This window comes from Rhodoferax sp. LS1P39 (assembly GCF_056521425.1).
Genome location: NZ_JBWMAV010000023.1, coordinates 1 through 45,461, shown reverse-complemented (window position 1 = coordinate 45,461; position 45,461 = coordinate 1). Strand labels below are relative to the sequence as shown.

Below are 45,461 nucleotides of genomic sequence, written 5' to 3'. Positions count from 1 at the left end.
AGCCCAGGGCTAAGAAGCGAAGACTCAAACCGTTGCCGCTGCTGAACGTGCCTCGCACAGCAGCCAGAGCGGCGATTCGCATGCGGCGGGGCTTATCCTAGTGCCATGAGGGTCGGAACCCTATTAATCCCGCGTAATATCGCGCATCCACTCCCTAGATTGCGCACATGGCCCGGCTCCCCCGCCTCACCGTCCCCGGCTACCCCCACCACGTGATCCAGCGCGGCAACAACCGCCAGCCCATCTTTGTCCACCCGGGGGACTACGGCCTGCTGCTGGGCCTGCTGACCGAGAACGCCAAGAAGTTCGGCGTGCAGGTCCACGCCTATGTGCTGATGACCAACCATTTCCACCTGCTGGCCACGCCCAGCACGGCAGAAGCTTTGCCGCAGATGATGCAGGCGGTGGGCCGCAGCTATGTGCGCTATTTCAACGACGCGCAAGGCCGCACCGGCACGCTGTGGGAGGGGCGCTATAAATCCACCCTGGTGCAAACCGACCGCTACCTGCTGGCCTGCATGGCCTACATCGACCTGAACCCGGTGCGCGCCGGGCTGGTGGCCGACCCGCGCGACTACGCCTGGTCCAGCTACGGCCACCACATTGGCCAACGGGCCGACAAACTGGTTACGCCGCACCCGCTGTGGTGGGCGCTGGGCAACACACCGTTTGCACGCGAGGTGGCCTACGCCAAATTGGTGCATGCAGGCATCACCGAGGAGCAGCAGCAGCAATTGACCCAATCGGCCCTGCGTGGCTGGGCTCTGGGCGACGCGGATTTTGTGGTGGATTTACAAAAACGAACCGAACGCCGCGTGGCCAAGGCGGCAGCGGGCAGGCCCTTCTTGCCCAAAAAATCCGAATAAAAAGTGCCTTCCGCGCTTATGAAATGGGCGCAAGCAGCTACTATTTTTGATGTGTCCCCAATTTAATTATTGGTGGTTTAGTCAAGAATTAATTGGAATCTGACCCCTATTATTCTGCTTGGCATTGTTGTTGCTGTGCTTTATGCTTCGATCCCCCGCGAAACACTATAGGAGAGCGCCATGACAACGGCTGCCGAGATCCAATATCTCAAAGACCACGGTTTGTATTCCTCCAGCAATGAGCATGATGCTTGTGGTCTGGGTTTTGTGGCCCATATCAAGGGCGAAAAGCGCCACGATATCGTCACCCAGGCGCTGAAGATCCTGGAAAACATCGACCACCGGGGGGCAGTGGGTGCCGACCCGCTGATGGGCGATGGCGCGGGCATTCTGATCCAGATCCCCGACGCGCTGTACCGCGAAGAAATGGCCAAACAGGGCGTGACCCTGCCCGCCGCCGGTGAGTACGGCGTGGGCATGATCTTCCTGCCCAAAGAGCACGCCTCCCGCCAGGCCTGCGAGCAGGAGATGGAACGCGCCATCAAGGCCGAAGGCCAGGTGTTCCTGGGCTGGCGCGATGTGCCGGTGGACAAGGACATGCCCATGTCGCCCACGGTGCGCAAGACCGAGCCGCTTTTGAAGCAGGTGTTCATTGGCCGCGGCGACGATGTCATTGTGCAGGACGCGCTGGAGCGCAAGCTGTACGTGATCCGCAAGACCGCCAGCGCCAATATCCAGAACCTCAAGCTCAAGCACAGCAAAGAATATTACGTGCCCAGCATGTCCAGCCGCACGGTCATCTACAAGGGCCTGCTGCTGGCCGACCAGGTCGGCGTGTACTACAAGGATTTGTCCGACGAGCGCTGCGTCTCGGCCATCGGCCTGGTGCACCAGCGTTTCTCCACCAACACCTTCCCCGAGTGGCCACTGGCCCACCCGTACCGCTATGTGGCGCATAACGGTGAAATCAACACCGTCAAGGGCAACTACAACTGGATGAAGGCCCGCGAAGGCGTGATGGCCTCGCCCGTGCTGGCCGCCGACCTGGGCAAGCTGTACCCGATCAGCTTCCCCGGCCAGTCGGATACCGCCACCTTCGACAACTGCCTGGAGTTGCTGACCATGGCCGGCTACCCCATCAGCCAGGCCGTGATGATGATGATCCCCGAGCCGTGGGAGCAGCACACACAGATGGACGAGCGCCGCCGCGCGTTCTATGAATACCACGCCGCGATGATGGAGCCCTGGGACGGCCCGGCCTCCATCGTGTTCACCGACGGCCGCCAGATCGGCGCCACGCTGGACCGCAACGGCCTGCGCCCCTCGCGCTACTGCGTCACCGACGACGACCTGGTCATCATGGCCTCCGAGTCCGGCGTGCTGCCCGTGCCCGAGAACAAGATCGTGCGCAAATGGCGCCTGCAGCCCGGCAAGATGTTCCTGATTGACCTGGAACAGGGCCGCATGATCGACGACGACGAGCTCAAGGCCAACATTGTCAACACCAAGCCCTACAAGCAGTGGATCGACAATCTGCGCATCAAGCTCGACAGCGTGCCCGCCGATTCGGCTGCCGCCACCGTCAGTGCCACAGCGCTTCTCGACCGCCAGCAGGCCTTCGGTTACACGCAAGAAGATATCAAGTTTCTGCTGTCCCCCATGGCCCAGGCCGGGGAAGAGGGCATTGGCTCCATGGGCAACGACAGCCCCCTGGCCGTGCTCAGCGACAAGAACAAGCCGCTGTACAACTACTTCCGCCAGATGTTCGCCCAGGTGACGAACCCGCCGATCGACCCGATCCGCGAAGCCATCGTCATGTCGCTGGTGTCCTTCATCGGCCCCAAGCCCAACCTGCTGGACATCAACCAGGTGAACCCGCCGATGCGCCTGGAAGTGGCCCAGCCCATCCTCGACTTTGCCGATATGGCCAAGCTGCGCGACATCGAGCGCCACACCCACGGCAAGTTCCGCAGCCACACGCTGGACATCACCTACCCCGCCGCCTGGGGCCGCGAGGGCGTGGAAGCCAAGCTGGCCTCGCTGTGCGCCGAAGCGGTGGACGCGATCAAGGGCGGTAAAAACATCCTGATCGTCAGCGACCGCAACGTCAGCGCCACCCAAATCGCCATTCCCGCCCTGCTGGCCAGCAGCGCCCTGCACCAGCACCTGGTGACCCTGGGCCTGCGCACCACCACCGGCCTGGTGGTGGAAACCGGCACTGCCCGCGAAGTGCACCACTTTGGTGTGCTGGCAGGCTACGGTGCCGAAGCCATCCACCCCTACCTGGCGATGGAAACCCTGGCCGACCTGCACAAGGACCTGTCGGGTGCGCTGTCGGCCGAGAAAGCCATCTACAACTACGTCAAGGCCATCGGCAAGGGCCTGTCCAAGATCATGTCCAAGATGGGCGTGTCCACCTACATGAGCTACTGCGGTGCGCAGCTGTTCGAGGTGATTGGCCTGGACCAGGAAACCGTCTCCAAGTACTTCACCGGCACCGCCAGCCGTGTGGAAGGCATTGGCGTGTTCGAAATTGCCGAAGAAGCCCTGCGCATGCACAAGGCGGCGTTTGGTGATGACCCGGTGCTGGCCACCATGCTCGACGCTGGCGGTGAATACGCCTGGCGCGTGCGCGGCGAAGAGCATATGTGGACGCCCGACGCCATCGCCAAGCTGCAGCACAGCACCCGCGCCAACAACTGGAACACCTACAAGGAATACGCCCAGCTCATCAACGACCAAAGCCGTCGCCACATGACCCTGCGCGGGCTGTTCGAGTTCAAGATCGACCCGGCCAAGGCCATTCCGGTGGAAGAAGTCGAAGCGGCGAAAGAAATCGTCAAGCGCTTCGCCACCGGTGCCATGTCCATGGGCTCCATCTCTACCGAAGCCCACACCACCCTGGCCGTGGCCATGAACCGCATCGGTGGCAAGAGCAACACCGGCGAGGGCGGCGAGGATTCCAACCGCTACCGCCAGGAGCTCAAGGGCATCCCGATCAAGCAAGGCCAGACCCTGCGCGAGATCATCGGCCCTGAAGTGGTGGAAACCGTCAACTACCCGCTGCAAGACGGCGACTCGCTGCGCAGCCGCATCAAGCAGGTGGCTTCCGGCCGCTTTGGTGTGACCGCCGAATACCTGGTCTCGTCTGACCAGATCCAGATCAAGATGGCCCAGGGTGCCAAGCCGGGCGAGGGCGGTCAGCTGCCCGGCGGCAAGGTGTCCGAGTACATCGGCAAGCTGCGCCACTCGGTGCCAGGCGTGGGCCTGATTTCGCCCCCACCGCACCACGACATCTATTCGATCGAAGATCTGGCCCAGTTGATCCACGATCTGAAGAACGTGGCACCGCATGCTTCCATCAGCACCAAGCTGGTGTCGGAAGTGGGCGTGGGCACCATCGCCGCAGGCGTGACCAAGTGCAAGAGCGACCACATCGTGATCGCCGGGCACGACGGCGGCACCGGCGCTTCGCCCTGGTCCTCCATCAAGCATGCCGGTGGTCCTTGGGAAATCGGCCTGGCCGAAACCCAGCAGACCCTGGTGCTGAACCGCCTGCGGGGCCGTGTGCGGGTGCAGGCCGACGGCCAGATGAAGACCGGCCGCGACGTTGCCATCGGCGCGCTGCTGGGTGCGGACGAATTCGGCTTTGCCACCGCCCCCCTGGTGGTCGAAGGCTGCATCATGATGCGCAAGTGCCACCTGAACACCTGCCCCGTGGGTGTGGCCACGCAAGACCCGGTCTTGCGCAAGAAATTCCAGGGCAAGCCCGAGCATGTGGTGAACTTCTTCTTCTTCATCGCCGAAGAAGTGCGCCAGATCATGGCCCAGCTGGGTATCCGCAAGTTTGACGACCTGATTGGCCGCGCCGACCTGCTCGACACCCGCAAAGGCATTGCCCACTGGAAGGCCAGCGGCCTGGACTTCAACCGCCTGTTCGCCCAGCCCAATGTGCCGGCCGACGTGCCGCGCTACCACGTGCAAAACCAGGAACACGGCCTGGAAAAATCGCTGGACAACGTGCTGATCGAGAAATCGCAGCCCGCCATCCTGCGCGGCGAGAAGGTCAAGTTCATGGAAGTGGCGCGCAACGTCAACCGCTCGCTGGGGGCCATGCTCTCGGGTGCGCTGACCAAGGTGCGCCCTGAAGGCCTGCCCGACGACACCATCCGCATCCAGCTCGAAGGCACGGGCGGCCAGTCGTTTGGTGCCTTCCTGGCCAACGGCATCACGCTGTACCTGATTGGCGATGCCAACGACTACACCGGCAAGGGCCTCTCCGGCGGTCGCATCGTGGTGCGCCCCAGCATCGATTTCCGCGGCGCGGCCACGCAGAACACCATCGTGGGCAACACGGTGATGTACGGCGCGACCAGCGGCGAATCCTTCTTCAGCGGCGTGGCCGGGGAGCGCTTTGCGGTGCGCCTGTCGGGTGCTACCACGGTGGTGGAAGGCACGGGCGACCACGGTTGCGAGTACATGACCGGCGGCACCGCCCTGGTTCTGGGCAAAACCGGGCGCAACTTTGCGGCGGGCATGAGCGGCGGCATCGCCTACGTCTATGACGAAGACGGCCAGTTCGCCAAGCGCTGCAACATGTCCATGGTGTCACTCGAAAAAGTGCTGCCCTCGGGCGAACAGCAGGGCCTGGGCGTGGCCGACCAATGGCACAACGGCCAGACCGACGAAGCCCAGCTCAAGAAACTGCTGGAAGACCACAACCGCTGGACCGGCAGCAAGCGCGCCCGCGACCTGCTGGACAACTGGACCGAAGCGCGTGGCAAGTTCGTCAAGGTGTTCCCGCTGGAGTACCAGCGCGCCCTGGGCGAAATGCATGCACGAAAAGTGGCACTAGCGCAGACAGAACAAGCGCAGGCAGCTACCAAAGATGTAGCAGTTGCAGCCAAGTAAAGAACAGGATTGAATCATGGGTAAAGTCACAGGCTTCATGGAATACGGGCGGCTCGAAGAGGGCTACAAGCCCGCCGCCGAACGCGTCAAGCACTACAAGGAATTCGTCGTCGGCCTCGACGAATCGCAGGCCAAGGTCCAGGGCGCGCGCTGCATGGACTGCGGCATCCCGTTCTGCAACAACGGTTGCCCGGTCAACAACATCATTCCGGACTTCAACGATCTGGTGTACCGCGGCGACTGGAAAAACGCCATCGAGGTGCTGCACAGCACCAACAACTTCCCCGAGTTCACCGGCCGCATCTGCCCCGCACCCTGCGAGGCAGCGTGCACGCTGAACGTCAACGACCTGCCGGTGGGCATCAAGTCCATCGAGCACGCCATCATCAACCGCGCCTGGGACGAGGGCTGGGTCCAGCCCCGCGTGGCCCCGCACAAGACCGGTAAAAAAGTGGCCGTGGTTGGCTCCGGCCCCGCAGGCCTGGCAGCGGCACAGCAACTGGCCCGCGCAGGCCATGACGTGACCCTGTTCGAGAAGAACGACCGCGTGGGCGGCCTGCTGCGCTACGGCATCCCCGACTTCAAGATGGAAAAGAGCCACATCGACCGCCGTGTCGAACAAATGCAGGCCGAGGGCGTGACTTTCCGCACCGGCGTGATGGTCGGCGCGGCCAAAGACCCGTTGGGCAAGGGCTCCAAGGTCACCAATTGGGCCAAAGAAACCATCACCCCCGAGCAATTGCAAAAAGACTTTGACGCGGTGGTCCTCACCGGCGGTGCCGAGCAGTCGCGCGACCTGCCCGTGCCGGGCCGCGAGCTCGACGGCATCCATTTCGCCATGGAATTCCTGCCCCAGCAGAACAAGATCAACGCGGGCGACAAGCTCAAGGCCCAGTTGCGTGCCGACGGCAAGAAGGTCATTGTCATTGGCGGTGGCGACACCGGCTCCGACTGCGTGGGCACCAGTAACCGCCACGGCGCGGTCAGCGTGACCCAGTTCGAGGTGATGCCCCAGCCACCCGAGGAAGAAAACCGCCCCATGACCTGGCCCTATTGGCCGATCAAGCTGCGCACCAGCTCCAGCCATGTGGAAGGTTGCGAGCGTGAGTTCGCCATCTCCACCAAGGAGTTCATCGGCGAAAAAGGCAAGGTCACCGGCCTGAAGACCGTGCGCGTCGAGTTCAAGGACGGCAAGCTGGTCGAAATCCCCGGCACCGAAGTCGTGATGCAGGCCGACCTGGTGCTGCTGGCCATGGGCTTTGTGAGCCCCGTGGCCAACATCCTGGATGCTTTCGGTATCGAGAAAGATGCGCGTGGCAATGCCAAGGCGCATACCGAGTTCAGCGGCGGCTATGCCACCAACGTGCCCAAGGTGTTTGCGGCAGGCGACATCCGCCGCGGCCAATCGCTCGTCGTCTGGGCCATCCGCGAAGGCCGCCAGGCGGCACGGGCGGTGGATGAGTTCCTGATGGGCTTTAGCGACTTGCCACGGTAACTAAGCGCATTTGCTCGATGAAGCCGCCCCGTCTTCGGACCGGGCGGCTTTGTTTTTTCAGTGCGCGTTCAGCAACGCATCTCCCGCCGTCGGGGCCACATCGGGCACCTGTGCCAGAGCGGCGGCAAACAGCGCTGCGTCCGCCAAAGCGGCCCGCTCCGCCAGATAGTCGCCAGCGGCCAGCGCCGCCAGCTTCTCGGCCAGGGCGGTGGCGGCGAGCTGGTTGATCGATACGCCTTCGCGTTCGGCGTAAATCTTGGCGTTGCGGTGGATGGATTCGGGCAGGCGCAGGCTGAGGGTGCTCATGGGGTGGCTCCGTAAAGGTGCTGGATACATTGTGCCGTGGTGATGGTGCGCACCGCAAACCGGGTTGCCGCCGCAAAGTCCTTGATGTTGTGGGTCACGATGAAGTCGGCACGGCCATTGACCGCCGCCTCCAGCACCATCTCGTCGTTGGGGTCGCGCAACTGGGGCCGCCAGAGGAAGTGCATTTTTTGCGCCTCTGCCACTTTGCAGACTATGTTGAGCACGGCATCGATGGCATCCGCCGTCAGCGGCACCATGCCGGGGCGGTGCAGCACGTCGGTGTATTCCATCACCAGCGGCACACTGACAATCGCCTGAAATTCACGCAGCGGCAGCCGCGAGAGCAGTTGGAACGAGGCGCCCTGGCGCGACCGCAAGCCTGCAACCAGCACATTGGTGTCTAAAACAATGCGGCAGATGGCATTCATGGTATCAAATGTAATACCAAGTCATTTTTCTGGCAAATTGGGCCGCCGCTGTTCCTGTGGGGCATTAGAGACGCGCCTCCTGAAGGCAATAGCACAATCCCTTATCATGCAACAGCCGGAAACGTTCCGGCTTTTGCTTTTTTATGACCTCACCCGCCCCGCTTTCCACCGACAACCTTGTTGACATCCGCAACCTCACCTTCGGGTACGGAGAGCGCGCGATTCTGGACGGCATTACGCTGAGCATTCCGCGCGGCAAGGTCACGGCCTTGATGGGGGCTTCGGGGGGCGGCAAGACCACGGTGCTGCGCCTGATTGGCGGGCAGATCAAAGCGCAAAAAGGCGAGCTGCTGCTGGACGGCCAGAACGTCGCCCAGTTTGACCAGGCCGGTTGGTACGCTGCGCGCCGCCGCATGGGCATGCTGTTCCAGTTTGGGGCCTTGTTCACCGACATGAGCGTGTTCGACAACGTGGCGTTTCCGCTGCGCGAGCACACCGATTTGTCCGAGGCGCTGGTGCGCGACATCGTGCTGATGAAGCTGGGCGCGGTGGGCCTGCGCGGCGCGCGCGACCTCATGCCCAGTGAAGTCTCGGGCGGCATGGCACGGCGCGTGGCCCTGGCCCGCGCCATGGCGCTGGACCCCGAGCTGCTGATGTACGACGAACCCTTTGCCGGGCTGGACCCGATATCTTTGGGCACCGCAGCCCGGCTGATCCGCGACCTGAACGACACCATGGGCCTGACCAGCATCATCGTTTCGCACGACCTGGACGAAACCTTCCACATTGCCGACAAGGTGGTGATTTTGGCCAACGGGAAGATCGTGGCGCAGGGCACGCCGGACGAGGTGCGCGGCAGTACCGACCCGCTGGTGCACCAGTTCATCCACGCGCTGCCCGATGGGCCGGTGCGCTTCCATTACCCCGGCCCCACGGTGGAGCAGGATTTTGGCGCGGGCCTGCAGCCGCCCCAAGGCGGTGCCGCATGAGTTGGTACAAACCGTCTGACGTAGGCTTTGCGCTGCGCAGCAAACTGGCCGATATCGGCAACGCCACGCGCCTGTTTGTGCGCCTGGTGGCCCTGCTCGGGCCCACTTTGCGGCGCTTTGGCCTGGTGCGCGACCAGATCCATTTTTTGGGCAACTATTCGCTGGCGCTGATCAGCGTGTCGGGCCTGTTTGTGGGCTTTGTGCTGGGCTTGCAGGGCTACTACACCTTGCAGCGCTACGGCTCCAGCGAGGCCCTGGGCTTGTTGGTGGCCTTGAGCCTGGTGCGGGAGCTGGGCCCGGTGGTCACGGCGCTGCTGTTTGCCGGGCGCGCGGGCACCTCGCTCACCGCGGGCATTGGCTTGATGAAGGCAGGCGAGCAGCTCAGTGCCATGGAGCTGATGGCCGTGGACCCGGTGCGCCGCATTCTGGCCCCGCGTTTTTGGGCCGGGGTCATCACCATGCCTTTGCTGGCGGCGCTGTTCAGCGCGGTGGGCATCCTGGGCGGCTGGGTGGTGGGTGTGCTGATGATCGGCGTGGATTCCGGTGCGTTCTGGAGCCAGATGCAGGGCGGCGTGGACGTATGGCGCGATGTGGGCAACGGCGTCATCAAAAGTATCGTGTTTGGTTTTACGGTGAGCTTTGTGGCGCTGCTGCAAGGCTACGAGGCCCAGCCCACGCCCGAAGGCGTGTCGCGGGCGACGACGCGCACGGTGGTGGTGGCCTCGCTGGCGGTGTTGGCGCTGGATTTTTTGCTCACTGCCACCATGTTCACAATCTGAGGTACGGTTTATGCAACGCTCTAAAAACGATGTCTGGGTGGGTTTGTTTGTGCTGCTGGGGGCGGCGGCGCTGCTGTTTCTGGCGCTGCAGTCGGCCAATTTGCTGACGCTGAGTTTTCAGACCGGCTACAGCGTGTCGGCCAAGTTCGACAACATCGGCGGCCTCAAGCCCAAGGCCGCCGTCAAGAGCGCCGGGGTGGTGGTGGGCCGGGTGGACAGCATCACTTTTGATGACAAAAGCTTCCAGGCCCGGGTGTCCCTGGCCATGGATCCGCGCTACGCTTTCCCCAAGGACAGTTCGCTGAAGATTTTGACCAGTGGCCTGCTGGGTGAACAGTACATCGGCATCGAAGCCGGTGCCGATGCCAAGAACCTGGTGGCGGGCGACACGATTGCGGCCACCCAGTCGGCGGTGGTCCTGGAGAATTTGATCAGCCAGTTTTTGTACAGCAAGGCTGCCGATGGCCCCGCTGAGAAATGACCTTGAGAGGGTTAATAAGGTTTGACATGATTACTACTAAAAATATAGCTACTACCGCCCGTATTACCTGCGCTGTTGGCGTTTTTGCCTTGATTTCTGGTTGTGCCACCGGCCCCCAGGCCAACCCGCGCGACCCGCTGGAGCCGCTGAACCGCAAGGTGGCCGTGTTCAACGATGCGGTGGACAAAGCCGTGGTCAAGCCCGTGGCCAAGGCCTACATGTTTGCCGTGCCGTCGCTGGCACGCCAGGGCGTGACTAACTTCTTCTCCAACCTGGGCGAGGTCTGGAACACCGCCAACAATGCCATGCAGCTCAAGGGCCGGGCGGCTGCCGAGAGCTGGATGCGCCTCAGCATCAACAGCGTGTTTGGCATCGGCGGTTTGTTTGACCTGGCTACCGACATGGGCCTGGAGCGGCAGCGCGAAGATTTTGGACAGACCCTGGGCTGGTGGGGCGTGCCGTCGGGGCCGTACCTGGTGATTCCGCTGCTGGGGCCCTCCACGGTGCGGGACATCTCGGCCTGGTCGGTCAATGCCTACGGCAACCCGCTGAAGGTGTTTCCCGATGCCGGCACGCGCGACCGCCTGGCGGGCCTGAACCTGGTGGACACCCGTGCCAACCTGCTGCGCGCCACCGAATCGCTGGAAGAGGCCGCGCTCGACAAATACTCCTTCACCCGCGACTTCTATTTGCAGGTGCGCGACAACGATGTGTACGACGGCAACCCGCCCGAGCCCAAATAAGCCCCCAAGTACAAAGCCCCTGCGTCAACCGTTGGGGCGCATTTTCATTAAGGTAGTGCGGATGTTCCGCGTAGAGAAAGTCAGTATGAAACGTCGTTTGTTAGGCCAATGGGCCGCTGGAGCTGTGTTGGCGGTAGCTGCAACTTTCAATGCCATGGCCGCCGATGAAGCGCCAGACGCGCTGGTCAAGCGCATCTCCACCGATGTGCTCTCCACCATCAAGGCCGACAAAACCCTGCAACAGGGCAATGTGGCCAAGGTCATGGTGTTGGTAGATGCCAAGATCATGCCCAACGTGGACTTTGCGCGCATGACCTCCTCTGCCGTAGGCCCCGGCTGGCGCCAGGCCACGCCTGAGCAGCAGAAAAAGCTGCAGGACGAGTTCAAAACCCTGCTGGTGCGCACCTACTCCGGCGCGCTGGCCCAGGTCAGCGACCAAGAGGTCAGCATGAAGCCCTTTCGCGCCAGCCCTGACGACAAGGAAGTGCTGGTGCGCTCTGAAGTCAAAGGCGGTGGCGACCCCATCCAGCTCGACTACCGGTTGGTCAAAACCCCCGGCGAGGGCGCGGGCTGGAAGATCTACAACCTGAACGTGCTGGGCGTGTGGCTGGTGGAAACCTACCGCAGCCAGTTCGCCAGCGAGATCAACGCCAAGGGTGTGGACGGCCTGATCGCCAGCCTGGCCGCGCGCAACCAGGCCAACGCCAAAAAGAACTGACATGCTGGTGCTGCCCGCCGAGCTGACCCACGCGCAGGCCACGGCCTCGCTGCGCATGCTGCTGCAGGGCCTGCGCTCCCAGACCGGCGCGGCGGTGGTGGTGGATGCCACCGCGCTGGCCCGCTTCGACTCGTCCGCCCTGGCTGTGCTGCTGGAGTGCCGCCGCGAAAGCTTCAGTCTGGGCCGCACGTTTGCGGTGCGTGGCCTGCCCGCGCGGCTGGCGGCGCTGGCAGGTTTGTACGGCGTGGCGGAACTGTTGCCTGCTGCCTGAGCAGGGCCAACCCCTGGGTTTTTACTTGCTTAGCGGGTGCTAAGCTGGCGGGCACATCCATTCGTCCAGGAGTCCCCCATGCCCGGCCTGTTGCCCCATGTAGACCCAGAAGGTCTGCTCGAATACTCCGTGGTCTATACCGACCGCGCCTTGAACCACATGTCGCAGTCCTTCCAGGGCGTGATGCGCGATATTTCCGGTGTGCTCAAGCAGGCCTACCACGCGCAGTCGGCCATCGTAGTGCCCGGCAGCGGCACGTTTGGCATGGAGGCGGTGGCGCGGCAATTTGCCACCGCACAGCATGTGCTGGTGATCCGCAACGGCTGGTTCAGCTACCGCTGGACGCAGATTTTTGACATGGGCCAGATCCCCCGGTCCAGCACGGTGCTGAAAGCGCGCCGCCAAGGCGCAGGTCCGCAAGCCCCGTTCGCCCCCGCACCCATTGACGAGGTGGTGGCCACCATCTTGGCCGAAAAACCCGCCGTGGTGTTCGCCCCGCATGTGGAAACCGCCAGCGGCATGATCCTGCCCGATGCCTATCTGCGTGCCGTGGCCGACGCGGTGCACAGCGTGGGTGGCCTGCTGGTGCTGGACTGCATTGCCTCGGGTGCCATCTGGGTGGACATGCAGTCCACCGGCGTGGACGTGTTGGTCAGCGCGCCGCAAAAGGGCTGGAGCGGTTCGCCCTGCTGCGCTTTGGTGGCGCTCAGCGCCTTGGCGCGGGAGCGCATCGAATCCACCACCAGCAGCAGCTTTGCCTGCGACCTGAAGAAGTGGCTGAACATCATGGAGGCCTATGAAAACGGCGGCCATGCCTACCACGCCACCCTGCCCACCGATGCCCTGGCCCGGCTGCGCGACGTGATGCGCGAAGCCCAGGCTTACGGGTTTGACGCACTGCGCGCCGAGCAGCAGGCGCTGGGCGATGCCGTGCGTGCGCTGCTGGTGCGCAAGGGCATGGCCAGCGTGGCAGCAGCGGGCTTTCAGGCACCCGGTGTGGTGGTGAGCTACACCACCGACCCCGAGATCCAGTCGGCCAAGAAGTTCATCGGCCAGGGCCTGCAAACCGCTGCCGGGGTGCCGCTGCAGTGCGACGAGGGGCCCGACTTCCAAAGCTTTCGCATCGGCCTGTTCGGATTGGAGAAGTTGCACAACGTGGCGCGTACGGTGCAGCACCTGGAGCGGGCTTTGGAGCGGATTCAGGGATAAAGTCACGGCCCGGCGGCATGTGGGGCCAGCCGTTAAAATCACTGCCCCATGCCCGCCATCTCCTTCCAGCAGGTCTCCAAGACCTACCCCAGCCCCCGTGGCTCCCAAAAACCCCCACTCACCGCCCTCGACAGCGTCAGCTTCGACATCGCGCAGGGGGAGTTCTTTGGCCTGCTCGGCCCCAACGGTGCGGGTAAAACCACGCTGATCAGCATTCTGGCGGGATTGAACCGCGCCACCGGCGGCAAGGTGTTGGTGCACGGCCATGACGTGGCCAAAGACTTTGCCCAGGCCCGCCGCCAGCTCGGTGTGGTGCCGCAAGAGCTGGTGTTCGACCCGTTTTTCAACGTCCGCGAGGCGCTGCGCATCCAGTCGGGCTACTTTGGCGTAAAGAACAACGATGCCTGGATCGACGAGCTGCTGGAAAGCTTAGGGCTGGCCGACAAGGCCACGTCCAATATGCGCCAGCTCTCGGGCGGCATGAAGCGCCGCGTGCTGGTGGCCCAGGCCCTGGTGCATAAGCCGCCGGTCATCGTGCTCGACGAGCCCACCGCCGGGGTGGATGTGGAGCTGCGCCAGACCCTGTGGCAGTTCATCGCCAAGCTCAACAAACAAGGCCACACGGTGCTGCTCACCACCCATTACCTGGAAGAGGCCGAAGCCCTGTGCTCGCGCATCGCCATGCTGAAAAAAGGCCGCATCGTCGCCCTGGACCGCACCAGCGAGCTGCTGAAAAACGCCTCCAGCAATGTGCTGCGCTTCAAAGTCGATAGCGAACTTCCCTTTGCCCTGGCGCAGCAGGCCCGCATTACTGGCCGCATCGTACAGTTCCCCGCGCACAACGCCGCCGAGATCGAGCGCTACCTGGCGGCGGTGCGTGAAGCCGGGCTGACGGCAGAGGACGTGGAAATCCGCAAGGCCGATCTGGAAGATGTGTTCCTCGATGTAATGACCAACGGCTATGTGGCCAGCGAGGTGGCAGCATGACCGGTTGGCAAACCCTGTTGTACAAAGAATCGCTGCGTTTCTGGAAGGTCGGCTTTCAGACCGTGGGCGCGCCGGTGCTCACCGCCGTGCTGTACCTGCTGATCTTCGGCCACGTGCTCGAAGGCAAGGCGCTGGTCTACGGCACGATCAACTACACCGCCTTTCTGGTGCCCGGCCTGGTGATGATGAGCGTGCTGCAAAACGCATTCGCCAACAGCTCCTCGTCGCTGATCCAGAGCAAGATCATGGGCAGCCTGGTGTTTGTGCTGCTGTCGCCCCTGTCGCACTGGGACTGGTTCTGGGCCTACGTGGGCTCGGCCATCGCGCGCGGCCTGCTGGTGGGCGTGGGCGTGTTTGCGGTGACCGCCATCTTCACCGGTGCCAGCTTCGAGGCCCCGCTGTGGATCATCGTGTTTGCGGTGCTGGGCGCGGCGCTGATGGGCACGCTAGGCATCATTGCCGGGCTGTGGGCCGAAAAGTTCGACCAGATGGCCGCGTTCCAGAACTTTGTGATCATGCCCATGACGTTTTTGAGCGGCGTGTTCTATTCCATCCATTCCCTGCCGCCTTTCTGGCAAACCGTGAGCCACCTGAACCCGTTTTTCTACATGATCGACGGCTTCCGCTACGGCTTCTTTGGCGTGAGCGACGTGTCGCCCTGGCTCAGCCTGGGCATCGTGGGCGCGGCCCTGCTGGTGGTGAGCGCCATCACCGTCAACCTGCTGCGCATCGGCTACAAAATCCGTGGATAACAAAAATGACTGCTGAAGAACTCCAAACCATCATCCAATCGCACCTGCCCTGCGAGCACATTGCCCTGGAAGGCGATGGCCGCCACTGGTACGCCACCATCGTCTCGGCTGAGTTCGAAGGCCGCCGCGCCATCCAGCGCCACCAGCGGGTGTACGCCACGCTGGGCTCCAAGATGTACACCGACGAGGTGCATGCGCTGTCGATGAAGACCTACACCCCGGCCGAGTGGGCAGCACTACCCCAGTAGTGCTTTCACTTTCTTGCCTCAATAATTTTTAGAGCATTTCCCATGGACAAACTCCTCATCCGCGGTGGCCGCACTTTGCAAGGCCAGGTCCGCATCTCCGGTGCCAAAAACGCCGCCCTGCCTGAGCTCTGTGCCGCGCTGTTGACAGCCGAGCCGGTCACCCTCACCAACGTGCCGCGCCTGCAAGACGTGTCCACCATGCTCACGCTGATCCGCAACATGGGCGTTACGGCTGAGCGCACGGAAGACGGCACCGTCACCATCAACGCCAGTGATTTGTCGTCGCCCGAAGCGCCGTACGAGCTGGTCAAGACCATGCGCGCCTCGGTGCTGGCCCTGGGCCCGCTGCTGGCCCGCTTTGGCGAGGCGACCGTATCGCTGCCCGGCGGTTGCGCGATTGGCTCGCGCCCAGTGGACCAGCACATCCTCGGTATGCAGGCCATGGGGGCCGAGATCGTGGTCGAGCACGGCTACATGATCGCCAAGCTGCCGGCAGGACGCACCCGCCTCAAGGGCTGCCACATCACCACCGACATGGTCACCGTCACCGGCACCGAGAACTTTCTCATGGCCGCCACCCTGGCCGAGGGCGAAACCATTCTGGAAAACGCCGCGCAAGAGCCGGAAATCAGCGACCTGGCCGAAATGCTCATCAAGATGGGTGCCAAGATCGAAGGCCACGGCACGCACCGCATCCGCATCCAGGGCGTGGAATCGCTGCACGGCTGCACCCACCAGGTGGTGGCCGACCGCATCGAGACCGGCACTTTCCTGTGCGCCGTGGCTGCCACCGGTGGCGACGTGCTGCTGCAGCATGGCCGCGCCGACCACCTGGACGCGGTGATCGACAAGCTGCGCACCGCGGGCGTGACCGTGACTCCCGAGGCCGACGGCATCCGCGTGCAGTCTGCGGGCCCGGCCCACACCCACCTCAAGGCGCAGAGCTTTCGCACCACCGAGTACCCCGGTTTCCCCACCGACATGCAGGCCCAGTTCATGACCCTGAACTGCGTGGCCCAGGGGGCCAGCAAGGTGACCGAGACGATTTTTGAAAACCGCTTCATGCACGTCAACGAGCTGGTGCGCCTGGGCGCGCACATCCAGATCGACGGCAAGGTGGCGGTGATCGAAGGCATTGCCAAGCTCTCGGGTGCCACCGTGATGGCCACCGACCTGCGCGCCTCCGCCAGCCTGGTGATTGCCGGCCTGGTGGCCGAGGGCGAAACCGTGGTGGACCGCATCTACCACCTGGACCGTGGCTACGACCAGATGGAAGCCAAGCTGCGCGGCATCGGTGCCGACATCGAGCGGGTCAAGAAATGATCACCCTTGCCCTCTCCAAAGGCCGCATCTTCGACGACACGCTGCCGCTCTTGCGCTCTGCCGGTATCGAGGTGCTGGACGACCCAGAAAAGTCCCGCAAGCTGATCCTGGACACCAACCAGCCGGGCGTGCGCGTGCTCATCGTGCGCGCCTCCGACGTGCCCACCTATGTGGAAAACGGCGGTGCCGACCTGGGCATCACCGGCAAAGACACGCTGATCGAGCATGGTGGCCAGGGCCTGTACCAGCCGCTGGATTTGCAAATCGCCCAATGCCGCATCAGCGTGGCCGTGCGCAACGACTTTGACTACGAACGCGCCGTCAAGCAGGGCTCGCGCCTGCGGGTCGCTACCAAATACGTGGCCATCGCGCGCGAATTCTTCGCCGCCAAGGGCGTGCACGTCGATCTGATCAAGCTCTACGGCAGCATGGAACTGGCCCCGCTGACCGGCCTGGCCGATGCCATCGTCGACCTGGTGTCCACCGGCAACACGCTGCGGGCCAACCATTTGGTGGAAGTGGAACGCATCATGGACATCAGCTCGCGCCTGGTGGTGAACCAGGCCGCGCTCAAGCTCAAGCAAGCCCCCATCCGCGCGATGATCGATGCCTTTGCCGCTGCGGTGGCCGAGCGCGCAAAAACCTGAATACTATGACTTTTGTAGCTACTCCCGCCCGTTTGGTAAGCGCTAGCAGCACTTTTGAGGCTGAATTCAAGGCCCGCCTGCATTGGTCTGCCGAGGCGGACACGGCGATTGAAACCACCGTGGCCCACATCCTGGCCGACGTGCAGCAGCGCGGCGACGCGGCGGTGCTGGAGTACACCAACCGCTTCGACGGCCTGCAGGCGAACACGCTGGCCGAGCTGGAGCTGACCCAGGCCGAGCTCAAGGCTGCCTTCGACACCATCCCCGCCGCCCAGCGCGAAGCCCTGCAGGCGGCAGCTGCCCGCGTGCGCAGCTACCACGAGGCGCAGAAAAAGGCCTCGGGCGAGAGCTGGAGCTACCGCGATGCGGACGGTACCCTGCTGGGCCAAAAGGTCACGCCGCTGGACCGCGTGGGCATCTACGTGCCCGGTGGCAAGGCCGCCTACCCCAGCAGCGTGTTGATGAACGCCATCCCCGCGCACGTGGCGGGTGTGGGCGAGATCATCATGGTGGTGCCCACCCCGCGGGGCGAGAAAAACGCCTTGGTGCTGGCCGCCGCCTATGTGGCCGGTGTCACCCGCGCCTACACCATCGGTGGTGCCCAGGCCGTGGCCGCGCTGGCCTATGGCACGGCCACCATCCCCAACGTGCACAAGATCACCGGCCCCGGCAATGCCTACGTGGCAGCTGCCAAGCGCCGCGTGTTCGGCACCGTGGGTATCGACATGATTGCCGGGCCCAGCGAGATTCTGGTGCTGGCCGATGGCACGACGCCGCCCGACTGGGTGGCGATGGACCTGTTCAGCCAGGCCGAGCACGACGAGCTGGCGCAAAGCATTTTGCTGTGCCCTGATGCAGCGTATATCGACCAGGTGCAGGCCTCCATCAACCGGCTGCTCAACGAGATGCCCCGCGCCGAGATCATCGCCAAGTCGCTCACCGGCCGCGGCGCGTTGATCCAGACCCGCAGCATGGAAGAGGCCTGCGAGATCAGCAACCGCATCGCCCCCGAGCACTTGGAGGTGAGCAGCACCGACCCGCACCGCTGGGAGCCGCTGCTCAAGCACGCCGGGGCCATCTTTTTGGGGGCCTATACCTCGGAGAGCCTGGGCGACTACTGCGCCGGACCCAACCACGTGCTGCCCACCAGCGGCACGGCCCGCTTCTCCAGCCCGCTGGGCGTGTACGACTTCCAGAAGCGCAGCAGCCTCATCGAAGTGAGCCAGGCCGGTGCGCAGGAATTGGGCCGTATCGCCGCCGAGCTGGCCTACGGCGAAGGCCTGCAGGCCCATGCGCGGGCCGCCGAGATGCGTTTAGACAAAAAATAGGCCTTTTTTCAGGCATAAAAAGAGCTGCTACCGCCCATTCCATCGGCGGTAGCAGCTCTTTTTTTTGATATCAAAAACGATAGCGTTTCTTAATTCTGCATCTTGAACTCGGGCGCATGCGCCTGCAGCCACTGCTCCAGCATCATCAGAATCCACACCATTTCGCCGTAATAGCCGGGATGCTCCTGCAGCCGCTCGGTGAGCAGGCTGCGGATGAACTCGGGGCGCACGATGTTGCGGGTGGCTAGGCTGTTCAGCGAATCGGTGGCGACCTTCTTGAGGCCGTCGTGGCGGGTGGCCCACACGCCGAAGGGCAGTCCGAAGCCTTGCTTCTTCTTGGTCAAGATTTCGTCGGGCAGAAAGCCGCGCAGGGCTTCCTTGAAGAACCAGCGCAGCTTCAGGCCCTTGAGCTTGTACTCCAGCGGCAGCTTGAGCGAGAAGTCCAGCAGCGCCTCGTTCAGCATGGGAAAGCCTACGTGCAGGCCTGCCAGCCGGGTGGTGCCGCAGACCTTGGGCAGGTCGCTTTCGGCCAGGGTGTAGCGCCAGTCGAAGGCCAGCATGCGGTTGAGCTGGCTGCCGGTGGTGGGCAGGTTCCAGATGCCGCGCTGCTGTTCGGCCGGGCCCTGGATGTTGACCTGGCTCAGAAACGCCGGGGTCAGCACGTCATTCACGCCCAGGCGCAGCAACAGGTTGTACATCTGCAGGCGGTCGGGCAGTGGCACTTTGGCCTGCTCTACATAGCTGGAGGCCTTGCTCAGCAGGGAGATGCTGCTCTCGGCGGTTTTGGCCAGCACCGGCTCCATCAGGCCGCTGCGGATGCCGCTGGGCACCATGTCGTACCAGCCGAACACGCGCTGCTTGGCGTAGCGGCTGTTGCCGCCAAAGAGCTCGTCGCCGCCGTCACCGGCCAAAATCTTGGTCACGCCGTCGTCTTTGGCCTTGCGGGCGCAGTAGTACGAGGGCAGGGCGGACGAGTTGCCAAACGGCTGGTCGTAGGAGCGGGCCACGTCGGCAATGCTGCGCACCAGGTCGTCGGGGGTGACGTAGTATTCGTGGTGCTCGGTGTTGAAGTGGCGCGACGCCAGTCGGGCGTATTCCATCTCGTCGTAGCCCTCGGCATCGAAGCCGATGGAGTAGGTGGCGGCTTTTTGGCCCTGCTTGCCGCCGATCTCGCTGAGCATGCCTGCCACGGTGGAGCTGTCGGTGCCGCCGCTCAAAAAGCAGGCGGCGGTGCCGCCGTCGAGCTGGGCGTTGACGGCGGTGCGCACCAGGCCGCGAAACTCTTCGCGCAGGCTGCTGAATGAGGCGCTGCGCGGCTCGATGAAGGTCGGCACCCAGTACGGCGCGACGGTCAGCTTGCCGTGCTCAAACAACGCGTAATGCCCTGGCGGCAGGCGGAACACGCCTTTGAAAATGGTGCGCGGCGAGGGGATGGCGTGAAAGTACAGGTAGTCGAAGATGGCCTGGGGGTCGATGTCGGCACCGTCGGCCAGCTCGTCGGCACGGCCCGCAAAGCGGATCTGCCCGTCCACCACCCGGTAGCACAGGCTGCGGATGGCAAAGCGGTCTACCGCCAAAAACGTGCGGCCCGAGGGCTCTTGCAGCCCCACTGCGAAGTCGCCCGTGGCCTGCAGTGCGGCGCTGGTCGCATCGGCCGCGCAGGCGGCTTGCCAGGCGGCCAGCGGGCCGTTGGTGCCCGCGATGGCGGCCAGGCGGGCATCGGTAAAGCGGGGGCTGCCAAGTACCAGGGATGCCAGGGAGGGGGTGTGTGAGGACATAGTGGAGGCGTAGAAAGCAAAAATATCAGGGCCGAGGCGCTGGGCTGCGCTGCATCGCCCCGGGATTATGCGGGGCATTGCCCAAGGCGATGCTCTTGGCGGTGTGACTATATTCACGCTGCGCTTGCAGGGTTTTGTCTATGGCGATGGCTTTGCCCCGCAGCGGCGAGCGCGCCTGCAGCCGGTAGTCGCCACCGGGCATGAAGCTGCTGCGGTCGGTGTGGAAGTTGTTGCGGAAGTCTTCCGACGCGGTGGCCTGCAGCGGCGCTGTGCCGACCAGCAGGTTGTTCACGGCCAGCACGGCATCGGCCCCGGGTTTGATCTTTAGCCAAGAGCCGCCGCTGGGCAGGTCGTCTACCAGGGTGTTGTAGGCCAGGCTGAGCCGGTTGACGGGCCAGCTGTAGCCCTCGGCCCCGAAGGAGATGAGGGCGGGGTTCTCGGTCTGCGGGCCCTGTTCGATGGTGTTGCCCAGCACTACCGCCACGCCGCCGTTGGGAAACTCCAGCTCGTAGCTGGCGCTGCCGCCATCGTCGGTCAGACGGTTGTACAAGATGTGGTTGATGGCCGCGCGGCTTTTCAGCAGGTGGCCGGTGCGGGCGTGGTGCAGGTAACTTCCGGTAATAGTTGCGCGGGCGATCTGGCCGATGTAGAGGTTGTGGTTGTGCCCGTCGGGGCGCATGTTGTAGGCGAATTCGCTGTTTTCCACCTCCAGCACGGCCTGGGGGTCGTTGCTGGTGAGCAGGCCCATTTCGTTGTGCATGAAGCTGCAGTTGCGCACCACCAGCCAGCCGGATTCAAAGCGGATGCCTGCGCCATTGCGGCCCGCCACCTGCGCACCCTCGAAGTCAAAGCCTTCCACGGTGAACTTCGGCGAGCGCACCACCCAGATGGCTTTGTCCTCTGCCGCCATGCCGTTGGCCTGCAGGCGCACCCGCCCACCCACGGCGCGCAGCGTCAGGTTGGGCTGGGTCCATACGGCCACGTCGCCCACGTACTCGCCTGCATCTACTTCAATAATGCTGCCTGCGCTTGCCAGACGGGCGGCAGCAGCTATTGTTTTGATAGTTCTTAGGGGGCCGACCTGTAGCGTGTTGGCCGCACTCTGGGCCATGGCCACGCCGCACAGCAGCAGCCACAGGGCTAAAAATCGGGTGTAACGCAAAAGAGAGGTGGATGTCATAGGTGCAGGCGATTCTGCCGGATGCGTGTGTAACGCTTCTCCCCGTATGATCTCAGCAGAAATTTACAAGGCTTCCCGTGTGAAAACAGTTTTGATGATCGCCTACCACTTCCCGCCGCTGGCGGGCAGCAGTGGTATCCAGCGGACCTTGCGCTTTGTGCAGCACCTGCCCGCCCTGGGCTGGAAGCCGGTGGTGCTGACCGCCGATCCGCGCGCCTACGAGCGCACCAGCCCAGACCTGATGAACGACGTGCCCGAAGGCACCGTGGTGCGCCGCGCCTTCGCCCTCGACACGGCCAGACACCTGAACATCCAGGGCCGCTACATGGGCTGGATGGCCCGGCCCGACCGCTGGATCAGCTGGCGCTTTGACGCAGTGCGCCAGGGTCTGCAACTCATCAAGGAATGCAAGCCCGACGCGATCTGGTCTACCTACCCCATCGCCACCGCCCACGTGATCGCCCAGCAGTTGCACCAAAAGACGGGTTTGCCCTGGATTGCCGACTTCCGCGACCCGATGGCGCAAGACGGCTACCCCGCCGATCCCATCACCTGGCGCAGCTACCAGCGTATCGAGCAGGAAGCGGTAGAGCAGGCCAGCCGCAGCGTCTTCACCACCCCCGGCGCGGCGCAGATGTACCGCGAGCGCTACCCCCAGGCCGCCAGCCGCATTACCGTACTGGAAAACGGCTATGACGAAGAGAGCTTTGCCCACGCGCCCGCCGTGGCGAGCCGCCCGTTGACCGACGACCAGCCCGTGGTGCTGCTGCACAGCGGCATCGTCTACCCGTCCGAGCGCGACCCGACCCAGCTGTTCCAGGCCCTGCAGCGCCTCAAGGCAAGCGGGGCGTTGACGGCCCGGCAGTTGCAAATCCGTTTCCGCGCCTCGGCCCATGACGACATGCTGACCCAGTTGGCCACCCAGCACGGCGTGCAGGATTTCATCGAGCTCAGCCCTGCCGTGCCCTACCGCGAGGCCCTGGCTGAAATGCTGTCGGTGGATGCCTTACTGGTCATGCAGGCCAGCAACTGCAACGCCCAGATTCCCGCCAAGATTTACGAATACCTGCGCGCGGGCCGCCCCATCCTCGGCCTGACCGACCCGGTGGGCGATACCGCTGGTGTGCTGCGCGGTGCCGGGCTAGAGGCCATGGCGCGCATCGACTCGGCCGACGAAATTGCGGCCCTGTTGCCGCAGTTTGTGGCGGATGTGCGGGCCCAGGCGGTGCGCCTGCCCGACCCCGCCGCCGTCAAGAACGCTTCGCGCCAGGGCCGGTCGCAGGCGTTTGCAGAGCTGCTGGCGGGTTTGTAAACACCAGCGCCACGCGCAAGCCGCCCAGCGTGGGCGATGCGTCCAGCCGCAGTTTCGCGCCGTGCGCCTGGGCAATCGCCTGCGCAATCGCCAGGCCCAACCCGCTGCCGCCCGCCGTGGCCTCGGCGCTGCGGTAGAAGCGGTCAAACACTTTTTCCAGATCGGCGGGCGCAATGCCGGGGCCGGAGTCTTCCACGGTCAGCACGGGCGCGCCGTTTTCAGACGTGATGGCCACATCCACCCGACCTTGCTCCGGGGTGTATTTCAGCGCGTTGTCCAGCAGGTTGCGCAGCAGGATGCGCAGGGCATCGGGGTGGCCTTGCATTTGCACCGCATCGCCGAGGTGGACACCCAGGTCGATATGGCGTTCCTGGGCCTGTGGCAGAGCCTCTTCCACACCCAGGCGCACCAGGTCGTGCAGCGCGATGCGCTCGGGCGGCGTGTCGTTGGCCGATTCTTGCCGGGCCAGCACCAGCAGCTGGTTCATCAGCCGCACCGCGCGGTCTATGCCCTGGTGCAGCCGGGCGATGGCGATGCTGCGGGTGGGTGCGTCGGGGGCGCGGTCCATCGCCTGGGCCTGCAGCTTGAGGGCGGTGAGCGGCGAGCGCAACTCGTGCGCGGCATTGGCCACAAACGACTTTTGTGCAGCAAAGGCGGTGTGCACGCGGCCAAACAGCAGGTTCAGCTCGCGCACCAGGGGCCGCACCTCGTCGGGCAGGTCGGCTTCGGGCAGGGGCGACAGGTCGTCCACCGCACGCGCGGCCACCTGCTGGCGGGTACGTTCCAGCGGCTTCAAGGCGTGGCGTATGGCCCACCACAGCGCGGCCATCAGCAGCGGGGCTATCACTGCCATGGGCAGCATCGCCCGCACGGCCAGGGCGCGGGCGCGGGCCTGGCGGGCGCTCAGGTCCTGGGCGATCTGGATGGTTTGCGCCGGGGTCTGGATGGAGTAGACGCGGTAGCGCGTGCCGTTCTGTTCCACGTCCGAAAAGCCCAGCACGGCCTGCGGTGGCAGGCGGTTGCGGTGCGACTGGAACAGCTGCACGCCGTTGGCGCTCCAGATTTGCACCTCGTATTCAGCATCATCGGGTGCTGCGGCGCTTTGGCTGGGCACGCCATTGCGCAGCGCAAAGGCCATTTGCTGCAGGTGGTAGTCGAACATTTCATCGGCCTGCTGCAGCGCGCCGCGGTAGGCGGACGCGGCCTGAAAGAGGGCCGCGACCACGATGGCGGTCATCACCGAGCCCAGCAGGCGGCGGCGGATCGAGTTCATCGTGGCATGACGTAGCCCAAGCCACGCACGTTCTGGATCAGCTCTGCGCCCAGCTTTTTGCGCAGGCCGTGGATGTAGACCTCGACCGCGTTGCTGCTCACGTCGTCTTTCCAGCTGTAGAGCTTTTCTTCCAGCTGGGCACGCGAAAACACCACGCCGGGGCGGGCCATCAGCGCCTCCAACACGGCCCATTCGCGTTTTGAGAGGGTGACGGGCTGGCCGTCGCGGGTGGCCTCAAAGGTGGCGGGGTTCAGGCGCAGGCCGTGCACCTCCAGCACCGGGTCGGCGCGGCCTGCGCTGCGCCGGGTCAGGGCGCGGATGCGGGCCAGCAGTTCGTCGATATCGTAGGGCTTGAGCACGTAGTCGTCGGCCCCGGCATCTAGCCCGGCAATGCGGTCGGCCACCGCGTCGCGGGCGGTGACCACCAGCACCGGGGTGCTGTCTTTGCGCTGGCGCAGGGCTTTGAGTACGTCCAGCCCGTCGCGCCGGGGCAGGCCCAGGTCGAGCAGCACCAGGTCGTAGGGCGCGCTGCGCAAGGCGGTGTCGGCCATCACGCCGTCTTTGACCCAGTCCACGGCGAAGTGCTCGGCGCGCAGCACGTCGAGCACGGTTTCACCGATCATGGGGTCGTCTTCTACCAACAGCAAGCGCATGGGGCGAGTATGCCCATGCGGGGCTTAGGCGAAGCTTAATTAGCGGGCAACCAGCACCGGCAGTGTGGACTCGGCCAGGATCTTGGTGGCGATGCTGCCCAGCACCATGCGGGCCACGCCGGTGCGGCCATGGGAGCCGATGACGATCAGGTCGGCCTTTTCGGTCTGGGCGTATTCCACAATGGCGCTGACCACATCGCGCTCCTCCAGCACCACGGGGTTGAAGACCACCGGGCTACCTTGCTGGCACAGCGCGGCGACCTTGGCATGGGCTGTTGTGGCCTCTTCTTGCGCAGCCTGCTTGTAATAGCTGAGCCCCAGGGTGTTGATTTCGCCCATGCCCATGCCGAGATAGGGGTAGGGGTCTACCGCGTACAACGCCGTCAATTTGGCACCGATACTGCGGGCCAAATCCACGGCCAGGGTGGCGGCATGGTCAGACGCTGTCGATCCGTCAGTAGCCAACAAAATGTGTTTCAGCATGGGGAGCCTTTGCGCAAAGTGGGTGGATGAAGCCCCATTCTGTGGCCGATGCCGAGCTGCAATCCTTGATATGTCTCAAGGGATGGCGTGGTTTTCTGGATTTGAATGAAAAGAGCTGCCTGTGCTTATTCCATAAGCACGAGTAGCTCCATATTTAATAGCAATTGAGGCGCGGAACTTGAGCCGCGAGCCGCACCTATTTCTTGGGCCGACTTCGACGCACTGGCTTGGCCTCTGGCGGTGTGTGTTTCTGGTTTTCCTGGTCCAGCCACAGCAGCGAGTCCACGTGCGACAGAAAACGCTGCAGGTAGTCGGGCGAGAGCTGGCGCATCAGCGCCAGGGAGCGCAGTACCAGCATGTGGGGGTTCAGCGGGCCAGCGTTTTCGGGGCCGCGCACCATGGCCTGGTCCATGTGGTCGATGGCGGCGATTTTGGACCATACCTCCCGGAAACCGCGCACGCTTTTCAGCTCTGGCCGGGGCCCGTGGTGGTGGCTTGGCTGCGTGGTGCGGCGGATGTAGTGGTTCAGTTCCGCCAGCGGCCCAGCGCCGCGGTTTGAAACGGGTCGGCGCAAGCCCTGCGCCTGCCCCAAGCGCAGGCTGTAGTCGGCCAGTGCCGTGGCCAGCTTGGCCTGCAAAATGGGCTGTAGCGCGCCCGTGGCCGAGGATGCGCGGCGCGATAGCACTTCCAGGTAATGGAAGCGTGCGGGATCGAAGCGCTGGGCATCGGCGCTGCGCAGCGACTGTAGCGACGGCGACGCTCCCGCTTCGCTCATGGCTTGGCAGACCGGGGCACCGGGGCCATTTCCACGCGCCGGTTTAGCGCGCGGCCCTCTTCGCTGGTGTTGGAGGCCACCGGCTGCTCGGCACCGAAAGCCGCAGCAAACACCTTGGACGAGGGCATGCCTGCATCGATCAAACCACGGGTCACCTTGAGGGCGCGCTGGGCCGATAGCTCCAGGTTGTCGGCAAACCGCTGGTTGCCGTCCCCAATGGGTTTGTCGTCGGTAAAGCCGCTGACCATCAGCATGTCGTCGCGTTCACCCAGGACCAACTGCAGCGCGGGCACCAGGCTTTTCAGCAGCTGCTGCCCTTCAGGGCGCAATTGGTCGGAATTGACCGGGAACAGCACATTGCCGCTGATGCCGATGCGGCCATTGTTCAGCGTGACCCGGCCTGCCGCCAGCGGAATGGCCAGGGCTTTTTCCAGTGCCATGCGGCGTTGCTCTTCGGCCTGGCGCTTGCCCACCTCGGCCTGCAGGTTGGCCACCAGGTCCATTTGCACCACCAGCACGCCCACCAGGATCAGCACAAATGCGCCCAGCAGGCCCGCCATCAGGTCGCCAAACACCGCCCAGACCGGCGCGGCCTGCGCGATGCTGTCGTCGTCAATCTCACCCAGGCCATCGGTGCCGGTCATGCCACGCTCTCTTTGGCCAATGCGGCGGATACGGCGGGCTTGCTGCCGCGTCTACGCAGGTCTTCCACCAGCCCCTGCTGCGAGCTGATGCTCAGGTCAATCACCTCGCGGGCCTGGGCCACGTAATAGGCGAGTTGCTCGTCACTGCGCGCCACCGACTGGCCGATGCTGCCCTCCATGCGCTGCAGGCTGTCCATCAGCTTGTCGTTGCTGGCGCTGAACAGTTGCACCCCGTGGCTGAAGGCTTCGCCCAGGCTGGCCAGCTCCACCGCGCTGCCTGCCACATGGGCGGCCACATCTGCCGCCTGGCCCGCGTGGGTGCCCAGGGTGTTGGCAAACTGCTGACCGGCTTGGTCCAGCACCGTGGCTGCCGAGGCCACCAGCGACTCGATCGCCGCCTGCTGCGCGTTGGATGCCTGGTTCAGGTGCTGCAGCAGCGTGCTGATTTTTTCCAGCAGGCTGGAGCGTTCTTCGAAAGCCAGGTTGTCGCGCTCGCTGAGGCGGGTCATTTCCTGGCGCAGTTCGGTGATCACGCCTGCGGCGGCTTGCGGCACTTCGGCGGCGGTTTGCATCAGCCGGGTCATGGGGGCTTCCAGCGCCGTGCCCAGCGTGGCGAGGTGGCTGGCCAGGGCGGTCTGCAGTGCGTCCAGGCGCTCCACGGCGGCCACGCCCCGGCGGGCTTCTTCGGCCCGCAGCGCGCCGAGTTCGCTGCGCCACAACGCCGCCAGTTGCTCCATGCGTTCGCCTTGTTGCGTGGCCCAGCGGGCTTCCGTCTCGGTGCGCGACTGCACCAGGGCTTCGGAGCGGGCCAGCACCTCGGCCACCCCCATTAGCGTCTGGCCGACCTGCTGGCTGGCACGGTCGGTGATGTCGCTGGTGGTCTGTGCCAGCGACAGGCTGGCCGAGCGCTGGTCGGCCAGGGTTTGGGTGCCCACGCGCTGCCATTCGCCCTGCAGCTGGGTGGCCATGGCTTCCAATGCCTGGGTCCAGCCCTGCAGCCGTTGCTGGTCGCTCGCCATCTGCTGGCTTTGCGATGCGGCGGCGGCCTCGTGCACGGTGGCCAGCAGCGTTGCGGAGCGCTGTTCAAACGTGGTGCTGAAGCTGGCCAGCGTTTGGCCCAATTGGGCAACCTGGTCTTCGCTGCTGCGCGCATGCTGCTGCAGCGCCGTGGCCCAGCCATCGCCCACGCTGCGCGCCGTGCTGCCGAGCTCGCGGGTCAGGCCGCTGATTTGCGCCTGGGTGGCCTCCAGCACGCGCTGGTGCACACGTTGGGATTCCTGCGCGATCTCTGCCATGGCGGCCTGCACCACCGGCTGCAGGCTCTCGCCCGCCGCCTTGGCCCCGGCCACCAAACTGTCTTGCAACGAGGTGCCCACGGACTGGGCCAGTTGGGTGTAGACCCCGCTGACATCGCGGTGGAACTGGTCCTGTTGGCTCAGCAGTTGCGTGCTTAAGCGGTCTTGTTGAGTCTGCAGTTGCGTGTTGAGTTGCGCGCTGCGGCGTTCCAGCCCTTCCACCATGGCTTGCAGGCGGTCTACCACGTCGGGCAAGGTATGCGCCTGTACCTGCAGCGCCTTGAAGGCTTCCTGGCGCTGGTGGGCCTGTGACAACGGGCGGAAAACCGTGGCCGCCAAGGTGTCGATCTGGCGCACCACGTCCAGCCGCTCTCGCCGCCCCAGGGCCGATAACAGGCCCAACATGGCCGAGGTGGCAACCCCCGCCACCGAGGTGCCAAACGACAGCCCCAGCCCCTTGATGGGTGCCGCCAGCGCCGTGCGGATGGCCTGCAGGTCGGTGGATCCTTCGAGGGCAAAAACGGCCCCCTTGAAGGTGATCACCATGCCCAGAAAGGTGCCCAGCATGCCCAGCATCACCAGCAGACCCACCAGGTAGGGCGTGAGCGCCAGGCCAGGCAGGGCGGCCCGTTCACCCTCGATGCGCAGGCGCACCGGGTGGCGCAGGGCTGCGGGCACACGGTCCAGCCAGGCGACCACACCCGATGCTGTCGGTTCCGCGACATGGGTTAGCGCAGCGGTCAACGCCGTGGTGGCCACCCGGTAGCGCTGCACTTCCCACGCCCCCAGCACATACACCGCGCCAATCGCCACGGTCATGGCCAGGGCCAGCCAGCTCACGCCGACAAAACCCATCCCCACCCAGGCCACGGTCGCCAGACCGATGGCGAAGGCCATTGCAAAAACAATTCTGTTCATTGGTACTTCTTCATTAACCTTGTTGTTCAGCGTTGCTGAATGCTTCCATCAAGCCCCACACCGGCTCCATCCGCACGTCCAGCTCGGCCCGCAAAACCGCTTGCAGCTCCTTGCCGAAGCCATGCAACCAGCCGCCCGGTTGCCGCCACAGCGATGCATCCTGGGCCGGGGGCTGCGTGTGCAGCTTGCGCAAATGCTCAAACCGCCGCTGCAGCCGCACTGGTACGGTCGCCGTCAGCTTTTGCGCGTGGCCGTCCAGCAGTTGCTCCCACACCGCGTCCAAAGTCGCCAACTGCCGCAGCGCGGGGGAGGCCTGGGCCAGGGTTTGTCGTACCTGGTTGCGCAGGGGGCCGACCGCCAGCTTCATGCTGCGTTGCTGGTCGAGGTAGTGCTGGCGGTACGGGGCAAAGTCCACCTCGGCGATCGGGGCGGGTTCGGGCTGGTTGAGCGGATGGCGGCCACGCTTGGCGCTGGTATCCGCCGCCTCGTTTTTGTCGATGGCGCGCACCAGCGTTTGTTGCACCTGGCGGCATTGCGCCTGCAGTGCGGCCACCTGGTCTGGCGACACGCGCTCTGCACGGGTATCCGTCACCGGCCCCACCGACTGGTGCGCCGCGTGCAGCGTGACCGACTCGAACACGCCCACCCATTGGCTGAGTTTTTGCGCAACGTCCTGGCGCGATGCGTCCGCCCCACCCACGGCCGCAGCCTCGGGTGGTTCAAGGTCACCAAGCCAGCGGACGAGTGGGGAACTGCTGAAATTCCTGCGCAAAGACATTTATCCGGTAATTTAGGCCGCTAGCGCTTATTCCATAAGCACAAGAAGCTATCAATTACGTAGTGAAACTTATGCGGCCAGGCGCGCCCGGTGGCGGGCGATCTGTGCCCGCACCTGGGCCCAGGCGGTGCCGCCCAGGATGTTGCGGGCGTTCAGCGAGCCGCGCAGGCTCAAACATTCGTACACGTCCGGCTCGATCTTGGCGTTGAAGCCTTGCAGCACGTCCAGCGGCAGCTCGGACAGGTCTACACCCTTGGCAATCGCTGCCTTCACCGCGTGTGCCACCACCTCGTGCGCGTCGCGGAAGGGCAGGCCTTTCTTGACCATGTAGTCGGCCAGGTCGGTGGCGGTGGCGTAGCCGCGCAGGGCGGCGCGTTCCATGGCCTCGGGCTTGACGGTGATACCGCCGACCATGTCGGCAAAGATGCGCAGCGTGTCCTTGAGCGTGTCCACGGTGTCGAACAGCGGCTCCTTGTCTTCCTGGTTGTCCTTGTTGTAGGCCAGGGGCTGGCCCTTCATCAGGGTAATCAGGCCCATCAGGTGCCCGACCACGCGGCCCGTCTTGCCGCGTGCCAGCTCGGGCACGTCGGGGTTTTTCTTTTGCGGCATGATGCTGGAGCCGGTGCAAAAGCGGTCGGCAATGTCGATGAAGCCAAAGCTCTGGCTCATCCACAGCACCAGCTCTTCGCTCAAGCGGCTGATGTGCACCATGGCGATGCTGGCGGCGGCGGTGAATTCGATGGCGAAGTCGCGGTCGCTCACGGCGTCCAGGCTGTTCTGGCACACGCCCTCCATCCCTAGGGTCTTGGCCACGCGCTCGCGGTCCAGCGGGTAGCTGGTGCCAGCCAGCGCAGCACTGCCCAGCGGCAGGCGGTTCACGCGTTTGCGCACGTCCAGCATGCGCTCGGCATCGCGGGCGAACATTTCCACATAGGCCAGCATGTGGTGGCCAAAGCTCACCGGCTGGGCTACCTGCAGGTGGGTGAAGCCGGGCATCACCACTTCCACGTTTTTGTCGGCAATGGCCACCAGGGCCAGTTGCAGATCGGTCAACAGGCCCTGGATCAGGTCCATCTCGCCGCGCAGCCACAGGCGCACGTCGGTGGCCACCTGGTCGTTGCGGCTGCGGCCGGTGTGCAGGCGTTTGCCCGCATCGCCCACCAGCTGGGTCAGGCGGGCTTCGATGTTGAGGTGCACGTCTTCCAGGTCCAGCTTCCATTCAAAGTTGCCAGACTCGATGTCACCACTGATCTGCGCCAGGCCGCGCTGGATGTCGGCATGGTCTTGCGCGGCAATGATGCCCTGGGCGGCCAGCATTTCGGCGTGCGCCAGGCTGCCCGCAATGTCGGCCTGCCACAGGCGCTTGTCAAAAAACACGCTGGAGGTGTAGCGCTTGACCAGGTCGCTCATGGGCTCAGAGAACAGCGCCGACCAGGCTTCGGATTTTTTGTCGAGTTGGTTGTGGGAAGACATGCAGGATTACCAGATGGGAGGAGGTGGCGTACCAGCGGGGATCAATTTCCCCATAATCGGCTGGTATGCAAGAACCGCAAATTTTATCGGGCTTCCAGCCACTGGCCTCCACGCCCGTACCGCCGCCCCGCACGGCGCTGGTGTTCGATGCCTGCCAGGCGGGCGTGATCTTGCGCGCGGTGCTGTTTGTGGAGGTGGCCGTGGCGGTGGCGGCCTTGTTTGGCGCGCAGAGTAGTTGGGACTGGCTTACGCGGCTGGCGCTGTGGACCGGTGGCACGCTGCCCGCCGTGCTGGTGTGGCTGCTGGCCGCGTGCAGCCTGAAACGCCCGTTGGCGCGCCTGCCGCAGCACGCGCAAAACCTGGGCGGCGTGGTGCTGGGCGCGCTGGCCGGGCTGTACGGCTGCGGCATGCTGGCCTTGATTGGCCTGCTGGACCCCGTGCCCTGGCTGGCCAGTGCGGCGGCCGGGGCCTGGCTGTCGGCTCTGGTGGTGGCCGGTTTGGTGCTGCGCGCCCGCGCCCGTACCCCGGCGGCCACCACGGCGCGGCTGGGCGAGCTGCAGGCCCGTATCCGCCCGCATTTCTTGTTCAACACCTTGAACAGCGCCATCGCCCTGGTGCGCGCCGAACCCGCCAAGGCCGAGGCCCTGCTGGAAGATCTGAGCGACCTGTTTCGCCATGCGCTGGTAGACCAGGGCGAATCCGTCACGCTGGCCGCCGAAACCACGCTGGCCGAGCGCTACCTGTCCATCGAACAGGTGCGTTTTGGCGAGCGCCTGCGCATCCACTGGGCGCTGGACCCGCGTGCCGCCGGTGCCCAGTTGCCGCCGCTGTTGTTGCAGCCCCTGGTAGAAAACGCGGTGAAACACGGCGTGGAACCCAGCGCCAGCGGGGCAGACGTGCACATCTCCACCGAGCGCCGGGGTAGTACCGTGGTCATCAAGATTGCCAACACCGTGCCCGGTGGCCAGGGCGTGCCCGGCCACGGCCTGGCGCTGGACAACGTGCGCGACCGCCTGGGCCTGCTGCACGACATGCAAAGCCAGTTCCAGGCTACGTTCAAGGACGGCGTGTACCTGGTCCGCATCGAGATTCCGGTATGAAGACCTTGCGCGTGCTGGTGGTGGACGACGAAGCGCTGGCCCGCGCCCGCCTGCGCACCCTGCTGGGCGACTGCACAGCGCCCGCTGCCGAGGTCGCGGGCGAGGCGGCCAACGCCGAGCAGGCGCTGGCGCTGCTGCAAACCCAGAGCGTGGATGTGGTGCTGCTCGACATCCACATGCCCGGCATGGACGGTGTGCACCTAGCGCAATTGCTGCGCGGCCAGACCCCGCCGCCCGCCGTGGTGTTCGTCACCGCCCACGCTGGGTACGCGCTGCAGGCCTTCGAGGTGGAGGCGGTGGACTACCTGACCAAGCCCGTGCGTTTGGAGCGTTTGCAGCAAGCACTACAAAAAATAGAGCGCCTCACGCCCATCAATAGGGCGGTAGAGCCCGATTTGGCTGATGATTTTTTGCTGATCCACGACCGGGGCCGCACCGAGCGGCTGCCGCTGAGCAGCGTGCTGTACCTGAAGGCCGAGCTGAAGTACATCACCGTACGCACCGCCACCAAGCACTACATCCTGGACGGCGCGCTGGGCGATCTGGAGCAGCGCCATGCCAGCGTGTTCATCCGCGTCCACCGCAACGCGCTGGTGTCCCGCAGGGCCCTGCGGGCGCTGGAAAAGCATTTCGACCCCGAGGAGGGCGAAGGCTGGGCGGTGCGCCTGCAAGGCCTGGACGAGCCGCTGATGGTGTCGCGGCGGCAGCTGGCGGCGGTGCGGGAGGCGATGGCGCTGTAATATGCCAGATTAGGAGTAATGTGTCTTTATGCTGGATTCGGCATTTTTTGCATAAATGCTTAATGGCGCATAAAATACAGCATGGCCTACGCAATCCAAATCCCTTCTCAGTTGTCTACGCATCTGCGGGCGCTTCGCCATGCCAGGGGATTGAGTCAGGCGGATCTGGGGGGCAAGCTGGGGCTGAGCCAGGCCCGTGTGGCCCGCATCGAAGGTGACCCGCTGTCCATCAGCGTCGAACAGCTATTACGGGTTTTTTCCGCCCTGGGCGTGCGTATGGGCTTGGAGGAACTGCCTTTGGCCGCTAGCGATGCTTTGGTGCCGAAAGCGCATTTTGTCAGTGAAGCGTTGCCCCCACCCATAGCTCCTACCCTGGACGGTGACTGGTAATGGCGGCACTTCATCTTTGGATGAATGGTCGCTATGTGGGCGTGTGGTCCACCTCGCGCAACGGGGTGCAGACCTTCCAGTACGACGACTCCTGGACCCGCGCTGTTTGGGGTCGTGCCTTGTCCTTGTCGCTGCCATTTACCGAGGGCAACGGAGAGCACCGGGGCGCGGCAGTGGCGAATTATTTTGAAAATCTGTTACCCGACAGTCTGGATATCCGCAAGCGCCTGGTGTCGCGCTTCAAGACCAAGTCTACGCAGGCCTTTGATCTGCTGGCCGCCATTGGCCGCGACTGCGTGGGGGCGGTGCAAATATTGCCTGAAGGTGTGCCGCCCCAGGACTGGAACCGGGTGGAGTGCGAGCCACTCACCGATGCCGATGTCGAACGCATCCTGCGTACCGCCACCACCGATGCACCCCTGGGCCAGCACCAGGACGACGGCGACTTTCGCATCTCCATCGCCGGGGCACAGGAGAAAACTGCCTTGCTGCGCTTTGGAGGAGCGTGGCAGCGCCCGCAGGGTGCCACGCCCACCACGCACATCCTCAAACTCCCCTTGGGCCTGGTGGGCAATATGCGGGCCGACATGCGCCATTCGGTCGAAAACGAATGGCTGTGCGCGCAGATCGTGGCGGCGCTGGGCTTGCGCGTGGCCACCACCGAGATGGCGCGGTTTGGCACCCAAAAAACCTTGGTGGTCGAGCGCTTTGACCGGCGCTGGCAAAACCTGGGGGATCTTCAGCACAACCGCCCCGGCTTTACCCCGCCCACAGTGGCCTGGATCGCCCGGCTGCCCCAGGAGGACCTGTGCCAGGCTACCGGCACATCGCCCTTGAAGAAGTACGAATCCGACGGCGGCCCTTCGATGCGCAACTGCCTGGACGTGCTGGTGGGCAGCGCGCAGGCCGCGGATGACTGCGCCCATTTCGCGCTGACCCAGCTCGCCTTCTGGCTGCTGGCCGCCACCGATGGGCATGCCAAGAACTATTCGCTATCGCACCAAAGGGGTGGCACATTTGGCCTGACCCCGTTGTACGACGTGCTGTCTGCCTGGCCCATCATCGGCGAGGGGCCTAATCTGGTGTCCGAACACAAAGCCACGATGGCCATGGCGCTGCGGGCCAAAACCAAGCACTACAAGCTGGGTGAAATCCGCGTGCGGCATTGGCAAGCCCTGGCGCAAAGTTGCGGCGCGCCGAATGTGTGGCCGCAGATGCAAGGCATGGTGTGGCGCGTGGATGCAGCTCTGGACCAAGTGCAAACCCGGTTGCCGCCTGACTTTCCGCCCAGAGTGTGGGATGCGGTGCAGGCTGGGGTGCGGAGGCACGCACAGCAGTTTTTGCGTGAAGCCGACACCGTAGCGCGGTAAGCTCCCACCCATGATGCACCTCGCCCGCCTCCACCACGCCGCCATCATCTGCTCGGACTACGCCCGGTCCAAAGATTTCTACACCCGCATCCTGGGCCTGCGGGTCATCGCTGAAAATCTGCGGATCGAGCGGCAGTCGTACAAGCTGGATCTGGCGCTGGCCGATGGCTCGCAGATCGAGTTGTTTTCGTTCCCTACGCCGCCGCCGCGCCCGTCCCGGCCCGAGTCTTGCGGGCTGCGGCACTTGGCGTTTGTGGTGGCGGATCTGGATGCCAACATCGCCAGCCTGCAGGCCGATGGTGTCTTTGTCGAACCTGTGCGGGTCGATGAATTTACGGGCCGCCGCTTCACCTTTTTTGCCGACCCCGACGGCCTGCCCCTCGAACTTTACGAATTGAATTGAACCCGTGACCCCCATGAAGACTGTCTGGATCGTCGATGCCGCCTACATGTACAACTTTGGCCGCTCGCGTCCCAACGGCTTTGACTACCTGAAGCTGAAGAACGAGCTGGTCCGGGCCAACGGTGGCCCGATTTACGAGAGCTACTACCTCAATTCCACCGGCGACCCCAACGCCGAGGCGCAAAACGCCTTCCATACCTGGATCAAGTCTGCGCCGCCCAAGGGTCCGCAGATGCGGGTGCAGCTCTACAAGCTCAAGGAGCAGCACAACCAATGCCCGTCGTGCGGCACGCGGTTTGACCGCACGGTGCAAAAAGGCGTGGACGTGGCGATTGCCACCCTGATGATCAAGCTGGCCGCCCAGGGCATTTACGACCGGGTGATTTTGTCGGCGGGCGATGGCGACTTTGAAGATGCCATCTCCTACCTCAAGTCCGACCTGCGCAAAGAGGTCTGGATCAACGGCGCGCAGGCCACCTTGTCGGCCGACTTGCAGTGCTACGCCGACCGCGTGCTCTGGCTGGACGACATGGGCAGCAGCATCGATAAATAGCGTTTGCTATTTATTTAGTAGCTTCTTGCGCTTATGGAATAAGCGCTGGAGCCTGATTTTATTCAGAAGTTTCTTTGATTGCCTTGAACCGGTTGCGCAGTTCATTGCGCAGATTCTTGCGCAAAATCGCCTGCTCGAAGCGGCGCTTTTCGTCCGGCGTGGCGGGCAGCAAAGGCGGCACGGGCGCGGGCTTGCGGTTGTCGTCTACCGCCACCATGGTGAAGAAGCAGCTGTTTACATGGCGCACCGCATGGTCGCGGATGTTTTCGGCCACCACCTTGATGCCCACCTCCATCGACGAGGTGCCCGCATGGTTGATGCTGGCCAAAAAGGTCACCAGTTCGCCCACGTGGATGGGCTGTAAAAACATCACCTGGTCCACGCTCACCGTGACCACATAGCGCCCGGCGTAGCGGCTGGCGCAGGCGTAGGCCACCTGGTCGAGCAGCTTGAGCACCGCGCCGCCGTGCACGTTGCCCGAGAAATTGGCCATGTCGGGGGTCATCAAGACCGTCATGCTGAGTTGGTGCAGGGGGAAGTCCATGGGGGGCTTTCTTTTTTTGGAGGTCTGAAATCTTAGCCTGAACGCAAGCCCAGGCGACGCGCCAGCCGGACCAAATTGGCCCGGTGCAGGCCCAGTTCGCGCGCTACCGAGGCCCAGTTGCCATTAAAGCGTTGCAGGCTGGCGGCGATGCGCTGGCGCTGGTGGTCGTCTACCGAGGTGCGCAAATCGACCGGGGCTCCGGTGTCTGCCGGTACGCTGGGCACTTGCAATTGCGGTGCCAGGTCGCTGTCGAGTGCGAGATGCGCCGCCGTCAGGCTGACGATGCGCGCCCGGGGGGCTGCGCCTTGCTGGGCTTTAAGGGCGCTGCGGGCGATCAAATGCTCCAGCTCGCGCACATTGCCGGGCCAGGGGTGGGCTAGCAGGGCGGCCTGGGCATCGGCATCCAGCCGCAGGCTGCCCAGGCCCAGGCGGGAGCGGTTCAGCTCCAGAAAATGCCCGGCCAGCAGCAGCACGTCGTGCCCGCGCTCGCGTAGCGGTGGCACCGGCAGCGGGTAGACGCTGAGGCGGTGGTAGAAATCGGCCCTGTAGCGGCCCGCGCGCACCTCTTGGGCCAGGTCGCGGTTGGTGGCGGCAATCACCCGCACGTCCACCCGGTGCTCGCGGTCTGAGCCCAGGCGCTGCAACTGGCCGCCCTGCAGCACCCGCAGCAGCTTGGCCTGCACCGCCAGCGACAGCTCGCCCACCTCGTCCAAAAACAGCGTGCCACCGTCGGCCAGCTCGAACTTGCCGCGCCTATCCATCACCGCGCCCGAGAATGCGCCGCGCACGTGGCCAAACAGCTCGCTCTCTACCAGCGACTCGGGCAGGGCCGCACAGTTCAGGCTGATCAAGGGCCGCGCCGCGCGGGGTGAGGCCGCGTGCAGCGCCTGCGCCACCAGCTCTTTGCCCACGCCGGTTTCGCCGGTGACCAGCACCGTCAGGTCGCTGTTGCCCACGGTGGCGATGTCGGCCAGCAGGCGCTGGTGGGCCGGGCTTTGGCCGATCAGCATGGGGGCCGGGTGGTCTTGCGCCAGGGCGCGGTAGCTTTCGGCCCGCTGGTGCTCGGTTTCCGCTTGCTGTGCCAGCCCGGCGATGCGCTGCACCACGCTGGCGGTGGCGGCGGCCAGGCTGGCAAAGGCCTGCAAATCGCCCAGGTCTACGGAAGAAAAGCGCTCTTTGTCCAGCGCGTCCAGGGTCAGCACGCCCCAGGGCTGGTCGCCCAGCAGCACCGGGCAGCCCATGCAGTCGTGCACCTCCAGTTGCACGCCGGGGATGAGTCCGTCGTAAGGGTCGGGCAGGGGGCTGTTGGCCGGGAAGCGCAGCGGGCCGGGGGCTTGTAGCAGGGCTTGCAGGCGCGGGTGCTCGGCCACCTGGAAGCGCCGTCCCAGGGTGTCGTGGCTCAGGCCGTTCACCGCCAGCGGCACCAGCGTGGTTCCGTCCAGCCGCAGCAGGGCGGCTGCATCGCAGGGCAAGAGGGCGCGCACGGCCTCCAGCAGGCGGCGGTAGCGCTCGCCATCGGGCAGTTCGCGGGCCAGGTCGTCCACCAGCGGGACAATGGTTTGCAGCAGGGATTTGGCAGTCATTTTGATGTGTTAGGTAGTCATTATGACTGCATCAATAAGATATGGCTATGGCGTAAGTGCTTGATCCGTATAGACAGCAGGCCGGGCACGGATCTTGATAAACCGCTTGCAGCAGAGCGCCGCCCTGCACCCCATTGAAAGCCACCCCATGCTGACTGCCGAACAACGCGCGATCGTCAAATCCACCGTGCCCCTGCTGGAGAGCGGCGGCGAAGCGCTGACCACGCATTTCTACAAAATCCTGCTGGCTGAGCACCCCGAAGTGCGCCCGTTCTTCAACCAGGCCCACCAGGCCAATGGCGACCAGCCGCGCGCCCTGGCCAATGGCGTGCTGATGTACGCCCGCCACATCGACCGGCTGGAGCAACTGGGCGGCCTGGTGTCCACCATCATCAACAAACACGTGTCACTGCAGATCGAGCCCGGCCACTACCCGGTGGTGGGGGCCTGCCTGCTGCGCGCCATCCGGGAAGTGCTGGGGGCCGAGATTGCCACCGATGCCGTGATCGCAGCCTGGGGCGCAGCCTACGGCCAACTGGCCGACATCCTGATCGGTGCCGAGGAAAAAATCTACGCCGACACCGCCGCCGCCCCCGGTGGCTGGCGCGGCACGCGGGCCTTTCGCGTGGTGCGCAAAGAGGCCGAGAGCAGCGAAATCACCTCGTTCACCCTGCAGCCGCAAGACGGTGGCGCGCTGGTGGACTTTGCGCCCGGCCAGTTCATCGGCCTGCGCCTGGTGGTGGGGGGCAACGAGATCCGCCGCAACTACTCGCTGAGTGCCGCGCCCAACGGGGTGGACTACCGCATCAGCGTCAAGCGCGAGCCCGGCGGCGTGGCCTCCAACTACCTGCATGACAGCGTGCAGGTGGGCGACACGCTGGACCTGGCCCCGCCTGCGGGCGACTTCGTGCTGGCGGCGGGCGAGCGCCCGGTGGTGCTGATCAGCGGCGGTGTGGGCATCACGCCCACGCTGGCCCTGCTGGACCAGGCCCTGCAAGGCACGCGCCCGGTGCACTTCATCCACTGCGCACGCAACCGCCATGTGCACGCCTTCCGCGCTGCGATTGACGCGCGTGCGGCGCGCCACCCGCAGCTGAAGCGCTTTTACGTGTACGACGAGCATCTGGGCACCGAGCACACGCCCGATGCGGTGGGCCACCTCCGCAGCGCCGACCTGGCCCGCTGGCTGCCTGCGTCCAAAGATGTGGATGCCTATTTCCTGGGCCCCAAGCCCTTCATGCGGCATGTCAAACAGCAACTGCGCGACCTGGGCGTGCCCGAGGCACAAACCCGTTACGAGTTTTTTGGCCCGGCCAGCGCGCTGGACTGAGTTTTGGCATAAATGAAACAGCGAGCGCAATAGGGGTGTGCGTCTTGTTTGTGTGGCATGGCTGCGCCTTAGAATTTCCGGATGCGCACCCCCACACCCAACCCCTCGGCCCACCGCATCGTCATCGTTGGAGGCGGGGCCGCTGGGCTGGTGCTGGCCACCGGCCTGGGCAATTCCCTGGGCCGCAAGGGCCTGGTGGACATCACCCTGATCGACAAGGCCCGCACCCACATCTGGAAGCCCAAGCTGCACGAAATTGCCGCCGGCAGCATGGACGTGGGCCGCCACGAGCTCAACTACCTGGCCCAGGCGCACTGGCACCACTTCCATTACCGCGTGGGCGAAATGAATGGCCTGGACCGCGCCAACAAGCTGGTCCACGTGGCACCGTTCATCGACGAAGACGGCGTGGTGGTTACCGCCCAGCGCAGCTTCCCCTACGACACCCTGGTGATGGCCGTGGGCAGCCGCAGCAACGACTTTGGTACGCCCGGTGTCGACCAGCACGCCCTGAAGCTGGAGACCCTGGCCGATGCCGAGCGCTTCCACCGCCGCATGCTCGATGCCTGCGTGCGCGCCAACGCCCAGGAAACCCCGCTGCGGCCCGCGCAACTGCAGGTGGCGGTGATCGGGGCCGGGGCCACCGGCGTGGAACTGGTGGCGCAACTGCACCGCACCACCCGCGAAGTGGTGGCCTTCGGGCTGGACCGCATCAACCCCGAGCGCGACATCAAGCTCAACCTGATCGAGGCCGCCGACCGCATCCTGCCCGCGCTGTCGCCGCGCCTGTCCAACGGTGCCCACAACCTGCTCAACAGCCTAGGCATCAAGGTGCACACCTCGGCGCGCGTATCGGGCGTGGGGGCCGACAACGTGCAACTGGCCAGCGGTGAGGTGATTCCGGCCGAGCTGGTGGTGTGGGCGGCGGGCATCAAGGCCCCGGGCTTTTTGAAAGATATCGACGGCCTGGAAACCAACCGCATCAACCAGCTGGCGGTGCAGCAAAACCTGCTCACCACGCGCGACGACAGTATCTTTGCCCTGGGCGACTGCTCGGCCTGCCCCTGGCCCGAGAAAAACGGCTTTGTGCCGCCGCGTGCCCAGGCCGCCAACCAGCAGGCAGCGCACCTGGTCAAGCAGATCAAGCGCCGCCTGCAAGGCAAACCGCTGGAGCCCTACCGCTACCGCGACTTTGGCTCGCTGGTGTCGCTGGGCGACTACAGCGCGGTCGGCAGTCTCATGGGCGGGATCATGGAAGGCAGCCTGTTCATCGACGGGCTGGTGGCCCGGGTGATGTACACCTCGCTCTACAAAATGCACGAGCTGGCCCTGCACGGCATGACCAAGGTCACCCTGGAAACCCTGACCCGGGCCATCACCCGGCGCACCGAGTCGCACGTCAAGTTGCACTGAATACGCGTCCCCCTGCGGGCGTGGGGGTGTTTGGATGTAGCATCCGGTTACTTTTTGGCCGCCTTTGGCCAGGGGTGCGCGATGAACCAAGAGAAACACCATGAAATTCAATGACATGCGGGTATCCCACAAACTGTGGGCTACGATTTTGGGTTTGCTGGTGGCGATGCTGCTGGTCACGGTGTGGACCCAGGTGCAGACCCGCCAGGTCAACGACACCGTAGACCGCGAGGTGGCGCACTACGAAGATGCCATCACCACCGTCACCGGTTGGCGCGGCATGGTCGAGATGGCAGTCAGCATGAACATCTACAGCGTGCTCACCACCGACGAAGCACAAGGCAAGGTCTTCGAGGCCCGCGCCGCCGAGCTCACCGCCAAGATCAACCCCATCCAGGAGCGCATGACCAAAGCCGCCGATACCCCGGCAGACAAGGCGGCCCTGGACAAGATCATCAGCACCCGCGCCGACATCCGTGGCCTGGGCGACAAGGTCAAGCAGTTGAAAGAAGCGCGCGATGCCGAGGCCAGCCAGGCCTTCATGGACAAAGACTACCGGCCCCGCGCCGCCGTGTACCTGGACGCGATCGACAAATTCCTCGCCCTGCAGGTCCAGCAGCGCGATGCCGCCAAGCTGGCGGCACAAAACGCCAGCAGCAATGTGGCGTTGGTGGCCGTGGTCAGCGTGGCCGTGGTGTTTGCGCTGGGCGTGCTGCTCGCGTACTGGCTGGTGCGCTCCATCACCCTGCCGCTGGAGCGGGCCGTGGCCGTGACCGATGCCATCGCCGCAGGCGACCTGACCCTGGAAGTGCAAGACCCGCGCAAAGACGAATTTGGCCATTTGCTGCGCTCGCTGGGCGGCATGGTGGCCCGGCTGCGCGGCCTGGTGGCCGAGGTGCGCACCGGTGTCGATTCGGTATCCACCGCCTCCAACGAGATCGCCACCGGCAACCACGACCTCTCGGAGCGCACCGAGCAAACCGCCTCCAACCTGCAGCAGGCCGCCGCCAGCATGGAAGAGCTGACCAGCACCGTGGCCCAGGCGGCCGACACCGCCCGCCAGGCCAACCAGCTAGCCGCCACCGCCGCCCAGGCCGCCACGCGCGGTGGCGAAGTGGTGGCGCAGGTGATTGGCACCATGCAGCACATCAGCACCTCGTCCAAACGCATTGCCGACATCATCGGCACCATCGACGGCATTGCGTTCCAGACCAACATCCTGGCGCTGAACGCCGCCGTGGAAGCCGCCCGAGCCGGGGAGCAGGGCCGGGGCTTTGCGGTGGTGGCCAGCGAAGTGCGCAGCCTGGCGCAGCGCAGCGCCGATGCCGCCAAAGAGATCAAGACGCTGATCGGTGCCTCGGTACAAACCGTGGAGACCGGCACCCAGCAGGTCACCCAGGCCGGTGAAACCATGGGCGAAATCGTCAGCAGCGTGGGCCGTGTGAGTGACCTGATCGGCGAGATCAGCGCCGCATCCACCGAGCAGCGCGACGGCATTGCCCAGGTCAACCAGGCGGTTAACCACCTGGACCAGATGACCCAGCAAAATGCCGCGCTGGTCGAGCAGTCTGCCGCCGCCGCATCCGGCCTGCGCGACCAGGCCCAGCGCCTGGCCGAAGTGGTGTCGGTGTTCAACGTGGGGGGCCATACAGTCCAGGCAAAGCGCCTGGCCGCACCGGTGCCACGCAGCATTGCCGCTCCGATGCGCCCGGCCATTGCGGCCCGGCCACCCGCGCCCAAAGCCTTGCCCGGCAAGCCCGCCATCAAGCACACGGCGAAGCCCCTTGGCCTGGCCCGCACACCCGCGCCCGCCAAGCCCACACCGGCGCCCGCCCTGAGCCGCCCGGTGGCCGTCACCGCCAAGCCCGTACCTGCCCGGCCCGCCTTAGCCCGGCCTGCGGCGGCCAAGGTCAACGAGGGTGACTGGGAGAGCTTCTAAAGCTCTGCTATTTATTTAGGAGCTCCTCGTGCTTATTCCATAAGCACGAGGTGCCTAAAAGGCTTGTAAAAATCAGGCGCTAACTCTCCGCGCCTTCCACCAGAAACTGCACCCGTCGCTGGCCCTGCCACTCGTTCACATCGAGGCGGAAGGCCAGCGTTACCTTGTTCGGCAGGCTTTCGGTGTGGCCGAACCAGATGCCGTCTACCGGCTGGCCCTGGTGCTTGAGCTTCAGCGACAAATGCTTTTCGCCCACCAGGCGCTGCGACACCACCTCCAGCTCCTCGCTGAAGGTGGGCGGCGCAAAGCCCTGGCCCCAGACCTCTTTGTGCAGCACGTCCACCAGCTCGGCGCGGCGGTATTCCGGGGCCAGCGGCCCGTCGGTTTCCAGCCGGCGCGTCAGCGTGGCGGCATCCAGCCACTCCAGCGCCACCTGCTGCAGGCCTTGCTCGAACTCGGCCAGGTGATCTTCGTGCACCGTGCAGCCCGCCGCCATGGCGTGGCCGCCAAAACGCAGCAGCACGCCAGGGTGGCGCTTGGCCACCAGGTCCAGCGCGTCGCGCAAATGGAAGCCGGGGATGGAGCGGCCCGAGCCCTTGAGCTCGTGCTCTTTGCCCGGGGCCTTGCTGGCGGCAAACACGAAGGTCGGCCGGTGCAGCTTGTCTTTGAGGCGGCTGGCCACGATGCCGACCACGCCCTCGTGGAAGTCGGGGTCGAACACACACAGGGCCGGGGGCGGCTCTTCGGACTCGTCAAACAGCGACTCGGCCACCAGCATGGCCTGCTCGCGCATGCCGCCCTCGATCTCGCGGCGCTCGCGGTTGATTTTGTCCAGCGTGGTGGCCAGCTCGGTGGCGCGGGCCGGGTCGTCGGTCAGCAGGCACTCTATTCCCAGCGTCATGTCGGCCAGGCGGCCTGCGGCGTTGATGCGCGGGCCCAGGGCAAAGCCGAAGTCGAAGGTGGTGGCCACTTTGGCCACCCGGCCTGCTGCTACAAATAATGCAGCTAGTCCCGCTGGTTGCGCCTGCGCGCGCAGCCGTTTGAGCCCTTGGGCCACGAGGCGGCGGTTGTTGGCATCGAGCCTGACCACGTCGGCCACCGTGCCCAGGGCCACCAGGGTCAGCAGCGGGTCCAGCTTGGGTTGCGTCTCTGCCGTGAACACGCCCCGGCGTCGCAGCTCGGCCCGCAGCGCCAGCAGCACGTAGAACATCACGCCGACACCGGCAATCGACTTGCTCTCAAACGTGCAGCCGGGCTGGTTGGGGTTGACGATCACGTCGGCATCCGGCACGGCAATCTGGCCATCGCGCATCGCTGGCAGGTGGTGGTCGGTCACCAGCACCTGCAGGCCTAGGGCCTTGGCCTCGGCCACGCCTTCGAAGCTGGCGATGCCGTTGTCCACCGTGACGAGCAGGTCGGCTCCGCTGTCCTTCACCCGGCGCGAGATGCTGGCGGTGAGGCCGTAGCCGTCCACCACCCGGTCGGGCACGATGTAGTCGGCAAACTGCGCCCCCAGCAGGCGCAGGCCGCGCACGCCCACCGCGCAGGCCGTGGCCCCATCGCAGTCGTAGTCGGCCACGATGCAGATGCGCTTATTCGCCGCAATCGCATCGGCCAGCAGTACCGCGGCGGCTTGCGTCCCGAGCATGCTGGCGGGCGGCAGCAGGCGGCCCAGGCCGTCGTCCAGCGCGTCCTTGTTGTCCACGCCGCGGGCCGCGAACAGGCGGGCCAGCAGGGGATGGACCCCGGCCTGCTCCAGCGCCCAGACGGCGCGGGGGGGGATGTCACGTGCTGTGATTTTCATAGCTGCTCCAGCACGTTGGATAAGCGCAGAGGGCTTAAAAGGCTTGATATTTTTTGCATAAAGCTGCGCGGTGCCAATTCAAAAGTGTGGGCGTTGTTTTCGCCGCACAGGGTGAGTTGCACGGCCTGGCCCTGGTCCAGTGCGGCCAGCAGCTCGGCGCAGGCGCTGGTATCGATGTGCTGCCAAGCGGCGGTCCAGGCTGCCCAGTCTTCCATCTGTGCGGCCTGCAACAAAGTCAGCGGCATGGTGGGCGCGGGCTGTGCAGGGGGCGGATTGGGCAGAGCCCCGCTGCCGCTGACCCAGAACGAGTTGATCGCGAACAGGCCGCGCTCGGCCCGCGCGTCGCTCACCGGGTGGGTGTAGAGCAGCATTTGCATCTCGCTCTGCAGCCGCCGCAGCGGGCCGCCCTGGGCGGTGGGCGGCATCCATTCGTCCACATTGCGCGCGCCCACGCCGCTGACCACGCGGTCCAGCGAGGCCGTGGCCAGGCCGCGAAAAATCTCGCCCTGCGCCAACCAGCGGGTGGGGGTGGTGTAGGTGAGTGTGATGCCGTCTTCTTCAAAGTAGGGCAACACGGCGGCCAGCACGGCGCGGGATTCGGCCTCTTCCAGCGCCAGTGTGTCGGGCGGGGCCATCACGATGTGGTCGGTCATCACCTGCCAGTGGCAGGGCGTGACCCAGGCCCAGGCACCGTCTTGCGCCGCCTCTTGTGCCGCCCAGGGGATGAGGCCGTCGGCCACCGGCAGGCCGTAGTGCCGCGCCAGGGCGCGCTCGTGCGGGGGCGACAGGCTGGTGTCTTCACCGTTGTCGCGCAGGGCGGGGGTGAGGCGCTGGAGCAGGCGCTCCAGGTTCGGCAGGCGCAGCGTGGCCAGCGCCGTGCGGCAGCCCGCGGACGCGCTGGCGGCCAGGGGAATCAGCAAATGGGGGAGGGTGGGCATGCGGGTATTGTCCCGGATGGGCCGGGCCCGCAACGCAAAAGCGGTGGCAGCTATCTTTTAAATAGCTGCCACCGCTGGATGGATAAGGGCGGATTCAAGTCCAAGTGCAACACAAGGATCATTGAATGGTAGCGTGCTGAGAATGGTGTTTCAGCAAGAAATCGCGATAGGCCTCAATAGGCGAGTGCGCATTTAATGTCTTACGAGGGCGGTTGTTGATCTCATCGGCAATGGCATCGAGCTGCTCCTGGCTCACATCTGAGAGATCCATGCCTTTGGGCAGGTACTGACGCACCAAGCCATTGGTGTTT

43 protein-coding genes are annotated in these 45,461 nt (G+C 64.8%); 26 read left to right on the top strand and 17 right to left on the bottom strand.

Features of this window, described 5'->3' with window-relative positions; genetic code table 11:
* Positions 1–167 precede the first annotated feature (167 nt).
* From AC097O_RS23700 to AC097O_RS23690, 3 genes are all read left to right on the top strand, one after another.
* Positions 168–866, top strand: a complete 699-nt coding sequence (locus AC097O_RS23700; RefSeq protein WP_479595389.1) for a transposase — start codon at positions 168–170, stop codon at positions 864–866.
* Between the two features lie 180 nt (positions 867–1,046).
* Positions 1,047–5,777, top strand: a complete 4,731-nt coding sequence (locus AC097O_RS23695) for a glutamate synthase-related protein (RefSeq protein ID WP_479595388.1) — start codon at positions 1,047–1,049, stop codon at positions 5,775–5,777.
* A 16-nt stretch (positions 5,778–5,793) separates the two neighbouring features.
* The gene (locus AC097O_RS23690) at positions 5,794–7,272 is read left to right on the top strand and encodes a glutamate synthase subunit beta (protein WP_479595387.1); all 1,479 of its coding nucleotides are present in this window, start codon (positions 5,794–5,796) and stop codon (positions 7,270–7,272) included.
* Positions 7,273–7,329: 57 nt separating this feature from the next.
* Here AC097O_RS23690 and AC097O_RS23685 read toward each other — a convergent pair whose 3' ends face one another.
* Together AC097O_RS23685 and AC097O_RS23680 are read right to left on the bottom strand one after the other, a co-directional pair.
* Positions 7,330–7,578, bottom strand: a complete 249-nt coding sequence (locus AC097O_RS23685; RefSeq protein WP_479595386.1) for a toxin-antitoxin system HicB family antitoxin — start codon at positions 7,576–7,578, stop codon at positions 7,330–7,332.
* Entirely contained in the window at positions 7,575–8,006 is a 432-nt protein-coding gene (locus AC097O_RS23680) for a putative toxin-antitoxin system toxin component, PIN family (protein WP_479595385.1), read from the bottom strand. Before AC097O_RS23680 ends, AC097O_RS23685 begins: the two co-directional genes overlap by 4 nt.
* Positions 8,007–8,149: 143 nt before the next feature.
* Here AC097O_RS23680 and AC097O_RS23675 point away from each other — a divergent pair, with 143 nt between their 5' ends.
* The 13 genes from AC097O_RS23675 (at position 8,150) to hisD (ending at position 18,481) form a co-directional block, all read left to right on the top strand.
* Complete coding sequence (locus AC097O_RS23675; RefSeq protein ID WP_479595384.1) at positions 8,150–8,995, top strand: ABC transporter ATP-binding protein; 846 nt, start codon at positions 8,150–8,152, stop codon at positions 8,993–8,995.
* Positions 8,992–9,774 (top strand): lipid asymmetry maintenance ABC transporter permease subunit MlaE, encoded by a 783-nt coding sequence (gene mlaE / locus AC097O_RS23670; RefSeq protein ID WP_479595383.1) that lies wholly within the window; start codon positions 8,992–8,994, stop codon positions 9,772–9,774. Before AC097O_RS23675 ends, mlaE begins: the two co-directional genes overlap by 4 nt.
* Positions 9,775–9,784: 10 nt before the next feature.
* A complete protein-coding gene (mlaD, locus tag AC097O_RS23665; RefSeq protein WP_479595382.1) occupies positions 9,785–10,255 on the top strand; it encodes an outer membrane lipid asymmetry maintenance protein MlaD in 471 nt (156 codons plus the stop codon).
* An 89-nt stretch (positions 10,256–10,344) separates the two neighbouring features.
* On the top strand, positions 10,345–10,998 hold the full coding sequence (locus AC097O_RS23660; protein WP_479595381.1) for an MlaA family lipoprotein: 654 nt from the start codon (positions 10,345–10,347) through the stop codon (positions 10,996–10,998).
* A gap of 85 nt (positions 10,999–11,083) precedes the next feature.
* Entirely contained in the window at positions 11,084–11,716 is a 633-nt protein-coding gene (locus AC097O_RS23655) for an ABC transporter substrate-binding protein (RefSeq protein ID WP_315191850.1), read from the top strand.
* Between the two features lies 1 nt (position 11,717).
* Positions 11,718–11,987 carry an STAS domain-containing protein gene (locus AC097O_RS23650; RefSeq protein ID WP_479595380.1) on the top strand — a complete coding sequence of 90 codons (270 nt, stop codon included), beginning with the start codon at positions 11,718–11,720 and terminating at the stop codon, positions 11,985–11,987.
* A gap of 78 nt (positions 11,988–12,065) precedes the next feature.
* The gene (locus AC097O_RS23645) at positions 12,066–13,196 is read left to right on the top strand and encodes an aminotransferase class V-fold PLP-dependent enzyme (protein ID WP_479595379.1); all 1,131 of its coding nucleotides are present in this window, start codon (positions 12,066–12,068) and stop codon (positions 13,194–13,196) included.
* A 48-nt stretch (positions 13,197–13,244) separates the two neighbouring features.
* Positions 13,245–14,183: an ABC transporter ATP-binding protein gene (locus AC097O_RS23640; RefSeq protein WP_479595378.1), complete on the top strand. Its 939-nt coding sequence runs from the start codon at positions 13,245–13,247 to the stop codon at positions 14,181–14,183.
* Complete coding sequence (locus tag AC097O_RS23635) at positions 14,180–14,935, top strand: ABC transporter permease (protein ID WP_479595377.1); 756 nt, start codon at positions 14,180–14,182, stop codon at positions 14,933–14,935. Before AC097O_RS23640 ends, AC097O_RS23635 begins: the two co-directional genes overlap by 4 nt.
* Positions 14,936–14,940: 5 nt before the next feature.
* Complete coding sequence (locus tag AC097O_RS23630) at positions 14,941–15,183, top strand: BolA family protein (protein ID WP_479595376.1); 243 nt, start codon at positions 14,941–14,943, stop codon at positions 15,181–15,183.
* Between the two features lie 42 nt (positions 15,184–15,225).
* Positions 15,226–16,506 (top strand): UDP-N-acetylglucosamine 1-carboxyvinyltransferase, encoded by a 1,281-nt coding sequence (gene murA / locus AC097O_RS23625; protein WP_479595375.1) that lies wholly within the window; start codon positions 15,226–15,228, stop codon positions 16,504–16,506.
* On the top strand, positions 16,503–17,153 hold the full coding sequence (hisG, locus tag AC097O_RS23620; RefSeq protein WP_315191830.1) for an ATP phosphoribosyltransferase: 651 nt from the start codon (positions 16,503–16,505) through the stop codon (positions 17,151–17,153). The genes murA and hisG overlap by 4 nt, the downstream gene beginning before the upstream one ends.
* Positions 17,154–17,158: 5 nt before the next feature.
* Positions 17,159–18,481 (top strand): histidinol dehydrogenase, encoded by a 1,323-nt coding sequence (gene hisD, locus AC097O_RS23615; RefSeq protein ID WP_479595374.1) that lies wholly within the window; start codon positions 17,159–17,161, stop codon positions 18,479–18,481.
* Between the two features lie 89 nt (positions 18,482–18,570).
* On the opposite strand, the gene AC097O_RS23610 is transcribed toward hisD, so the two are convergent.
* Both AC097O_RS23610 and AC097O_RS23605 read right to left on the bottom strand, forming a co-directional pair.
* Positions 18,571–20,259: an asparagine synthetase B family protein gene (locus AC097O_RS23610; RefSeq protein WP_479595373.1), complete on the bottom strand. Its 1,689-nt coding sequence runs from the start codon at positions 20,257–20,259 to the stop codon at positions 18,571–18,573.
* Between the two features lie 25 nt (positions 20,260–20,284).
* Positions 20,285–21,439 (bottom strand): right-handed parallel beta-helix repeat-containing protein, encoded by a 1,155-nt coding sequence (locus tag AC097O_RS23605; protein ID WP_479595372.1) that lies wholly within the window; start codon positions 21,437–21,439, stop codon positions 20,285–20,287.
* A 79-nt stretch (positions 21,440–21,518) separates the two neighbouring features.
* Here AC097O_RS23605 and AC097O_RS23600 point away from each other — a divergent pair, with 79 nt between their 5' ends.
* Positions 21,519–22,751 (top strand): glycosyltransferase, encoded by a 1,233-nt coding sequence (locus tag AC097O_RS23600; protein WP_479595371.1) that lies wholly within the window; start codon positions 21,519–21,521, stop codon positions 22,749–22,751.
* Here the strand turns inward: AC097O_RS23600 and AC097O_RS23595 are convergent.
* From AC097O_RS23595 to argH, 8 genes are all read right to left on the bottom strand, one after another.
* Entirely contained in the window at positions 22,690–24,024 is a 1,335-nt protein-coding gene (locus tag AC097O_RS23595) for an ATP-binding protein (protein WP_479595370.1), read from the bottom strand. The two genes, AC097O_RS23600 and AC097O_RS23595, sit on opposite strands and share 62 nt — an antisense overlap.
* Complete coding sequence (locus tag AC097O_RS23590) at positions 24,021–24,677, bottom strand: response regulator (RefSeq protein ID WP_479595369.1); 657 nt, start codon at positions 24,675–24,677, stop codon at positions 24,021–24,023. The genes AC097O_RS23595 and AC097O_RS23590 overlap by 4 nt, the downstream gene beginning before the upstream one ends.
* Before the next feature lie 39 nt (positions 24,678–24,716).
* A complete protein-coding gene (locus AC097O_RS23585) occupies positions 24,717–25,160 on the bottom strand; it encodes a universal stress protein (protein ID WP_479595368.1) in 444 nt (147 codons plus the stop codon).
* A 196-nt stretch (positions 25,161–25,356) separates the two neighbouring features.
* Positions 25,357–25,935: a DUF2894 domain-containing protein gene (locus AC097O_RS23580; protein WP_479595367.1), complete on the bottom strand. Its 579-nt coding sequence runs from the start codon at positions 25,933–25,935 to the stop codon at positions 25,357–25,359.
* Positions 25,932–26,579, bottom strand: a complete 648-nt coding sequence (locus AC097O_RS23575) for an OmpA family protein (protein WP_479595366.1) — start codon at positions 26,577–26,579, stop codon at positions 25,932–25,934. Before AC097O_RS23575 ends, AC097O_RS23580 begins: the two co-directional genes overlap by 4 nt.
* A complete protein-coding gene (locus AC097O_RS23570) occupies positions 26,576–28,792 on the bottom strand; it encodes a DUF802 domain-containing protein (protein WP_479595365.1) in 2,217 nt (738 codons plus the stop codon). The genes AC097O_RS23575 and AC097O_RS23570 overlap by 4 nt, the downstream gene beginning before the upstream one ends.
* A gap of 13 nt (positions 28,793–28,805) precedes the next feature.
* Positions 28,806–29,570 (bottom strand): DUF3348 family protein, encoded by a 765-nt coding sequence (locus tag AC097O_RS23565; protein ID WP_479595364.1) that lies wholly within the window; start codon positions 29,568–29,570, stop codon positions 28,806–28,808.
* 69 nt (positions 29,571–29,639) lie between these two features.
* Complete coding sequence (argH, locus tag AC097O_RS23560; protein ID WP_479595363.1) at positions 29,640–31,043, bottom strand: argininosuccinate lyase; 1,404 nt, start codon at positions 31,041–31,043, stop codon at positions 29,640–29,642.
* 65 nt (positions 31,044–31,108) lie between these two features.
* On the opposite strand from argH, the gene AC097O_RS23555 reads away from it, so the two are divergent.
* The 6 genes from AC097O_RS23555 to AC097O_RS23530 all read left to right on the top strand — a co-directional run bounded on the left by AC097O_RS23555 (position 31,109) and on the right by AC097O_RS23530 (position 35,599).
* Complete coding sequence (locus tag AC097O_RS23555; RefSeq protein ID WP_479595362.1) at positions 31,109–32,143, top strand: sensor histidine kinase; 1,035 nt, start codon at positions 31,109–31,111, stop codon at positions 32,141–32,143.
* Complete coding sequence (locus AC097O_RS23550; protein ID WP_479595361.1) at positions 32,140–32,883, top strand: LytR/AlgR family response regulator transcription factor; 744 nt, start codon at positions 32,140–32,142, stop codon at positions 32,881–32,883. The genes AC097O_RS23555 and AC097O_RS23550 overlap by 4 nt, the downstream gene beginning before the upstream one ends.
* An 81-nt stretch (positions 32,884–32,964) precedes the next feature.
* Complete coding sequence (locus tag AC097O_RS23545; RefSeq protein ID WP_479595360.1) at positions 32,965–33,273, top strand: helix-turn-helix domain-containing protein; 309 nt, start codon at positions 32,965–32,967, stop codon at positions 33,271–33,273.
* Complete coding sequence (locus AC097O_RS23540) at positions 33,273–34,643, top strand: type II toxin-antitoxin system HipA family toxin (RefSeq protein ID WP_479595359.1); 1,371 nt, start codon at positions 33,273–33,275, stop codon at positions 34,641–34,643. The genes AC097O_RS23545 and AC097O_RS23540 overlap by 1 nt, the downstream gene beginning before the upstream one ends.
* Before the next feature lie 13 nt (positions 34,644–34,656).
* Positions 34,657–35,046 carry an SMU1112c/YaeR family gloxylase I-like metalloprotein gene (gene gloA2 / locus AC097O_RS23535; protein WP_479595390.1) on the top strand — a complete coding sequence of 130 codons (390 nt, stop codon included), beginning with the start codon at positions 34,657–34,659 and terminating at the stop codon, positions 35,044–35,046.
* 13 nt (positions 35,047–35,059) lie between these two features.
* Positions 35,060–35,599: an NYN domain-containing protein gene (locus tag AC097O_RS23530; protein ID WP_315238684.1), complete on the top strand. Its 540-nt coding sequence runs from the start codon at positions 35,060–35,062 to the stop codon at positions 35,597–35,599.
* Between the two features lie 58 nt (positions 35,600–35,657).
* Here AC097O_RS23530 and AC097O_RS23525 read toward each other — a convergent pair whose 3' ends face one another.
* Positions 35,658–36,143 (bottom strand): acyl-CoA thioesterase, encoded by a 486-nt coding sequence (locus tag AC097O_RS23525; RefSeq protein ID WP_479589507.1) that lies wholly within the window; start codon positions 36,141–36,143, stop codon positions 35,658–35,660.
* A 32-nt stretch (positions 36,144–36,175) separates the two neighbouring features.
* Positions 36,176–37,726 carry a nitric oxide reductase transcriptional regulator NorR gene (gene norR / locus AC097O_RS23520; protein WP_479595358.1) on the bottom strand — a complete coding sequence of 517 codons (1,551 nt, stop codon included), beginning with the start codon at positions 37,724–37,726 and terminating at the stop codon, positions 36,176–36,178.
* A 148-nt stretch (positions 37,727–37,874) separates the two neighbouring features.
* Between norR and hmpA the strand changes: the two genes are divergently transcribed.
* The 3 genes from hmpA (at position 37,875) to AC097O_RS23505 (ending at position 42,408) form a co-directional block, all read left to right on the top strand.
* Entirely contained in the window at positions 37,875–39,056 is a 1,182-nt protein-coding gene (gene hmpA / locus AC097O_RS23515) for an NO-inducible flavohemoprotein (protein ID WP_479595357.1), read from the top strand.
* 81 nt (positions 39,057–39,137) lie between these two features.
* Positions 39,138–40,469 (top strand): NAD(P)/FAD-dependent oxidoreductase, encoded by a 1,332-nt coding sequence (locus AC097O_RS23510; RefSeq protein ID WP_479595356.1) that lies wholly within the window; start codon positions 39,138–39,140, stop codon positions 40,467–40,469.
* A gap of 100 nt (positions 40,470–40,569) precedes the next feature.
* A complete protein-coding gene (locus AC097O_RS23505; protein WP_479595355.1) occupies positions 40,570–42,408 on the top strand; it encodes a methyl-accepting chemotaxis protein in 1,839 nt (612 codons plus the stop codon).
* Between the two features lie 79 nt (positions 42,409–42,487).
* Here the strand turns inward: AC097O_RS23505 and recJ are convergent, their stop codons facing one another.
* From recJ to AC097O_RS23490, 3 genes are all read right to left on the bottom strand, one after another.
* Positions 42,488–44,212 (bottom strand): single-stranded-DNA-specific exonuclease RecJ, encoded by a 1,725-nt coding sequence (gene recJ, locus AC097O_RS23500; protein WP_479595354.1) that lies wholly within the window; start codon positions 44,210–44,212, stop codon positions 42,488–42,490.
* A complete protein-coding gene (locus AC097O_RS23495) occupies positions 44,209–45,150 on the bottom strand; it encodes a phosphoglycerate mutase (RefSeq protein WP_479595353.1) in 942 nt (313 codons plus the stop codon). The genes recJ and AC097O_RS23495 overlap by 4 nt, the downstream gene beginning before the upstream one ends.
* 118 nt (positions 45,151–45,268) lie before the next feature.
* Positions 45,269–45,461: transposase (locus AC097O_RS23490; RefSeq protein ID WP_479591456.1), on the bottom strand; the 193-nt coding region annotated here is incomplete at its 5' end.

Excerpts from the sequence above, each read along its gene's own strand:
- AC097O_RS23700 (WP_479595389.1), top strand. The coding sequence starts at position 168 with ATGGCCCGGCTCCCCCGCCTCACCGTCCCCGGCTACCCCCACCACGTG.
- AC097O_RS23695 (WP_479595388.1), top strand. The coding sequence starts at position 1,047 with ATGACAACGGCTGCCGAGATCCAATATCTCAAAGACCACGGTTTGTAT.
- AC097O_RS23690 (WP_479595387.1), top strand. The coding sequence starts at position 5,794 with ATGGGTAAAGTCACAGGCTTCATGGAATACGGGCGGCTCGAAGAGGGC.
- AC097O_RS23685 (WP_479595386.1), bottom strand. The coding sequence starts at position 7,578 with ATGAGCACCCTCAGCCTGCGCCTGCCCGAATCCATCCACCGCAACGCC.
- AC097O_RS23680 (WP_479595385.1), bottom strand. The coding sequence starts at position 8,006 with ATGAATGCCATCTGCCGCATTGTTTTAGACACCAATGTGCTGGTTGCA.
- AC097O_RS23675 (WP_479595384.1), top strand. The coding sequence starts at position 8,150 with ATGACCTCACCCGCCCCGCTTTCCACCGACAACCTTGTTGACATCCGC.
- mlaE (WP_479595383.1), top strand. The coding sequence starts at position 8,992 with ATGAGTTGGTACAAACCGTCTGACGTAGGCTTTGCGCTGCGCAGCAAA.
- mlaD (WP_479595382.1), top strand. The coding sequence starts at position 9,785 with ATGCAACGCTCTAAAAACGATGTCTGGGTGGGTTTGTTTGTGCTGCTG.
- AC097O_RS23655 (WP_315191850.1), top strand. The coding sequence starts at position 11,084 with ATGAAACGTCGTTTGTTAGGCCAATGGGCCGCTGGAGCTGTGTTGGCG.
- AC097O_RS23650 (WP_479595380.1), top strand. The coding sequence starts at position 11,718 with ATGCTGGTGCTGCCCGCCGAGCTGACCCACGCGCAGGCCACGGCCTCG.
- AC097O_RS23645 (WP_479595379.1), top strand. The coding sequence starts at position 12,066 with ATGCCCGGCCTGTTGCCCCATGTAGACCCAGAAGGTCTGCTCGAATAC.
- AC097O_RS23640 (WP_479595378.1), top strand. The coding sequence starts at position 13,245 with ATGCCCGCCATCTCCTTCCAGCAGGTCTCCAAGACCTACCCCAGCCCC.
- AC097O_RS23635 (WP_479595377.1), top strand. The coding sequence starts at position 14,180 with ATGACCGGTTGGCAAACCCTGTTGTACAAAGAATCGCTGCGTTTCTGG.
- AC097O_RS23630 (WP_479595376.1), top strand. The coding sequence starts at position 14,941 with ATGACTGCTGAAGAACTCCAAACCATCATCCAATCGCACCTGCCCTGC.
- murA (WP_479595375.1), top strand. The coding sequence starts at position 15,226 with ATGGACAAACTCCTCATCCGCGGTGGCCGCACTTTGCAAGGCCAGGTC.
- hisG (WP_315191830.1), top strand. The coding sequence starts at position 16,503 with ATGATCACCCTTGCCCTCTCCAAAGGCCGCATCTTCGACGACACGCTG.
- hisD (WP_479595374.1), top strand. The coding sequence starts at position 17,159 with ATGACTTTTGTAGCTACTCCCGCCCGTTTGGTAAGCGCTAGCAGCACT.
- AC097O_RS23610 (WP_479595373.1), bottom strand. The coding sequence starts at position 20,259 with ATGTCCTCACACACCCCCTCCCTGGCATCCCTGGTACTTGGCAGCCCC.
- AC097O_RS23605 (WP_479595372.1), bottom strand. The coding sequence starts at position 21,439 with ATGACATCCACCTCTCTTTTGCGTTACACCCGATTTTTAGCCCTGTGG.
- AC097O_RS23595 (WP_479595370.1), bottom strand. The coding sequence starts at position 24,024 with ATGAACTCGATCCGCCGCCGCCTGCTGGGCTCGGTGATGACCGCCATC.
- AC097O_RS23590 (WP_479595369.1), bottom strand. The coding sequence starts at position 24,677 with ATGCGCTTGCTGTTGGTAGAAGACGACCCCATGATCGGTGAAACCGTG.
- AC097O_RS23585 (WP_479595368.1), bottom strand. The coding sequence starts at position 25,160 with ATGCTGAAACACATTTTGTTGGCTACTGACGGATCGACAGCGTCTGAC.
- AC097O_RS23580 (WP_479595367.1), bottom strand. The coding sequence starts at position 25,935 with ATGAGCGAAGCGGGAGCGTCGCCGTCGCTACAGTCGCTGCGCAGCGCC.
- AC097O_RS23575 (WP_479595366.1), bottom strand. The coding sequence starts at position 26,579 with ATGACCGGCACCGATGGCCTGGGTGAGATTGACGACGACAGCATCGCG.
- AC097O_RS23570 (WP_479595365.1), bottom strand. The coding sequence starts at position 28,792 with ATGAACAGAATTGTTTTTGCAATGGCCTTCGCCATCGGTCTGGCGACC.
- AC097O_RS23565 (WP_479595364.1), bottom strand. The coding sequence starts at position 29,570 with ATGTCTTTGCGCAGGAATTTCAGCAGTTCCCCACTCGTCCGCTGGCTT.
- argH (WP_479595363.1), bottom strand. The coding sequence starts at position 31,043 with ATGTCTTCCCACAACCAACTCGACAAAAAATCCGAAGCCTGGTCGGCG.
- AC097O_RS23555 (WP_479595362.1), top strand. The coding sequence starts at position 31,109 with ATGCAAGAACCGCAAATTTTATCGGGCTTCCAGCCACTGGCCTCCACG.
- AC097O_RS23550 (WP_479595361.1), top strand. The coding sequence starts at position 32,140 with ATGAAGACCTTGCGCGTGCTGGTGGTGGACGACGAAGCGCTGGCCCGC.
- AC097O_RS23545 (WP_479595360.1), top strand. The coding sequence starts at position 32,965 with ATGGCCTACGCAATCCAAATCCCTTCTCAGTTGTCTACGCATCTGCGG.
- AC097O_RS23540 (WP_479595359.1), top strand. The coding sequence starts at position 33,273 with ATGGCGGCACTTCATCTTTGGATGAATGGTCGCTATGTGGGCGTGTGG.
- gloA2 (WP_479595390.1), top strand. The coding sequence starts at position 34,657 with ATGCACCTCGCCCGCCTCCACCACGCCGCCATCATCTGCTCGGACTAC.
- AC097O_RS23530 (WP_315238684.1), top strand. The coding sequence starts at position 35,060 with ATGAAGACTGTCTGGATCGTCGATGCCGCCTACATGTACAACTTTGGC.
- AC097O_RS23525 (WP_479589507.1), bottom strand. The coding sequence starts at position 36,143 with ATGGACTTCCCCCTGCACCAACTCAGCATGACGGTCTTGATGACCCCC.
- norR (WP_479595358.1), bottom strand. The coding sequence starts at position 37,726 with ATGACTGCCAAATCCCTGCTGCAAACCATTGTCCCGCTGGTGGACGAC.
- hmpA (WP_479595357.1), top strand. The coding sequence starts at position 37,875 with ATGCTGACTGCCGAACAACGCGCGATCGTCAAATCCACCGTGCCCCTG.
- AC097O_RS23510 (WP_479595356.1), top strand. The coding sequence starts at position 39,138 with ATGCGCACCCCCACACCCAACCCCTCGGCCCACCGCATCGTCATCGTT.
- AC097O_RS23505 (WP_479595355.1), top strand. The coding sequence starts at position 40,570 with ATGAAATTCAATGACATGCGGGTATCCCACAAACTGTGGGCTACGATT.
- recJ (WP_479595354.1), bottom strand. The coding sequence starts at position 44,212 with ATGAAAATCACAGCACGTGACATCCCCCCCCGCGCCGTCTGGGCGCTG.
- AC097O_RS23495 (WP_479595353.1), bottom strand. The coding sequence starts at position 45,150 with ATGCCCACCCTCCCCCATTTGCTGATTCCCCTGGCCGCCAGCGCGTCC.